Here is a 57,671-nt window from a genome sequence, read left to right as displayed (position 1 = left end):
AGCGGATAAAGACTCGAAGTCAAAATCATCATCAATCAAAGTATTGTCATCGAACCTGTCAGTAGTTGGCGCGTTACTTGAGGCTGCTGTCGCATTCGTTTGTAGGTCAGTCGTATCCACATCTTCGAAACTAATCTCGTCGATGACATTGCTTTCCAAAACACGGTTATTCTCTGATGGATGGTCTTCAAGAACAAAGTTGTCAAATTCATCTAAATCATTCAAGCTATCATCAATAACAGCAGAATTTTCATCTGATGATGATTGTACTTCAACTGGTGTGTCGTTATTATCATCTAAAATATCAAGAGATAAAGCAAAATCATCTTCTAATGAGCTGACGTCTGTCATAGACTCATTATTAAGATTCACATTAGCTTCGCTTGTATCAAGCTCTAAGTCTGCTAAGTCTAAGACAAAATCTTCATCATTTAATGTTATTTCATCATCAGCGTTGTTTAAATCATTTTTAGACAAAGAAGTATTAGTTTCCGACGCAGTATTATCCTGTTCTGCTAAGTCGAAGTCAAAATCCAGCTCACTATCGCTATTGTTGTCATTTGCGCCGCTGACCGTCGATGTTGATAAGCTTTCCTCATCGGCAATATCTAGCTCAATGACAGGTGCGGCACTAGTAGCAGCTGGCTCATCAATATCTTGTTCTAAGTCATCTAAACTTAGGTCAAAATCTTGCGCGCTATTATCAAAATCATTAGAAGTTTCTAATGTACTATCTGATCTAGCGGTTAAATCGTTTTTATATTCTTGACGATTAGCTGCTTGTTCGTTAATACTGGGATCAATGGTTGGCTCGTTATTCTCGATTTTGTTCGCTGGTAAATCAAAATCGATACTTTCAAAGCCAGCGTCTTGATTGTTATCAGCTGGCAACGCACGTTCGGCTGCTTGATTTTGTTCTTCAGTCAGCAATGCTTTTAAGTCATCAGCCTGAGCGATACTTTGGGCATCACCATACATTTTAATAGAATCATAGACTCTGCTAAAGTTATCAGACTCATCTATCGTTGCGTATACTGCTAGTAGTTTAAGAGTTAACTGGCTATCATTTGGTTTTTCAGCGAGACCACGATTGAGAGTTTCAATGGCTTTATCATAGCGCTGTTGCTCCATAAAACGCTGTGCTATCTCAATATGATCAAATCGCTTATCACTATTGACATTAGCTTGAGTAGCGGCACCTTTGATAGCGGTATGTTTTGGTAAAGTCGCTGTTCTGTCTGCTTTTATGCTTGACTGTGCTGGTGGTTTTTGCGCTTTGTTTTTGCGCATGACTAAGACTGCTATTAGTACAATACATACCAATCCAGCGATAATATATAGCATATTGTCCATAGTTACTCCTATACCTACGATCATGGTTTCAGCATACGACACTGATCGGCTAGGCAATTATTGATTGCGTAATTTTTCGAGACGAGCTTGTAACTCCGCCAGTTTTTGGTTTTGTAATTGCAGTTTTTTAGTATAGCTGCCAAGCGTATTGTTGGTCTTTGATAAACGCTGCGCTTGGTCTGCGGTACTTTGTCTTGATGACTTAAGAATATCTAACACATCTGTACTAAGCCCATTGCCCGCTGCCACGCCTTTTTTAGTTTTAGTGCCATCGGCGCTACCGTCATAACCAGGAGCGAGCACGGAAAACTGGGCGGCTGGTAATATCTGCGTTTTTTTGGTTACGGGTTTCTCATTTGCTGCTTTAGGGGCAGGTTTTAGCGCAGCAGATTTTTTGGTAGTAGGTGTATTTGCTTGGCTAGGATACTGCTTTTGAGTACTAATGGCTTCTTGCAACTTCTTCTGTGTTGGCATCACGTCATAATTAGGCAGACTTAACTCGGCATTAGCTTTTAGTTGATCGGCGTTTTTATTAATAAAAGCTTTCGGATTTTGTGCTTGAATCTCACTCATCACGGTTTGAACGTCAAGATTGTTTTTTTCTGCGATTTGCTGGGCAATAACCCATAAGTTATCGTTGCGTTGTACCGTATAGGTAATCTTGGAGTTATTATCATTATTCGCTGCGGTATTTACTAAGCCTAAAAAGCCCGTTTTTATAGAAGGCTCAGTTGTCAGGATATTAGGTTTTGATGCGATTTGGTTTGTGGAAGCATTACTATAAGAAACTTCGCTAGACGGTGCCCTGTTTAAAGGCGCGTTCATAATAGTGTTATTGTCAGCATTGCTTTGAGCAGTTATTCTATTGCTATAAGGCGCTACTGTAGTAGATGCAGTGACCATGACGGCATTATTACTAATATCGTTGTTTTTATTATTCTTAAGCAGTATTTGACGAGTAATTTTTACATTTAGAATATCAAAGATTTGCTCACTCATTGGCGCAGTTTTATTTTTGTCTAAAGCACCAGTTGGGTTTGGCGTAGTGTTTGTCTGCATAGCTACATTTTTATTTATATGGGCTTTATTTATATCGGTATTATTATTCAAACGATTGACAGGAGAAGTCGTTGCGTTATTTTGTGTCATCGTTCTGTCTGGCGATAAACTGGTTGCTGTAAGCGCCTGACTATTACTAACTTGAGATGCCGAGGCTTGGCTGCTCGGTAGTTGAATGCTAGGGGCAGAGGTTTCTATAGCTACTGGCTTTGAAGCCAGCAATTGAGTGGGTGGAGTTTTAGAGACAGGTAATAATGGAGGCGGATTGCCTTTTCTCACTGTTAACGGTTGCGCGCTAGTGGGAGAGACAGTCGGTAGATTAAGTTTATTTGCTGCTGTCACACTATTTTTTGAAGGATTGATGGGCAAGCTGCCATCAAGTGGCATAAGCAATGTCTTAGGGATAACGCTACGCTGCCCCCCCCATCATTAATGGCTAAAACCACATCAGCAAAAGGTTGAGAGACAGGTTTTGTAGTCGTAATAAAGACATGCCCACTGGTGGCTGAAGTAGGCTGAAAACGAACCGTCATTGAATCAGTAGGAGTCAAACCCATTTGTTGATAAAGGGTAGGGTCAGCTAAACTCGCGGAGAAATCAGGGGTTTGAATGTCAGTAACAACAATACTGGCTGATAAAGGTTCATGCTGAGCTGAGGTAATGACAGTCTTACCCATGGTAGCCGCTTGGGCGTTAGACATAAGTGCGGCATAACTGACTGAATAAAGCAGCGCCATTGATACTGAGCGATGTATCGTAGTCAAGCGATGAGATAAATGACAAGACATGTGCAGCCCTTTAAAAATAAGTATCAACTATGTTGTTATAACAAAACAGCGTTTAGTTTACCAGTTTATTTCACCGTCGTTATAAACAATATATTTATTGTTTGCTTAATGTTTACGCTTGCGCTTTTATTTTTCTATCAAGTAACATGGCGTCGCCGTAGCTAAAAAATCGATATTGGTTATTAATGGCATGTTGGTAAGCTCGTTCAATCGCGGCTTTACCTGCAAATGCAGACACTAACATGAGCAACGTAGACTTTGGCAAATGAAAATTCGTAAGCAGTTTATCTATCACACCAAATCTAAACCCAGGATAAATAAAAATATCAGTATCACCCGCCCAGCTAGAAAGCGCTTGTCCATTGATCGTTGTTTTTTGATAAGCGGTCTCAAGGACGCGGGTCACTGTCGTGCCTATTGCAATCACCTGTTTGCCATTAGCATGGGCTTGGTTGATGAGGTCGGCGGTAACTTGAGGCAGATGAGCGTATTCGCTATGCATGGTGTGATTGAGTAAGTTGTCGGTTTTGACTGGCGCAAACGTACCAGCTCCTACATGCAAGGTAACAAAAGCAGTATGGATACCTTTAGCAGCCAGCTTATTTAGGACGAGTTCATCAAAATGTAAGCTGGCCGTCGGTGCAGCAACGCTGGCAAGTTTGGCTGGGTCATGAAAAACCGTCTGATAACGGGTATTGTCGGTCGCATCGGCGTGGCGCTCAAAGTAGGGCGGAATAGGCAGCTCACCATAACGCTCTAAATCTGGCAAAATCGGCGCTTCAAAAGCTAAGATAAATAAGTTTTCTTGACGACCTATGACCACAGCCTGCATATGACCATCAGCAATCTCTAGCCGTTGCCCAAGCTTAGGTGCTTTACTGGCTTTAACATGACAAAGGGTAATATGCTCTTGGTTAATGCTCTTGCCATCTGTCGTTTCTAGCTGTAAGACTGTGCTATTTAAATCTGAAATGTTAACCAAACGCTCAATCAGCACTTCGATCTTACCGCCCGTATCTTTTTGCCCAAACAAGCGCGCTTTCATGACTTTGGTGTCGTTAAAGACAATTAAATCGCCCGCATTTAGCAAATCGGGCAGCTCAGAGAATTGTTTGTCTATAATCTGGCTGTCGCTATCTTTTTGCTGATTGGTGGCTAAATATAGTAATTTTGACGCCGAACGCTGCGCTAAAGGATAACGGGCAATTAAGCTGTCCGGCAGTTCATAATCATAATCATCAACACTTAGATATTCTAAAACTTCAGTATTTTTATCTAGCATCTTATTAGTGTTTTTAACGCTGCTCTTGTCAAGATTTTTTTCAGCAGTATCGGTGCAAGTCGTATCTAAGTTTACAGGTTGAGAATCAGTCATAGTCAGTCTTTCAGTAGATGGAGATTTTGACGTAATTGTAGCAGAAATGCAGATATGAAAGAACGTTTTCCTCAGCTGCTACCGTTCATATTAAAGCTGAAAATAAATTAAATAGCCTAAGCAGTAATTATTAAATACTTAAAATTTATCTTTATCTTTGCAAGTAAAGTGCCATTATTCAAACAAATCTAACTGTGGCAAAATTTGAGTAGCAGGCATCAATGAAGAAAACGTCACCCCGACAAGCCTGATAGGCAGTAAGCGCGGAATATCTAAAAACAGCTTATCAAGCCAGTAATGGGCAGATTCGGCACTATCAAAAGCGGTAGACAAGGTATGTGAGCGCGTAACTTGGGTAAAGTCAGCGTATTTTATTTTAAGGGTAATGGTATAGGCGATGAGCTGTTTTTTGCGTAACTGATTAAAGGCATCGGTATTTTGCTCATAGATTTGTCTGCGTAGCTCATCATCATGACTCAAATTATCTCTAAAAGTCGTCTCAGAGCCAACCGACTTGTGCGTACGCTGCGATTTAACGGGGCGTTCGTCACGGCCATGAGCGATGTCGTGATAAAACTGACCACGCTTCCCAAACTCATTGACCAATAGTGCAGCGGGCGTGCGTCGTAGGTCAGCGCCATTACTGATACCCATCGCATGCAAGCGCCGAGCAGTCGCTTTACCAATACCGTGAAAACGCTCAATGGGCAACGCGCTAATAAAGGCGTCGGCATCCGCTGGCGTGATAACTGCCGTACCATTAGGTTTGTTAATATCAGAAGCAATCTTGGCGAGCATTTTATTAAACGACACGCCTGCAGAGGCATTAAGCCCCGTCTGCACTAAAATCTGTGCCCGCAGCCAATTTGCCATTAGCGTGGCTGAACCTTGATGTACGCTTAATCCTGTCACATCAAGATAGGCTTCATCTAACGATAATGGCTCAACTTGCGGGGTTAAACTATGCATAATACGGCGAATATCTTGACTGACCGCGCGGTAGACATCAAAACGCGGCTGCACAAATATGACATCTGGGCAACGTTTACGCGCCTCATAACACGACATGGCGGAGCGTACACCAAACTGACGCACCTCATAGCTTGCCGCCGCAACCACGCCGCGACCATTTGGATCTCCGCCAACGACTAAGGGCTTGCCGCGCAGTTCAGGAAAGTCGCGTTGTTCCACACTGGCATAAAAAGCATCCATATCGATATGAATAATTTTACGAGGGGTAGGTTGAATAAGAGCGGTCATAACCACTATTTTACCTGATTTTATTATGAGTTTTAGCCTCTATTGCTAATAGAAATTATAAAAGACTGAGCTTAATTTTGGGCTCATTATTTTACTTATCCTTGAATAAGGCGCATCTTGTAAAAATTACAAATTTATACCGCTTGTCCTTAAATACCTACCGTCTGTCGGGAATGCTGCTTTCTATGTTACAGTTTTGCTACTAAAGTTCTACACTAGAGTTTCTATAAAAATAAAGAGTTGTTAATTAATTTAACGACCCATGTTGTATTGTTTTGAATAAAATAGGAAGTTGTTAGAGCTCGCGTCATTCTTATGGATTAAGTAATGCTAAAGCAGGATAGCTGAGGAGCTTGGTATGAATAATGAGCTAAAAGGGAGCGATTTAACCCGCGCGCTACTTAAACGAGGTTATAAGGGCGTATGGTGTGCGGTCGATGATGAAAGTGATGAGCAGGCGATAAAGGATCAATGTGGTAATGATTTTACTGCTTATATTGTGTCATTTAAGAATGGCTGCTTTTATTGTAGTGGGGGCATGTCATGGCTATGTGCGGTACCTATTAAGATAGTGGCGGTCACGCAAAAAGAGATGAAGATTTGAGCAGCGATATAAATAAAAAGCTATCCCTATTTAATAACCTCTAAATTAAGGGTAGTTCTTTTTTAGAGGTTATTTCTTTGAGGTTAAGCGTTTGGTGCATCAGGTTGCTGCATAGGGTCGGCGTCAGCAAAGGCTTTTAGCGTACGGCAATGGGCGTCGATTTGGACAATATTTGGATAAGGATTTAAGTCCACTTCAAAACGCCGCGCCGAAGAAACTTGCGGGATTAAATAACAATCTGCAAAGGTCGGGCTGTCGCCGTAGCAAAATTTCCCGCGAGTTTTGTCAGCGACCAAGCGTTTTTCTAACGCAGCAAAACCCTCACTTATCCAGCGATTACACCATTTTATGACCTCAGCCTCATCTACCGACAGCTCATTGCGTAAATATTGTAAAACACGGCGGTTATTAAGCGGATGAATATCACAACCAATCATTGCGCTTAACGCCCGTACTTGCATGCGCCCCGCAGCGTCTTTAGGCAATAATGGATTTTTAGGATAAACCTCTTCCAACCACTCTAAAATAGCCGGACTTTGAAATAACAGCAAATCATCGGCTTGTAAAACAGGCACCAACCCTTGAGGATTAAGTGCTAAAAATTCGTTTTTTAATTGTTCATCTTGCGCCAAATTAACCGCAATATAGTCATAATCTAAGCCTTTTAGGTTCATCGCGATACGCGTACGGTAAGACGTACTGCTGCGAAAATAGCCATAAAGTGTCATCATTATTTATTCCTTTTATTATGTTGTCTTGTTGGTTATATAAATGGGTATAATTATTGATAAAGTAAATAATTAATTGAGCAAAACATGCCCGTATCTGAAAACCTGACAGACAATCCTACTAGCAATAAAAACCAAGGTGGCGTGCAGTCACTTGAAATTGGATTGTCAGTATTAGACGTTCTAATCAATCACAACGAACCTATGATGCTAAAAGACATCGCTCAAGCTGTACAGATGCATCCGGCAAAGTGTCATCGCTACTTGGTCAGTCTTATTCGTAAAAATTATGCACGTAAGCTCAGTGATGGGCGTTATGGGCTTGGCGCTCGAGGAAATTCGCTTGGGCATGCGGACTTCAATCAACACAACCTATTAGAGCGCCTGACGCATGTGGCAACAGAGATTAAAGACACGGTAAACTGTGCGGTTCAAATTGCCAAATGGTTTAGCGAAGGTCCGATTATCATTCAATCGGTTGAGCCAGACAGCCCGATTAGTATCATCACTCGTATTGGCTCGCGTATGCCATTGACGACATCAGCGACAGGGCAGCTGTTTGCCAGTTATCAGCCAGAAACGATTATTAAGCCATTGGTTATCGCTGAATGGCAGACAAATGATAAAGACACTATCGTAGAGCAATGGCAGAATTTTAACCAGTTGCGCGCCAACATTCGTACCCAAGGCTATGCTACGGTCACTGGCGATATGTTAATGGGGATTAATGCCATTACCATTCCAGTGCTTGTGCCGCAACTAGAAATCAAAACCTCGACCACTAATCAGCCGCTTAGCAATAATCAGCTAACGGCTAATGACAAACCATCTGCTGAAAGCTTGCCATTAGAATATGCTATTACTATCATTGGTACCACCGAGCAGTTACCAATGAATGAGCAACATAACGTGGTTGAGCAGATACTAGCCATTGCACGACGCTATCAAATAGCCTAGTCAAAACTTGCTATTTAACTTAACTACTGAATAAAGTAAGTTTTAACTATTGCATAAATTGACGCTGTTACTCACCAACGGGCGCCACGTCTCTTGCTTCAGCGAGTTCTTCTGCATGTAAAAACTGGGTATGAACGGGCGCACGTTTGGTGCGCGACCATTCATCTAGCATCTCATGTTTTATCTCTTCTGTAATCATCGAGACTTTTTCTTCTGAGGTACTATCATCGTAGGTAAGTTCCATACGATGGCCACTAGGATCAAAGAAATAGATAGAATGAAAAATACCGTGATTGGTCACGCCGACTACGTCGATGCCATTTTCTTCTAAATGCTTTTTTGCAGCCATTAACGCATTGCGGTCTTTTACCTTCATGGCTAAGTGTTGCACCCAGTTTGGCGTATTGGGGTCAAAGCCCATTTCAGGCTGATTGGGTACTTCAAAAAACGCCAAGACATTGCCATTACCGGCATCTAAAAATACATGCATATAAGGGTCAAAGGCTTTGGTCGAGGGGACATGGTCCTCAGCGAATGCTAAGATAAAATCCATATTGAGATATTTTTTATACCATTCAACGGTTTCTTTAGCATCCTTGCAGCGATAGGCCACGTGATGGATTTTTTCAATTTTAAAACTCATATCAAACTCCTTTTGATAAAGCGTCCAACTTAATTGGCTGCCAGCACTTCGCTAAACTAAGTGGTGATAATTGTCTAACAGCCTAAGTAATTTTTTTACGCTTGTCTGATTTGTAATTACTTTATGAAATAGGTCTATTTGTCAAAATCAAAGCTAAGCGCAGGCAGTACTTTACCGCGTACTTCACCAAAGCCAACACGAATGCCGTCTTTTTCGCTATAGCCTTTCATAATCACAGTATCGCCATCTTCAATAAAGCTGCGCGTTTCGCCGCCTTTTAAAGTGACAGGTTTGGTCGCATTCCAAGCAATCTCTAACATTGAACCATAAGAGTCTGGCGTCGGTCCCGAAATCGTTCCTGAACCCATCATGTCACCAACTTCTACTTTACAACCAGTGATGGTGTGGTGGGTAAGCTGCTGCGCCATTGACCAATACATATATTTAAAGTTGGTCTCACAAACTACCGTTGCTTCATCGCTATTCTCAGGCAACAGCTCGACTGATAAATTGATATCAAAGCTATTGTTACTGTCTTTTTCATTGAGATAAGCCAGTGGTTTTGGTTCTTGCGTTGGGCATGCAGTCTTAAAAGGTGCTAACGCATCCATGGTCACAATCCAAGGAGATACCTCAGAGGCAAAGGTCTTGGCATTAAAGGGGCCTAAAGGTACGTATTCCCATTTTTGAATGTCGCGAGCTGACCAATCGTTGAGCAAAACCATGCCAAAGATATGATCCGCGGCTGCATCGACTGCGATCGGTTGACCGATATCATTGCCGCGACCAACGACAAAGGCGGTTTCAAGCTCAAAATCTAGACGCTTACAAGGCGAGAAAATAGGACGTTCATCAGCATTGGGCTTTAGCTGACCTGATGGGCGTATCACATCGGTGCCACTAACGATAACGGTACTGGCGCGGCCGTTGTAACCGACTGGCATTTCAGTCCAGTTAGCTAGTAGAGCGTTTTTTGGGTCACGGAACATGGTACCGACATTGGTGGCGTGCTCTTTAGATGAGTAAAAATCGGTAAAACCTGGTACGTGAACAGGCAGATGCATGGTGACGTCTGCTTGCTTAAACAGCGCTTTTGCCTGCAAGTCTTTGTTGTCTCGCAGTGTGTCAATATCAGCAGACAATAAGGTTTGAATGGTGCTGCGCGCCTTGGTCCAATTATCGCGACCAGAATCAATAAAGGCGTTTAGGGTTGGCTGATCAAAATAGGGGCCGCCAGTCAAACTTAATAATCCTTCTGCTTCGAGTATTGATAAGTCTAATACCTGCTCACCAATAGCAACACCTGCGCGACGATTGTTATTACCAGTAACGTCTTTAGCATCACTAAAAATACCATAAGGCAGGTTATGAATAGAGAAGTCAGAATCGGCGGCAATATCGATAAATGAGGTGAGGTTTTTGTCAATCGTTGACATGAGGTGCTCCTTGCTAAAGCGTGTATTGAATTACGTTATAATTAACTGCTTACGTATAATGTAATTTATAGCCAAATAGATTGCAAGGTTTTTTGTGCAGTGTTTTTTATACAGTTTTTTAGAAAGTGGCAGACATAAAAAAAGGCTGAATCATAACTCAACCTTTTTAATCACATGTTTTTTTTAAATTACGCTAGAGAGTTAGTCTTTTAAAACGTCAGCCATGGCATTGGCAACATAATCGATATTACTGCTGTTTAAGCCCGCCACACACATACGTGAGTTTGAAACCATGTAGATACCATATTTGCTTTGGAGTTTTTCAACTTGTTCAGGCGTCAGACCGGTAAAGCTAAACATGCCGTTTTGCTCAGTTAAATAATCGAAGTCACGGCCGGGGACTTTTTCTTCTAAGACCGATTTGAGCTTTAAGCGCATGGCTTTGATACGGTCACGCATGGCATAAACTTCGCCAACCCATTGCTCATGTAGCGCTTCGTCGTTCATGACGATATCGACCACGCGGCCGCCATGTGATGGTGGGCTTGAGTAGATGCGACGCACGGTTGCATTTAGCTGACCAAAGACGCGCTCCGCTTCGTCAGTGCTTGGGCACACGACCGACAGACCGCCGACACGCTCACCGTATAGCGATAAGTTTTTAGAGAATGAGTTACTGACAAATACGGGTAGACCCATCTCGACTGCTTTACGAATCGCGTAAGCGTCGCTGTCCATGTCTTTACCAAAGCCTTGGTAGGCGATGTCCATAAATGGAATCAATTCGCGCGCTTTAATAACAGTTAGCGCGGTATCCCACTGTTCACGAGTCAAATCCATACCGGTTGGGTTATGGCAGCAAGGGTGCAGCAAGACAACATCATTTTTGTTCAAAGTTTCAAAAAATGCAATCATTTCATCAAACTTAACACTGCTGGTCGCTTTGTCGTAGTACGGATATTTACCGACTTCGACGTCAGAGCCTTCAAAGATTGCAATGTGATTGCCCCACGTTGGGTCGCTGACGTAGCATTTGGATTGTGGGAACCATTCATGGATAAATTCTGCGCCGACTTTTAATGCGCCAGAACCACCGATAGTGGCGATGGTTGCTACCAAACCGTCTTGTAAGATTTGCGCGTCTTTACCAAACAGCAATTCCTGACAACCTTTACGGTGGCCGGGTAAGCCTGCCATTGGCAAGTACGGACGAGGAGAGATAGGGTCAGCAATGCGCTCTTCAGCTGTTTTGACACATTCAAGGACAGGCAATTTGCCATCCTCATCATAATAAACCCCAACGCCCAAATTTACTTTATCTGGATTGGTGTCAGCGGCAAATTTGTCCATCAATCCTAAAATCGGGTCACCGGCATAATAATCGATACGTTCAAACATTTTTTTTCCTTACAAGGGAGATGAGTTAAGGCGTTAAAAAGCATAAACCAGTTTGGCGATTAACTCAATGTTAGATTCAGCGATACTGATTAATTAACGCATTTTTTTGTTTATTAGCAAGTTTTTGGACAGATTTCAGCCTTTGCTAAATTGAAATAATAAGTGCTTTGATTGCCCTTAAACACGCTGCAAATCGTCAAAGTGGCTGGCAAAGTAAGTTTGCAAAAATCGCTTAAAAGCAATGCTGGCGGGCGATAAAGCGCGTGATGAGCGTTGATAAATAAAGAATCGGCGCATTTTAACCGGCTGTGCCAACGGGCGCATCTGCAAACTATTGGCGCTTACCCAATCTATCACCTCTGGCATATAAGGCAAGCACAAGGTAATGCCAAAACCTTGGCGGGTCATCTCAAGGGCGGTGGACATAAAGTTGACTTTATAGCGCGCCTGCTGAATATGGCTGGCGATTTCCTCATCAAGCTCAGCGGTGACTTGCTCGATAAATGGCCCTTGCAAGGTAATAAGCGGCGTGTCTACTAAATCCTGCCAAATGACTTCTGATTTTTGCGCCAGCGCATGGTTATCTGGCATTACCACACAAAACGGCAGCTGATATAATAAATCGGCGCTGATGTCATCGTCAGGCTCCGTAAAGCCACGCTCAGTACCGACGCCCAAATCTACCTCGATGTTTTGAATATGTTCTAAAACATTTTCTGCTGAGCAATCAAGTAAAGACACGCTGATATCTGGATATGCTTTAGCAAATTGAGCAATAACGGCTGGCATGGAGGAGGCAGCAAATTGCGACACCGCAAGTCTGACTTGTCCTTGCGCCAAACTTGTCAAGCTACTGGCTTCATTTTCAAATAGCTGCATCTCATTTAAAATACGCCGCGCTTGCGGCAATAAATGATGACCAACGACGGATAATGACAGCTGGCGGGTGGTGCGATCAAACAACACGATGCCAAGGCTGGATTCTAATTCTTTAATCAAACCACTGACGGCAGATTGGGTCAAATGCATCTGCTCGCTGGCGCGGGTAAAACTGCCATTGTCGGCGACGCTAATAAAAGCGCTCAATTGGCGAATACTGATATTCATAAGCAAACCTGATAAATAAATCAAAAAAAACGATTAGTCTTATAAATCAAGCTAATCTAATATAAATCACTCGTCAATAGGAATGATTGATAAAACTTATTTTTTGCTAATTTTTAGTGATGTATACCACCAATTGAAATTAAGGATGATGACAATGTCAGAGTTAAAGGCAGATTTATTTGATAACCCAATGGGCTTGCAAGGATTTGATTTCGTTGAGTTTGTCTCACCTGAGCCTGAGCTTGTCGAAACGCTATTTCGCAACCTTGGCTTTACTCATATTGCCAATCACCGCTCAAAAGATGTGGCCTTGTTTCGCCAAGGAGATATCAACCTTATTTTAAACCGTGAGCCAAAAAGCCATGGCAGCTATTTCTTAGGTGAGCATGGCGCGGGCGCTTGTAGCATGGGCTTTCGAGTAAAAAATGCGCAGCAAGCGTATGAGCTTGCTATCGAAAACGGTGCTGAACCAGTAGATGTGCCTACAGGGGTGATGGAGCTGCGCCTACCAGCGATTAAAGGTATCGGCGGCTCGCTTATTTATCTCATTGACCGCTTTAGCGATGGCAATTCTATCTATGATATCGATTTTGAATACCTACCGAGCGTCGACAAGCATCCAAAAGGCTTTGGCTTCAAGGTTATCGATCATTTAACTCATAATGTCTACCGTGGTCGCATGGCATATTGGGCCGACTTCTACGAGCGTATCTTTAACTTCCGCGAAATCCGTTATTTTGATATCACCGGTGAGTACACCGGTCTGACCAGTAAAGCGATGACCGCGCCTGATGGCAAAATCCGTATTCCATTAAACGAAGAATCAAAGCAGGGTGGTGGGCAAATTGAAGAGTACTTGATGCAATTTAATGGCGAAGGTATCCAGCATATCGCGCTATTGAGTGATGATTTGTTGTCTAGCATCGACAAATTAAGAGACATGGGTATCCCGCTGATGACAGCGCCAAATAAAACCTATTACCAAATGCTGGATGAGCGCTTACCAAACCACGGCGAGAATGTCGCTGAACTACAAATGCGCGGCATCTTGTTAGACGGTACCACAGAAGGCGGTACGCCACGCTTGTTGCTACAGATTTTCTCTGAAACTATCCTTGGTAGCCCCGTATTTTTCGAATTTATCCAGCGTAAAGGCGATTATGAAGAAGGCTTTGGTGAAGGTAACTTTAAAGCCTTGTTTGAATCAATCGAGCGTGACCAAGTCCGACGCGGCGCGATTGGTCAGCCAGAAACTGAAACGCCATAGTTTTAGCTTAATCGTTTATAAGTATAATAAATGGGCAGGGCAAAAGGAATTTGTCTTGTCCTTAATCAGCAAAGTACTGCTTGCGATGGTAAACCCAGAATACCTGAGAATTACTGACGACAAGCGCATGTGCTAACGCTAATAAAAGGAACACAGGCATGGAACGCCTACAAGCTAACAATACTATTCAAAAATTCCTCAGTGCCAAGAGTGTGTCTTCTAATGCTCTCGGCGCTGATGATGCTAGCCATAGCGATTCAACCGCTGAGAAGCAACCTTACCTCTCGCATCAGCCAGACAGTCAGGGTCATATCCACTATAGTGACGATGAAAATGCCATGTGGCAGGCGCTGCTTACACGTCAAGCTAAGCAAATACCCAATCGAGCTTGCTCAGCCTATCTAGAAGGCTTAGAAAAGCTAAATCTGCCATCGACGCATATCCCGCAATTAAATGACATTGACCAAATCCTGCAAGCCACTACCGGCTGGCAAACCGCTGCCGTTCCTGCGCTTATCAGCTTTGGTAAGTTTTTTAAACTTTTAGCAAATAAACGCTTTCCCGTAGCGACCTTTATCCGCCGCTTTGAAGACATGGATTATATCGAAGAGCCAGATGTCTTTCATGAAATCGTTGGCCATTGTCCGCTGCTGACCCATACTGCTTTTGCCGCTTTTAATGAGACCTATGGCAAGCTGGGTCTTGATGCCAGTAAAGAAGAAAGGTGGTTTTTGGCACGGCTTTATTGGTTTACCATCGAGTTTGGCTTGGTAGGTAGTCACCCTGACAATCGCCGTATCTATGGCGGCGGTATCTTGAGCTCGCCTTCTGAAACGATTTATGCGCTTAATGGTAGCGATACGTTGCACCAATCCAACCATCAGCATCAGCAGCAACCTCAAAATCAGCCAGAACACCGCGCATTTGATTTGCTTGATGTTCTGCGTACGCCTTATCGCATTGACCATATTCAGCCGATTTATTATGTCATTGATGATTTAGATGCGCTGTTCGATATCGTCGATAGCGACATCATGGGCAAGGTCAAACAAGCAATGGCACTTGGCTTGTTTGAACCAACTTATGCACCAAAAAACTCTTAATACATTAAAAAATTTAGCATCGTTAAAATAACGATGGGGTAAAAGTGATGCTGTAAAAACAGTATTAACACGGACGTAACTGTATTAAACCTAACGGTATTAAAAAAATAATAGTTAACTTAAAAGGATATTATCATGACGACATTATCACAAGCCAGCTGTGAAGCCTGCCGTATCGGCGCTCCAACCGTCGACGACACAGAAGCACGCGAGCTATTACAACAAATTCCTGATTGGTCGCTCATCGAAGTCGACGGCATTAAGCAATTACAGCGTCAGTATAAATTCAAAAATTTTGTCACAGCGATGGCATTTGCCAATGAGCTTGCCGACATTGCGGAAGCAGAAGGGCATCATCCGGGTATTTTGGTAGAGTGGGGCAAGGTCACCGTCACTTGGTGGTCACATAGCATTAAAGGTCTGCATCGCAACGATTTTATCATGGCAGCCAAGACCGATAGCCTACTGGGTAAGTCATGAGACTGGCAATAATCTTTGCAACTCATTAAACTTGTCCCACCCAAAACCAACCCTAACGCCAGAGTATATATGATGGCCCCATAAGGATGTGTTATGCCTCCACAAGTACTTACCGAGCTATCTCCCAAGGTAGCTTTTATTATTGCCAGCGTTGTCATCGCGATTATGGGTGTGACCATGATCGGCTTTGGCTGGGTACCGCATCTGTCATTGATGCTTGCAATCGTTGTTTTATTAGGCCTTGGTATGTATAAAGGTCTAAGCTTTGAGAAGATGCAGGGGCAGATGTCATCGGGTGTTGTCAGTGGTATTGGTGCTATTTATTTACTATTTTTTATTGGTTTGCTGGTCGCCGCGCTGATGATGTCAGGTGCTATTCCTACCATTATGTATTATGGTTTTGATCTCATCTCACCGCAGTATTATTATATTTCGGCTTTTGTTTTGACCTCAATTATTGGTGTCGCTCTAGGCAGTAGTTTGACCACAGCCGCGACACTTGGTGTGGCCTTTATTGGTATGAGTAATGCCTTTGATGCCAACGTTGCTATTGCTGCTGGTGCTGTGGTTTCAGGTGCTTTTTTTGCCGATAAAATGTCGCCGTTGTCAGATACTTGTACGCTTGCCTCTTCTGTCGTCGGCATTGATTTGTTCGAGCATATTCGCAATATGATGTATACCACGGTACCGGCGTGGCTCATTACAGCTGGGCTATTTTGGTATTTCTCTGGCCAGACGGGTACGGGTGATTTAGGTCAAGTGACCTTACTGCAATCACAATTGGTCGATAGCGGCTTAGTCCATGGTTATGCCGTATTACCATTTGTCGTGCTAGTGGTATTAGCACTATGCCGAGTCAATGCCATTTATACCATCATTTGTACAATCGCGACCGCTTTAGTGCTTACTTATCTGCACAGCACGCCAAGTATTGGGCAGCTCGGCGGTTATCTATTTGCTGGTTATACGCCCGCCGAAAATTTAGAGCTGGGTGAAGTGGCGGGTATGATCTCACGTGGCGGTATGCAAAGTATGTTCTTTACTCAGACTATCGTGATATTGGCGTTAAGTTTGGGCGGTTTATTACGTGCTTTGGGTATCTTACCAGCGTTATTGTTAGGTATTCGTAATATGCTGACAAGCTCAGGACGTGCTATCTTTGCCGCCGCAATGGCGGCTTTAAGCATCAACGTGCTGATCGGTGAGCAATATTTGAGTATCTTATTATCAGGAACTGCGTTTCGTCCGACCTTTGAGCGTTTGAATTTACACCCCAAAAACCTATCGCGTACCATCGAAGACGCGGGCACGGTTATCAATCCATTAGTACCGTGGAGCGTGTGCGGGGTATTTATCAGCCAAGCGTTAGGTGTTCCGGTACTTGAATATTTGCCTTATGCCTTTTTCTGTTATTTATCGCTGCTGCTTACGATACTGTTTGGCTTCACAGGTATCACCATCAGTTGTAAAGATGGCTCTAGCATTCATAAGCAACCAAAAGTACAAATGGCAAATTAGCGAACATTCATTTTTAAAATAAACTGAGATAGTATTGGTTGCATAAAAACCACTCTAAGTAACTTAGAGTGGTTTTTATGGTTAATTTGAACGCCTAAACCATATATCTAAAAGTGGCTGAATAAGAGATAATAGAGAACATAGATTTTCGCTTACCTCAATAAAAAGGCAGTCCTGCATGACCCATAATAATCCATATAACCTGATACCCTTGCAACCTACGGGCAGAAATGAGACCAATACCGCCAATACCTATTCACCTGAAGATATGATTGCCATTTACGAGCAGCAGTTTCTGACCGAAGTGCCAGAAGACAAGCTCACAGAGTTCTTACCTTTTTTAAAAGCGTTTTATGATATCGACGACCATACCTTAGATGTCAGTGCGGTGATTTTTGATGCGATTGCGGACGCTTGTATTATTTATAATCACAAAGTCAAAGTTGGGCGTTACGAAATATTAGAAGGCTTGGTAAAAGAAGAGATTGCAGAAGATATAAGTGATGCAGAAGGCGCTGAAGAGAAACAAGTACAAGCCTATACCCTAGAGTGTAAGCGTACTTTTTTTATCAATGAGGTGGAAATACCTTATCATTTTAATTTGTTTATCCATGGCGATAATTATTCTACCTTGACGAGAAGAGAGAGCGTGTTAGAAAAAATGTATTGGTTTGTCAGTGATAGCTTTGATGAGCAGTTATTGGATAATTCTGAAGATACTGAGAGCTTGGCGTCTATTAATAAGCAACTGGCAAGTTTGGGTATTCGAGAAATGGATCTGACTACTATTCATCAGCTAGTCGATTATTTAGAAGGTAACATCATAGATGATGACATGGCAGATGCGGTCAATAAGCTGCTAGATGAAGCCGAGTAGCATTGAATACACTATTCACTGTTATTCACTGTTAAAAAAGACCACGCTAAGCCAATTTAGCGTGGTCTTTTTTTGATAGGACAACCAATTTTAAACAGTAAGCAATAAAAAACCCTCGTAATCGATAGATTGCGAGGGTTTCGTATATGGTACCAGTGGTCGGACTCGAACCGACACGCTTTTAAAGGCAACGGATTTTGAATCCGTCATGTCTACCAATTCCATCACACTGGCATGTTAGGAGATAAAGTCTTTACTGCTAGACTATATCGAATTGGGCTACAAGGTTAACTCTGTATAGGCTGCGTATTATAGCAGGCTATTTTTAGCCGTCAAGAATTATTTATTATATTTAAGATAAAAATTCATTTTTAACCAACGAAGGCACGTTCAACGGCATAATCCGCTTGTACGCCCATACGTGGAGAGACGGTGAGACCGAAGTCGTCTAAAATTGTAGAGATATCCGCATTAAATGGCATACTACCGCAGATAAGTACGCGGTCATCGTCTTTATTCATTGGCGGTAGACCGATATCTTCAAAGAATTTACCTGATTTCATCAGATCAGTGATACGGCCGGTATTTCTAAACTCTTCGCGCGTGACAGTTGGGTAGTAGATAAACTTCTCGCGGAACTCTTCACCAAAGATTTCATCGTTTGGCAGCTCTTCTTCGAACATTTCGCGATAAGCCAAATCCTTGACCTGACGTACGCCGTGTACCAAAATGATTTTGTCAAAACGCTCATAGACTTCAGGGTCGCGTGATAACGCTAAAAATGGCGCAAGTCCTGTACCGGTTGAGAGCATATATAAGTGCTTACCCGGCAACAAATCATCTAAGACCAACGTGCCAGTCGGTTTTTTACTGACCAGTAACTCATCGCCCACTTTGATATGCTGCAAGCGCGAGGTTAGCGGACCGTCTTGAACTTTAATAGAGAAAAATTCCAAATGCTCTTCGTAGTTGGGGCTGGCAATCGAGTAAGCGCGCAATAGCGGTCTACCATCGACAACGATACCAATCATCGCAAACTCGCCATTACGGAAGCGTAAGCCATCGTCGCGCGTGGTTTTGATGCTAAATAGAGAGTCATTCCAGTGATGAACCTCAGTGACCGTTTCGGTGCGGAGTTTTGACATAAAGCCCTCGTTAGTAAGTGGTAATGTGTATTCGCCCATTAAAAATGGTGGTAAGCAAAAATTTTTAAGGTAATAAAAAGTGTGAATAAGATTAAGCGCTTATCAATTATCAGTTTAAGATTAAGCGCTTATCAATTATCAGTTCAGGCTAATTAAGCAAATGACATGCTAAGCAAATGACACGGATAAAAAACCGTTATTTTAACATTATTATCAGGTTTTATAAGGCGTCAGATTGTAGCAAACAACGGCGCTGCCGGTAAAAGTAAACTTTGCTGCTTGTACTTTTAGACGTGTGCGTTATGAATGCAAGCCATTCTCAATAAATTTCTCGCTCATCATAACAAACTTTAAAATAAAAATCCGCCTAGCTGCCTGTCTGTACCATGATAAAATGGAATATCGTTAGCGAGTAATTTTCTATCATTGCCGCATGCCATGTATTATCAGCTATTTACTTTTGGAACTTGATTTATGACTTGTCAGACTTCCGCCGCTATTAACTATCATATATCGCCCATTATCGGTTACCACCGTGCGCCGCTGTCACAAAAGTTTGGCGCACCGAGGCAGCCAAATTTGGTGGCTATGACTAGTGTGATTGAAATGCTCGCGCCGTATGACACGCCAGCGGCATTTGTCGGACTGGAGGATTTTAGTCATATTTGGATCAGTTGGCAGTTTCATCATAACTATTTATATAAAGACAAGTTAGATAAAGACAAGCATTCACTCAATAATAAGCAGCAAGACAAAAATGATAGTAATTTTCGCCCGCAAGTGCGTCCGCCGCGTTTGGGTGGCAATCAAAAAATAGGCGTATTTGCCAGTCGCAGTATGTATCGACCATCCGCGCTTGGACTGTCTGTGGTAAAGCTTGAGCGCATTGAGATGGTAGAAGGTCGAGTGTTACTTATTATCAGCGGTGCTGATATGATAGATGGGACGCCCATCATCGATATCAAGCCTTATGTGGCTTATAGTGATGCCTTGCCTGAAGCAAAAAGCGGTTTTGCGCCTTCGGCGCCGCATTTGTTGGACGTGACGATTACCGAATCGGCTTATGAGCAATTTGGACAAATTATCGCCAATCAAAGTGCAGATAATGCAGCGGAAGAAAATGCGCAAAATAAGCAATCATCCGTTAAAGCAGTCATTGATAAAATCCAAAAGCAGTTAGTAATATCTGATTTTGATACTATCAAAGCTTTGATAGCGCAAGACCCGCGCCCTGCTTATCGACGTACAGAGACAGAGTCGTCATTTGTTATGCGCTATAAATCGGTTGATGTCAGTTTTAAATTGCTAGAATCAGGTGAATTGCAGATAATGAATATTGTCACAGTATAATTAAAGTAAAAATCGCCGCTGCCAAATGCCTTAAACCTCATAAGAATAAACCTTTAAAAGAAGACAACCATGCCTGTTCAAAAATATTCGATAGTGATTGATTTGCGTTGGTGCCTAGATGAATTATTGGCAGATAGGGTGATTGATCAGCGCGGTTATAATCTTGTCATTACCAGTCGCCGTAACAAGGCGCAGCATCCGCTGATTACGATTAGCGAGTTTGGGCTGCCAAATGGTCACGCGCTTAATAATAATTCTGAGAATAAATTGACGCTAGCATGGCTTAATCAATGGTTGGCTGCCAAAGCAGATATGCCGCTGGTGCGTATTGATCCGTTAAAGGTCGATGTACCAACAGTGACGCAGCTGATGTCGTTTGAGTATGCGCGTTCGCAGCATATTTTACCGATTGAAGTGACGCTTGATGAAGTGGTTATTGGTACTGACCAGCCATTTTATACCGATTGGCATGGCAATATCGAAAAGCTCATTAAATCAAAAAGCTATCGTACGGTCTTTATCAATCCTGAACAAATCAATCGCTATCGGCAAGAGTTTTATCAAGTCACGCAAGCGATTGCGGGCGCGAACTCCCTACATAAGCGTGCGGCAGCGGACGTCACCAACGTTGAAGCGTTGTTGCAGCTGGGCGATAATGCCAATCCCGATGCCAATGACCAACATATCGTCAAAGTGGTCGATTGGCTATTGCAATATGCCTTTGAGCAGCGCGCAAGCGACATTCATCTAGAGCCGCGCCGTGAGACTGGAAAAGTGCGCTTTCGTATCGATGGGGTGCTGCATAGCGTTTATGAGATGCCGCTGGCGATCATCGTCGCTGTGACTGCACGCATTAAAATCTTGGGGCGGCTCAATGTCGCAGAAAAGCGTAAGCCGCAAGATGGACGCCTAAAAACCCGTACGCCCAAAGGCTTAGAAACTGAGCTGCGTCTGTCTACCATGCCGACTGCCTTTGGTGAAAAGCTTGTCATGCGGGTATTTGACCCAGAAGTACTGGTGCGCTCGTTTGCCCAACTTGGCCTGTCGGGTAAGCAGCTTGAAACGTGGCACGAGCTGACCGCGCATCCAAATGGGATTATCTTGGTAACGGGTCCGACGGGTTCTGGTAAAACCACCACCTTATATAGTACGCTCAAGCAGCTCGCCACCGAGCAGGTCAATGTCTGTACCATTGAAGATCCGATTGAAATGATTGAGCCGGCCTTTAATCAAATGCAGGTCAATCCAGGGGTTGATTTGCATTTTGCCGACGGTATCCGCTCTTTGATGCGCCAAGACCCAGACATTATTATGGTCGGTGAAATTCGTGATGCTGAGACTGCCAATATGGCAGTGCAAGCGTCTTTGACAGGACATTTGGTGCTATCAACGTTGCATACCAACGACGCACCAAGCTCTATTACCCGTCTGCACGATTTAGGTATTCAGCCGTTCTTAACCTCAGCAACGATATTGGGCGTCATGGCACAGCGATTATTACGGACGTTATGCCCGCATTGTAAGCAAGCGCTTGATGTGACGCCAGATAGTGAGATAGCCATTCAATGGCAAGAGCTGGTGCAGCCTTGGCGCGCGCCTGTACCAACACAAGTTTATAAGGCGCAGGGCTGTGAGCACTGTCGCCATACGGGTTATCAAGGCCGCGTTGGTCTGTACGAGATTATGCCGTTATCCAATGAGCTAAAAAAACTGGTCGCCGCCGATGCCAATTTGGATACGTTGAAGCAGCAAGCGTACCGCGAAGGTGTGCAGCCGCTACGTTTATCGGGAGCAAAGCGTATTAGCGAAGGGTTAACAACCATAGAAGAGGTGATGCGTGTGGTGCCGCTGCATTAAAGGATGTCTCTAAAATACACCTCATTCAAAAAAACCATTCTTTAAAAAAATGCTCTGATAAAAAAGCCTTTATATAGACGTTTGTTAAACACGACTTGAAAAGCCAGCTTATCAGAGCAATTAATACTATTACTATTACCAAATCTATATTTTAAGATAATTTTATTTATTGATTCTTATTAACGAGATTGTTTATGTTTACAGATACGCATTGCCATCTAAACCGTTTGGATTTAACCAAGTATGATGGTCAATTGTCCGGCGCGATTGCGGCGATGAAAGAGGCGAATGTCACCCGTGCGATGGCCATTATGTGTGATTTCGCTGAATATGATGAGATTGCCAATATTGTCAGCACTTATAATGACGAAACGCTAAATCTTGGAATGAGCGTCGGTATTCATCCCTGTGAAGATATCGGCGTATTGCAGTCAGCGACAGTTGAGCGCTTGATAGAAACGGCTGATGCTGAGCACGTGTGGGCGATAGGGGAGACGGGGTTGGACTATTACTGGTCGACGGAAAATAAAAAAGAGCAACAAGCTAGCCTTGCGCGTCATATCTATGCCAGCCAACAGCTAAAGAAACCGCTTGTCGTGCATATGCGTGACGCCAAAGAAGATACGCTTGATATCCTAAAAGCAGAAGGCGCTGAACACGGTATTATCCATTGCTTTACTGAAGACTGGGAAACCGCAAAACGCGCATTAGACTTAGGGTTTTATATCTCCTTCTCAGGTATCGTCAGTTTTAAAAGTGCGCAAATGATTCAAGATGCCGCAAAAAATATGCCCAAAGACAGAATACTTATCGAAACCGATAGCCCGTATTTAGCACCCGTGCCTAAACGTGGCAGGTCCAATGAGCCGGCATACGTGCCATACGTGGCAAGCTATCTTGCCCAATTGTATGGCTGTAGTGGCGAGGAAGTCGGCGCATTGACTGCAAAAAACTTTGAAAATTTACTGGCACAGTATCACTAAAATGGTTATGCTATGACCAATCAGTCATTTATAGGCTTGTCTTGTAGTTCTGTGTTGAATGTGTTTTTGATGCTTAACTTAACCCTATGATTATCAATGACTATTTAGCAAACATAAGCATATTGCCTTTGATGGTATTGGCGTAGCCGTTATAAAATTTATAAGCGTGCTGCCAGTACACTGACAAAAGGGACGGTGGTATGCATGATATTGTCAGTTTTTAGGAGAAATTATGAGTCGTCAGCACCAGTTCAAGGCCCGAGAAGAAAATATCTTAGCGATGGCAGAGCAATTGTTACTTGAGTCAGGCGATGGTGATATCACTTTGGACAGTTTGGCAGACCAGCTTGATTTGGCTAAAGGCACCTTATATAAGCATTTCTCCAGTAAAGATGAGCTCTACCTGCGTATTATTATCCGTTACGAAGAGCAATTGTTTGAGATTAACCGTATTGATGACTGTCCGTCGGCAGGCGTCGCGCGGATGATTTTTCAGCAGCTATTTAATCCGCAAAAAGCCATGCTCCTTAACCAAATCGAAGAGCGTTTGGCGGCATCGGTGACGGGTCTGAACCGCCTGTTCGGTGAGCTTTACGATATTCGTCGTCAGCGCATGAAGCGTTTGATTGATATTATCAGTGCGTATCTTCAAGAGCAGCACAGTAGCTTAAGTACGCGCGATTATTTGTCCTCGATTTGGGCGATGGGTCAGGGCGGTGCAGGATTATTAAACTCAAGCTTTTATCAGCGCTACTTAGGTCGCCGTGATACCTTGCGTTATGCTTTTGTGCAGCAAATGCTTGAGTTGCCAAGCCATTATCCAGCGGCCGATGATGAAGTCATGGATGAAGATATGCAAGAATTGGTAGAGCAAATCGATACTGAATCAGAAGAGCACCGTAATACCAATTACTAGCTTTTTATTCTATTTTAAACGCAGTCAGCTATTATTTTATAACGGTCCGTGTTGCTATCTTCTGTATGGCAACACGTTAAATTTCTCTTTTAACACGTGTACGAAGTCATAGTTTTTATAACTCGTCATGTCTTTCGTCGTTTGTATACCATTCAATATAGCGTTATTTTTAATACGGTGACGCCATTCTAGATGACTTCTGTATGTCAAAACCGACTTCCTCAATAGCAGCTCCTCACGCGCACATCCGTATCGGGCAAGCGGGCTTTACCCTTGTAGAAATAGTAGTGGTGGTCGTTATTCTATCTATCTTTGCTGGCATGATGAGCTTGTCGGTCGGTAGTAGTGAGTCACGCAAAAACCGCGCCTTTTATGAGCATTTAACAGATTCTCTGAGCTATGTACGGCTTCTATCGGCTGAGCGTATGGCGCCCATGGGTTTGAGCTTACAAGCCGATAAACAAGGTCAAATGACGCCGGTCATTGTCACGCTATCAAATCCGTATATTACTTATCAAACTCAAGATCCTACGTCTTCTAATAGCGATAGTATGCCTAAAAACGCCATGGAGTTGTCGGCAGATTTGACGAGCATTTCAAGTGCTGTTGCAGATAAAGTGCCCACACCAAGTTGGGAGATTGAGCCAGAAGTTAGTCTGCCTGCCTTGCCTACGGGTGTGAGCTTAAGCGTGCAAAGCCTAGATGCAGGTAAGCAAACAACCGCAGGTCAAACGCAAGCGCTGCAGCCGTGGTTTACCGACCAAAACGTACCGCAAGTACTATGGTTTGGCACAGGTCAGGCCACGCCGGTGACGATTGAGGTGCGTCATAATTCGCGTTTGGTGGGTGAAGTCATTACAATTATGCCCGATGGTAGTATCTCGATAGGACAAGGGCTGTAGCTGATGATTAACAAAGATAAAGCCAAATCGACCTACACAAATCCAAAGCCTGTTATATCAAGGCATGAGCAAGGATTTACCCTGATTGAAGTCATGGTTGCTTTAGCAATTTTGGCCGTCGTTGCCGTTGCCGCGAGCCGTGCGAGTAGTGCGTATTTAAGCTCAGTTGATGTTTTACGTACTCGCACGCTAGCGCAGTTTGTCGCACAAAACGCGGCAGCGGACTTGCATATTCAAGATACGTGGCTGACGGCCAACAAAACACAAACCATCAATGCCCAAGGTCGTGATTGGCAAGTGACAATGACTGCCACCGATGCCATCACACCTGCATTAAAGCAAGTAAATATCGCTGTTGCGCCCATTATAGACGGACAAACACGCAGCGCAGTGACGGATATCAACGTGATGTTAAGTAATGCTGAGCAAGAGGTTGGTAGTTTGGATTTGAGCCAACTAGACCCTAATGGAGGCAATCCATGAAATCAAATCATGGGTTTACTCTGCTTGAGCTGATGGTGGCGATGGCGATATTTGCCATGTTAGCGGTGGCTGGCTGGCAAGTGTTTGATGGCGTTAACCGTGCGCGCGAACGGGCGCAGTTTCATGCGGATCATTTAGCAGTTCTGCAATATGCCTATTTGCAATTACAGCAAGATATGAACCAAATGATTCCCTATCAGGCAGTGGATACGCAGGGTGCTAATTCTTTAACTAATAACGCCTCAACCAATAACGCTACAACCAATAATGGCGCAAATAATAATGGGAGTAATAATAACGCCAGCAATAGCAATCAAGAAAACGCACCAGCGCCCGAACCTTTTATGACTCTAGACGGCGCACGTATCAGCTTTGTGCGTTTTGCGGACCCCGACCCACGTTATCAGAGCAGCGCGAGTCTGCAGCATATCGAATACATTTTTGCCGATGAGGGCTTAATTCGTCGTCAATATACCAGTCTTGGCAGTGACAGCATCAGCTTAGATAGTGTATTGCTTAAAGGCGTCACGGCTGGGCGCTGGCAAGCTTATTTACCTGAATTAAGCACCAAATTTCCCAATAAAGACAATCGTAATAACTTCAGCAATAACGCACCATCAGGGCAGACGGCGAATTCAGCCAATAAAACGTCTGAGACTATACTGTTACCAAAAGGGATTGCGCTTAACTTTACGTATCAAGATATGCCGATCACTTGGCAATGGGCACTGACGCCGCAGCCAATACCAAATGTCAGTACAAATACCAGTCATAAAAATACGCCTAACAATCCTAATGCTAATAGCGGTGATAAAAATAATAACGGCGACACTAATAACGCAGCCAATGGCAATGTAGAAAATAATAACTCAGGCAGCAATAATGACAATGCTCCATTTGGTCAATGATAGAGGCTATTTATGCCAAACAAGCCACAAATAAGGCCAACGATGCCTATAACCTCTATGAAAGCCGATTCGCAACGTGGCGTCGCGCTGCTGACTATTTTATTATTGGTGGTTAGTATTACTGTGGTTGCAGGGGCAATGCTTGCCAGCCAAAAGATTGCCATTAGGCGCAGCGGCTTATTGTTTGACCAAAACCAGCTCTTACAAGATATCAACGCAGGTCAGCAATTGGCCGTTACCTTGATTCGTGCTGATGCCAAATTAAATGATACCGATAGCGCGCAGGATATTTGGGCGCAGCCAATACCGCCTTACACCCTAGGCGGACATAGCATCGGCATCGAATTACGCGATGAGGGCAGTCGTTTTAATATTAATAATTTATATCACAATGGCGCCGTTGATAATGCTGCCTTGGCCGTTTTTCAAAGGCTGCTTACACAGCTAAATTTAGAGCCTGATATCGCCGTTGCGGTACTTGATTATCAAGATGCCGACAGCGAAGTCTACCAAGATGGCGGTGATGAAAATGTGGTATATGCTCAGCAGTCCAATCGCGGAGCGGATACAGCTTTACCAAACCAAGCGTTGCTTAGTATCGATCAATTAGCAGAGGTAAAGGGCGTTGATGCGCAAGTATTGGCGACACTGCGTCCCTATATCACGGCGGTACCATATTATTTACCCATTAATATTAATACCGCCAGTCCCGTTTTGTTTGCTGCCTTGGTAGAAGGGGTGAGCAGCCAGCAAATGCAGAGTATCGTTGAGTTGCAAGCAAAACAAGCCTTCGGCTCTGTCGATGATGTTTGGCAACTGCCCGTATTAAGTAGTGTAAAAGCAGAGCAGCGCAAAGCCTTGACGCCATTACTAGCGGTTGATAGCCAAGCCTTTATGGCACTTATTACCGCCTCTGATAATGCGACGGTTGGTCAGGCAAGGCAACGCTTTGCGACCGTTATTATTAGCAAAACGGCTGCTGATGGCGACATAGCAAATAGCAGCGATAATAATGGTAATAAAAACAGCAGTGATGCTAATAACGCCAATGGCAATACTAATAACGCTGATAATAAAAAGCCCAAAGAGGTGCGCGTAGTAACGCAGCGACTTTGGGCTTTTAGGCCAATTTTCTAATGGTTATAGATAATTAGTAATAAACAGCATGCAAAAATTAAGTCTAATTAATCATTTAAACGGGTTTCTTCGGTAGATTTCCAATTGTAAGCACCATAAAACAGCATTTGTGCTTGGCGCGTGCAATTATGCAGCATCAGTTGTTTTTTCTTTTCAATCTCAGCCAAGTCGACCTCATCATCATGATCTTCGGTATAGGTTAGCTCGAGCCAGTCAATAATCCAAGAAAAAAACATATTGACCCCAGCTTCCGCCAACAGTCTACGATCATAAGTATTGATGTGGGTAAATGCCGGCTGTAGCGCTAAGTCTTCTGCTAGGTTTTGGCCGTGTTTTTTAATCAGCTCATTGATGGCTTTGCGTACCGCCTCCGAGCCGCCATAACGCTCACTGACTAAGAACTGCCAGTAGCAAGGCTGCTCGCTGACCATATATAAAAACATTTGGATGCTTTTAGCGATTTGACGCTCAAAACTGCGTTTGCGCCCAATTTGCAAGTTTTCACTTAACGTTGCCATCGTACCGCCCAACTCTTCGATGACTAAGGCGCGACCAAGCGATTCCATGTCATCAAAATGGCGATAAAAGGCGGTCGGCACCACGCCAACCTCACGCGTGACTTGCCTGAGACTGATTGAGCTAAAAGACTGTCCTGTCATACACAAATCGAGCACCGCATTAAAAAAAGCGTGCCGTGTTTGAAGTTTCTTTTGTTCGCGACTACTCATAATATTTCAAAATTACCTGATAGATGTCTATCATACTCATTTCATTGCGAAAATACGAATAAAATAGAGGATTATCGTTAATGGTTTGCTTAAATTTTGGTTTGGCTCGGTTTTAAATTGTCTCTAAACTTCTTTTTAAACGAGCTGCTTAAACATGTTGTTTAAACAATGGTGCCCCAATGTCCTTGTAGCTCTTGCGCCAGTCGATAGGCTTCATGGTCATTCATACCGGTTATAAAGTCTAAAACATTAAGCATATTATCATAGGTATTATCTGCTAGAGTCCGGCGGTGTTCATCGAGATGCGGCTGGAGTAATTTTAGCAAACGCTGCTGCTCAAAGGATATTTGGCTTATCGGCGCATTGGTTTCATTTGCCTCATTTGTCTGTTTTATCCAGGCGAGTGGCATAAAAGCATCGAGCAGGCGCTGCAAGCATTGATTGGCCATCAGCTCCATGCGTACCTTACTTGGGTGATTAAATATCTTTTCGCGTGCCAATTGCTTAGCTTGGTTAATGCCACTTTGTACGCTCGGCTCACAGTGCGCAAACAAGCTGCCTGGTAGCATCCCCGCCAACATAGTATCACTATTGGCTACAAAGGCATCGGTGACGGCATTGACCAAACGCATCATTGCACGTGCCCGCAGCGATGCCAGATGCTGTCTGACTGATACTTGAGTGGGTAGAATAAGCGTATCAGGGCGCTCGCCAATCAGCTCATAAAAAATCGCCGCAACCTCTGCATAGCTTAGCATATTCAAATTGATGCCATCCTCCAAATCTATCAGCGCATAGCAAATATCGTCTGCCGCTTCTAATAAATAGGCTAGCGGATGACGAGCAAAGCCATCGTGCTGCTTTGAATATGGCAAGCCTAACGTTTCTGCCAACTGCTCTAACTGCGCTGCCTCACTATAAAAGCAGCCAAATTTTTGCATGTTAGTGGTGTGATTGCCTTGGTAAATGCAGTTGTTTTGATCAATAGAGCTGTCTTGATAAACGGGATTGCTATGGGTCGCAAGCCAAGGGTACTTCATAAACGCGCCCAAAGTAGCACAGGTTAAGCGCATACCACCTAAATCAGGGTGGTGCTCATTTCGGGTTAATATACGAAATCCTTGTGCATTGCCTTCATAAGCCAGTAAATCTAATTGCTTGTTATTATTCAGATTTTTCAAGACTTGCTTACGGTCAGGATGTATAAACCAGTCACGAATGGCGTATTCACCGGCATGACCAAACGGTGGATTGCCAATATCATGGGCAAGGCAAGCTGCTTGGACAATGACACCGACATCAGCGGGCGCGACACCGTTCGGTAAGCCGCCGCCCAACTTATCATGCAGCTTCTCTGCTGCCATGATACCCAAAGAGCGACCAATACAAGAAACTTCGAGCGAGTGTGTTAAGCGCGTATGAATACCGAGCTGATTGGTCAGTGGATGAACTTGGGTTTTTTGGTTCAGCTGACGAAAGGAGTGTGAAAATACCAGTCTGTCGTAATCTTTATGAAAGGAGGAGCGTGCGCTGTCCTCGGCAGGAGCTTTTTTATGACTGCCTAAACGCTGCGCACTAAATAGTTTTGCCCAATGGTCACTAGAATTCGTGGTTTGATTAACAGAAACAGTCATCATTTATCGTCCGTTATTTATATCATTCTATTTTATTTTTGCTTTTAGAGAATTTAATTACTTTAACGTTATTCCCTTTATTATAATAAAAAAAGCCAGCGTTGAAGCTGGCTTTTGGTTGTTCTCTACTAAGACTGTGTAAACACGCAATCCGCTTGTACTTGTAAATATTAAACGTTGAACGTTAAACGTTAAAGCGGAAATGCATCACATCGCCATCTTGCACGATGTAGGTTTTGCCTTCTAAACGTGATTTGCCAGCAGCAGCTGCACCTTTTTCGCCGCCATACTCGATAAAGTCGTCATACGCAATGACTTCAGCGCGGATAAAACCCCGTTCAAAGTCGGTATGAATCACACCAGCAGCTTCAGGAGCGGTTGCGCCAACAGCGACGGTCCAAGCGCGGACTTCTTTGACGCCTGCCGTAAAATACGTTTGCATATCAAGCAAATCATAACCGCCGCGAATCACTTGATCAAGACCAGCCTCTTCCATATCCATTTCAGCTAGGAAGTCTTTTTTGTCATCTTCATCAAGCTGAGCAATTTCAGATTCGATTTGATTGCATAGGGCAATGACAATAGAATCTTCGCCAGTGGCATAGTTGCGCACCGCATCTAGATATGGGTTATTTTCAAAGCCATCTTCGCTCACGTTGGCGATATACATGGTTGGCTTTAGGGTAATCAGACCATAGCTTCTGATTAGTTTTTGCTCGTCTTTGTCTAGGTTAGCACCGCGGGCGGCTTTACCTTCTGCTAATAATGGCTCGATTTTTTTGAACACATCAAGCATAGCCGTCGCGTCTTTATCGCCACCTTTGGCTTTTTTGCTTAAGTTGGTAATAGCGCGCTCAACGGCCTCTAAATCGGCCAATGCCAATTCGGTATTGATGGTTTCGATGTCGTCGATAGGGCTGACGCGGCCGTCAACGTGGACGACGTTGTCATCATCAAAGCAGCGTACCACATGGGCAATCGCATCGGTTTCGCGGATATTAGCTAAAAACTGGTTGCCCATACCTTCGCCTTTTGAGGCGCCAGCGACCAAACCTGCGATGTCGACAAATTCCATCGTTGTCGGCAATACGCGCTCGGGCTTGACGATATCAGCCAATTTTTTTAGGCGTGGATCTGGCACAGGAACAATACCGGTATTGGGATCTTTGGTACAAAAAGGGAAGTTTTCAGCGGCGATACCCGCTTTGGTCAAGGCGTTAAACAGGGTGGATTTACCCACGTTTGGTAGACCGACGATGCCGCAATTAAAACCCATAACATGCTCTCAATATATTAATAAAATCAGGCAATAACAGACTTGGTATTTAGTCAGTATAAAGCTTGGTAAAATAGGAACTCAAAATTGGGCATATTGTAGCAAATTTCAGCCAAAATGGGTGAGGTTGTTGTGCTTGCTATTTTAATTTTTACGCTCAATCACAATACTTAGTAACCTGTTTAATACCGCGGTTTAATACCATCCTTTAATATCATCGTTTCATATGAGTGTTCGTTATCAATGACCTTCAGCACCCTGTCTATTATGATAAGCTACTACCTATAAATGATGATGCATGCTGCTGCGCTATCATCAATAGCCAGCACGATAAACCACACCAAAGGCAATTGTTAATAATGACCACCATTTTTGCTACCCACCATTATAATTATCCGCAAAATTTCGTTGACATGAAACCCAAGCTGACGCGGCTTGAGCAGGCGATTAAAAAGCTCGAGGCCAACTTGATAAATGCGGATGCTGAAATATTAGAGCAACGGCTTGCCAGTCATTTAGGGTTACAAGTGGATTACGCTCGTGAGCTGAACCCTAACCAGTTGTTGGCTGCCACGACTATTGAGGGCAAAGTATTGGTCATCGCCGGTGCAGGCTCTGGTAAAACCAAAACCTTGACTTATAGAACCAGCTATCTGATAGAAAATGGCGTCGCGCCAAAAGAGATTTTGCTATTAACCTTTACCCGCAAGGCGGCAAATGAAATTAAAAGTCGCGCTAGAACTTTGCTGGCAAGCCGTCTAGGTGATAGTCACATAAATGGTAAGGCGCTAAATGATATCACTAGCGGCACTTTTCACTCATTTTGCAATATGTTATTGCGCCAATATTCTGGGCTACTTGGTATCAATCCGCGCTTTACGATTTTAGATACCGGCGATAGTGAAGATGCGATTGATTTGATTAATAAAGAAAAAAAGTATCCGACCAAAATAACCAATCAGGCGTTTCCGCGCAAAAAAACCTTGCAAAATATCTTTTCAACTTCTAGAAATCGGCGTATTCATATTCGCGACTTAATCGAAAGCAGTTATCCTGATATCGCCGTGCATATTCCAGTTATTGAGCAATTGGCGGTCGACTTTCATGAATATAAGCGCGCCAATCATTTATACGATTTTGATGACATCATCAGCCAAGTGGTGCGCCATTTAAAGTGCAACGATACCTTTCGTCAGCTGCTACAACAGAAATATCGCTACATCATGGTCGATGAATATCAAGACACCAATATTCCACAAAAAGAGCTGATTGACCTGATCTGTGCGCCTACGTCAGTATCGCTGATGGTCGTTGGAGATGATAACCAAAGTATTTATGCCTTTCGCGGTGCCAGTTATGAGAATATTTTATTGTTTGGTGAAAGCTATCCTGAAGCAAAACTGATTAAATTAGAGCAAAATTATCGCAGTACCCCAACGGTGCTTGATTATATCAATGCTTTATCGGCGCAAATCACGTTGGGCTATCAAAAGCAATTGTACTCGGGCGCATCTATAGAAGGCATTAAGCCAATATTTTGCCGTTTAAGTGATGAAACAAAAGAGGCTAAATATATTGCAGATAAAATCATCGAATTAAAACCAGATTACGATTATGAGGACTTTGCTGTCTTGTGCCGCACATCTTTTCAATCCAACTACGTTCAGCTTGAATTTATGGAACGCAATATTCCCTTTATCGTCGTGGGCGGCATTCGCTTTATTGAGCGGCGTCATATCAAGGACGTTTTAGCCTTTGTCAAAATACTTTATAACCCAAATGATACCATTGCATGGCACCGTATTTTAACCTTGTTTAAAGGGGTAGGGGCAGTAACGGCGACGCGCTTAACCCAAGCGATTAATGCCGATAACAATGTTAATAATAATGTTAACAACAATACTTTTGAGCCGCTATTAGCACCATCATTTGCGAAGAAAAGCCCACAGCTTAAATCATTGCATACGACTTTAACCAAAGCCAGTCAGGCAGAGTCAGTGGAAATAGTGATTAAGCGAATTTTAGCGTTTTATATTCCTGTATTAAAAACGATTGAAGAGAATTGGCGCGAGCGTAGTGAAGATTTTCGTGTGCTTAAAAACCTAGCAACAGAGTACGACAGCCTCGATAAATTCTTAGAAAATCTTGCCCTCGATCCGCCCAATGATTCAGTTGCTACCGCAGGCGAGCCTGAAAAAGACGAAAATAGTAATGATAAAGTTACCATTTCTACCATTCATAGTGCCAAAGGGCTTGAATGGCCAGTGGTATTTGTCAACTCTCTCGTCGATGGTATGACGCCGCACTATCGCTCGCTCAGTGATTTTGAAGAGTTAGAGGAGGAGCGTAAGCTGTTTTATGTTGCTTGTAGCCGTGCTAAGAGCAGATTATTTTTAACTGCGCCCGAGTATTTCTCAAGCTATTCGGGTTACTTTGATAAGCCGTCACGGTTCATCGCTGAGCTACCTGCCGATAAGTTGACGGTCGAGACTGGCAAGAAGCTTTTAGAAACACTAGCAAGTGAGGATCCAATTTGGTGGTGATTGGTTTATTCCTTGCATTTTGATTAGCCAAAATAGGTCTAATTTCTTAATAATTTCTACATTATTCCTATCAGAAATAGCTTTCAATTAAACGCATAACCAAAAGTATTAAATAGCAAAAATATTTCTATGATAAGGGTTTAATCTGATACGCAATGCGTTACTATTACTCCCTTATTTGTTATTTCTCAACCTTGATATTCTGTATTAAAATCTTAAAAAAGGACGTGTTATGCGCTACGAAGTGATCGTTATAGGTGCAGGTATGGTCGGCACCTCAGCGGCTTGGCATTTACAAAAAAATAACGCCAAAGTTTTACTATTGGACAAAAAACTACCGGGCTCTGAGACTTCATATGGCAATGCTGGTTTGATTCAGCGCGAGGCGATTCATACTCATCCGTTTCCACGCCAGCTGACTGAAATGATACGCGTATTGCCAAACCAAGGCACTGATATTCGCTATCGAATCCCAGCGATTTTGCGCTATCATCAAGCGTTATTGCAGTATTGGAAATACTCGACGCCAGCTTCAATTAAAAAAATCGAAGCGGAGTGGCAGACACTGATTGAACATTGCACCAGTGAACACCAAACCATGATTGAAGCGTCTGGCGCTGAATATTTGATTAGCCGCAAAGGCTGGTTACAGTTGCATCGCTCTGAAGAGACGTTTAAAGCAGCTATTGATGCTGCAATCAAAGACCGTGATCAGGGCGTTGAGCACAATGTCTTGACGCTTGACGAATTAAAAGCGATGGAGCCGAGCGCCAATTTTGATGAGTTCGTTGGCGCGATTCATTGGCTAAACTCTTGGCAAGTGTCAAATCCGAGCTTATTGGTGAAATCATACGCAAAAAACTTTCAAGAAATGGGTGGTACCATCAAAGAAAGCGGTGTCAATGAAATCGTCCAAGAAGCAGATGGCTGGAAAGTTGTTACCGACACTGACACTTTTTATAGTGATAAATTAGTCATTGCTGCTGGGCCTTGGTCTAACGATTTAATCAAACCGCTTGGTTATGATTTGCCGCTGTTCCCAATGCGTGGCTATCATCAGCATTTTAAAGTCACGGAAAAAAACACCATCAACCATAGTATGTTTGATATGGATAAGGGTTTTGTGATGGGTCCGATGCAGCAAGGTATCCGTATCACTACCGGTGCTGAGATGACCACCATGAATGCGCCAAAGAATTTTGGTCAATTAAATACCGTATTAAAACTTGCGCGCAAAATTCTGCCGCTAGAAGATGCTGTCGAGAGTGAAGCGTGGGCGGGCTCACGTCCTTGCATGCCAGATATGAAGCCAGTCATCGGTCCTGCGCCGCAGCACGACAAATTATGGTTTGCCTTTGGTCATAGCCATCAGGGTTTTACCTTAGGACCCATGACTGGTCGTCTGGTAGAGGAGATGATTCACGAAAAACCGCTATTGGTTGATATTAAACCCTTTAGCGCTGAGCGTTTTTCTCGCTAACTCCTAGCTAAGCACTGTTTAAAAAAATCTGAACTGTTTATATATTTGACAGTTCAGGTATTTGAAAGAACTGAAACATTAAAAATTAAGGATAATAATTCATGCAAAAGCTGCATAGTAACCAACGTATGAGTCAGATTGTGATTCATAACCAAACCATTTATCTGTCCGGTCAAGTGGGTAATAGCGAAGAGGATATCAAAGCCCAAACCTTGACATGCTTAGAGAAAGTCGAAAAACTGCTGCAAGAAGTTGGTAGTGACAAATCAAAGCTGCTATCCGCAACCGTCTGGCTAAAAAGTATGTCAGACTTTGCCGCAATGAATGAGGTGTGGGATAAATGGTTTGAAGGCGTCCAGCCACCAGCGCGTGCATGCGGTGAATCAGCATTGGCTCGTCCTGATTTATTGGTCGAGATTACCGTTATCGCTGCTGAATAATTGCTTATTTTACTTGTTTAGGTTGAAAGCCAGATAAAATAAAAGGGTGTGATTGCTATCACGCCCTTTTCTATGAGCTATTGTTATAAATTAGTCTATAATCAACATCATTCAACGCCTATAACGCGCAACCAACAGGGTAACCCATCATGATTAATACCAAAATATATAAATCCATCTATGTGTTAGCAGAAAAGCTGCTAGAAGCGGACAGTAAGAACGATCAAAAAACCTTTGATGCGCTATATGCGCAGCTAAAAGATTTGTGTAATGAAAATGAAAAAAGCGATAAAGACCATCCTGAACAGTGGGAAACCTTGGCTGACTTTACCGAGGATTTGGATGAAGCGCTGGTTATATATCAAAAAGCATTAGATAAAGCCGCAGCGATTAATTCAAAAGACCATTTAGCATCGATTGCTTTTTCGATGGCTGAGCTGCAAATCGAATTGGGCCAAACCGATGCTGCGATCAAAAGTCTACAAAACGCTAAAATCAGCGCCAATAAAATCGAAGATAAAGAGTTTAAAGTCGAAATAAATGAATTGTTGGCGAAGTTGTTGGCAGAGTAGCTTTGTTAAAGCTATTGGTTATTGAGAAAAGCATTTTTTATGATACAAAAAGCGAGCTTACCAATTAAGCATCTATAATATAGTTCTATAAATACTGTTTTAGGCGTTGACCCAATTTTATCGCTGCGGCAATATTAGTAGCGGTAATTTCAATATTGTTATAAGCGTTTTTAAAGACATTATCGAGGGAATCTAGCTTTTGGATACTGGGCACAATGATGTCAAACTGGCTAGTCTGAGCGGATTTTAGCCCATCAACACTGCCGCAAATAGCAATCACGGGGGTATGACTCAATTTAGCAATTTGGCTAATACCACCTGCCACTTTGCCCATAGCAGACTGAGCATCAAGCTTGCCTTCACCAGTGATGACCAAGTCTGCATCGGCGATATGCTGTGATAAATTGGCCACTTTTGCCACTGTATCAAAACCTGACTTTAACTCCGCTTGGCAAAAGCTCATTAACGCATAGCCCAGTCCACCCGCTGCACCGGCACCTGCTACCTCTTGATGGCCTTGATAGCCATGCTGCTCGCACACATTTACAAAATGCGTTAACGATTTATCTAACTCATGGACTTGCTGCGGGCTAGCGCCTTTTTGAGGACCAAATATGGCACTGGCACCCAATTCACCACATAACGGATTGGTGACATCACAAGCCACCTCAAATACCGTGTTTAAGACGCTTGCATGAAAGCTGGTCGCATCCAATCGTTGCAAGTTAGCAAGTGCGCCGCCGCCTTGGGCTAAGATGTTGTCATTACTATCATGAAACGTCATACCAAGCGCCGTTAACATACCAAGTCCTGCATCATTGGTAGCACTGCCACCAAGACCAATAATAATGCGCTTGACGCCTTCATTTAGAGCATCCTCAATCAATTCGCCGACGCCATAGCTGCTAGCAATGACAGGATTACGCTCTGCTACCGTCAATAGATGTAAGCCACAAGCTTGAGCGACTTCAATGACCGCAGTTGCATCAGGGAGTAATAAATATTTTGCGTTAATCGGTCGCATTAAAGGGTCATGGACACGCACTTCTTTCCAGCGTCCACCTAACACATAAGACAACACTGCAGAAGTCCCTTCGCCGCCATCCGCCATCGGTAGCAGTTTATAGTCAGCGTCAGGAAACACTTGGCTGAAACCAGAGTGGATAGCGTGGCAGACATCCAGTGCTTCTACACTTTCTTTAAACGAGTCAGGGGCGATTAAAATTTTCATGACTTTCTCTTTAAATGTTTCTTTGAGTCTTTTTTAATTATTTAAATTTTAAAAATTGACTTTCAATAATTTACTTAAAATGCTAGATAAATACCAAGGTCAATAGCCAAATAAAGATGATGCTGGTCACGCCTTGAATACCTGTCGCCATAGAATGGGCTTTGTAAGCCTGCGCCACACTCATACGACTAAACTGGCTAACAATCCAAAAGAAGCTGTCATTAGCATGCGAGACAGTCATCGCGCCTGCACCAATCGCCATCACACAAAATACGCGACCAAGCTCACTATCAAGACCTATTTGACCTAATAATGGGGCGACCATCGCCGAAGTAGTGACCAAAGCAACAGTGGTTGAACCTTGTGCTGTTTTGAGCGCCGCAGAAACGATAAATGGCATAAAAATACCAAGCCCTAGGGCAGATAACGTAGTACCCAAATAATCACCGATCGGCGTGACTTTTAGCATAGCGCCAAACGCGCCACCAGCACCAGTAATTAAAAGAATAGGCGCTGCGACTACCAAGCCTTGTGAGATGCTGTCACTAATCTGCTGTGTTTTTTGGTCAGTATTAATCAGTAAGAATGATAAAAACAAACCAATTAATAGGGCGGTTAATGGGTTGCCAATAAATATGAGAATATCGGTTAGTATGCCGCTACCAAATGGTGTGCTGGGTAAATTGGCAATAGACGATAAGCAAATCAATACAATGGGCACGATAATAGGTAAAAATGCCATAGTCGCTGATGGCAGTTTGCTGTAGTCGTCACGAGTCTTCATATTATCTGGTACGGCGACTGCGTCAAGGGCATCAATATTGTCAGGCGTGGCGTCAAGGAAGCGATTTGACCACAGCCAACCAGCAAGTACCGCAACGGTGGTGACGACAACACCGACCATGATGACCAAGCCCAAGTTTGACTCAAGACCCAAGTTGCCCGCTGCTGCAATTGGACCGGGTGTTGGCGGCACAAAGGTATGAGTGGCATATAAGCCAGTCGCTAATGCGACACTCATTGCCACGCTCGAAACTTTTAAACGCTCAGCCAAAGACTCTTTTAACGAGTTTAAAATAATATAGCCTGAGTCGCAGAACACGGGTACAGATACGACAGCACCAACGATAGACATGGTCAAAGTAGGGAAACGCGGCCCTAGAACTTTAATGACGGTTTCTGCCATCACGATGGCGGCACCCGTTTTCTCAAGGATTAGGCCAATGATGGTTCCAAACACAATCACCAGCCCGATATATCCTAAGATACCGCCAAAGCCATCAGAGATAGTTTTTGCAACCGTATTAAGCGGTACTTGATAAAAAAGTGCGACTAAAAAGGCAGATAGTATCAATACTAAAAAAGGATGCCATTTTAACTTCGCAGTGGCAAAAATGATAAAAAGAATGGTCAGCAGCAGCCAAAATACGATCATTACTGTCTCTATATAGTTGTTAATCTCTTATCGCTATTAATGCAACTCACACAGCATTTAGTGAGTTTGGCGTCTAGCTTAACATTAATAGTGATATGAATTTTTTAAAGGTGCATATTCTATCGTAAATCTATCCTACTAGGGAGTCTATTCGGCTCTCATTTGATTTTATTCGTGGTAAAGCTGAGATACTCTGCTAGTATGTGGGTTTTGTTTTAATTGTATAAATACGAGGGTGGTTTGCTTGAAAACATTTATAGCACCAACGATTGCAAACATAGAAAATAGCGAGCTGCGTCAGCAATTGCAGCAAATCGTTGACCAAAAAACCAAGCCACTGGGCGCCCTTGGACGTTTAGAGACGCTCGCGGTGCATTTAGGCATGATTCAAGGTACGACCACGCCGCAAATTACGCAACCGCAAATTCGGGTATTTGCTGCCGACCATGGCCTAACCAAGCATGGTACCTCAGCATATCCTAGCGCGGTGACGGCGCAGATGGTATATAACTTTTTGCAAGGCGGCGCTGCTATCAATGTCTTAGCGCGTCAGCATCATATGGAGCTAAAAGTAGTTGATGCTGGTGTCGATGCCGACTTTTCCAATTCTCCTTTTAAAGACCACGCGCAACTGCTCAATTATAAAGTGCGTTATGGAAGCCGCGACGCCCTTAGCGAGCCTGCCATGACAGCAGAAGAGTGCTTAGCCGCATTAGAAAATGGTATGGACGTAGTCAAGAATATGGCGGGCAATTTATTGATTGTCGGTGAAATGGGAATTGGTAACACATCTGCCGCCAGTTTATTACTGGCAAAATTGGGCGATATACCGATTAATGCTTGTATCGGTCGCGGCACTGGTCTCGGCGATGCAGGATTAAAGCACAAGGCAAGTATTTTAACTCAAGTATTAGCGCGGCACAGTGAAGCGCAAACGCCATTCGACATACTTGCGGCATTAGGCGGGCTTGAGATTGCGATGATGGCAGGGGCGCTGATGCAAGCAGCCAGTGAGCGCCGTATTCTTCTTATCGACGGTTTTATCGCTAGTAGTGCGTTATTGGTCGCCGAGCGTCTAGCGCCTGGTGTTGCTCAATATGCTGTCTTTGCTCATCATTCTGTCGAGCCGGGACATACGCATTTATTAAAACTGCTCAATGCTGAGCCGTTACTCAATATGGGTATGCGCCTAGGTGAGGGTAGTGGCGCGGCGCTGGCGTATCCATTATTACAGTCGGCTTGTGCGATTATCAATGAGATGGCTAGTTTTAATGATGCTGGTATCAGTGGACAAAACAGCTAATGTCACAATTATCAAAAAAGCCATCAAAACAACCATTAAATCAGACATTGAATCAACCAAATGCATTACCCCAGTCTTCTTCTAAACCAAGTATTAGTCAATTTATAAAGTATGAATGGCGTTTATTGTTAGTAGCAGTACAGTTTTTAACGCGTCTGCCCGTACCGCAATTCGCCAATTACAATCCGCAGTGGTTGCACCAGAGCAGCCGTCATTTTCCTGGGGTAGGTCTGTTAGTTGGGCTGCTTTGTGCAGGTATATTTTGGCTGTGTAGTTTTTTATTTACGCCTTTGGTGGCGGCAGTGGTAAGTACGGCCTTTGGAATTAGGCTCACTGGCGCTTTTCATGAAGATGGACTTGCGGATAGCTGTGATGGTCTAGGTGGTGGTCTGACTCGCGCGCGTACTTTAACCATTATGAAGGATTCGCGCTTAGGGACTTATGGTGTACTAGGATTGGTCTCGGCGTTACTTATCAAAATCAGCTTATTGGCGTCTATGTCTTTATCAGTGGCTATTGTGGCGCTGATTATTGGACATACGCTCTCACGTTTATTATGTATTAGTTTACTGGCGCTATTGCCTTACGGCGGTGAGATTGAGCATGCTAAAGCCAAACCGATGGCGCAGCAGCTGACGCCATTACAAGGATTATTGAGCAGTGGTTGGCTCATATTAGCGGGCTTGCTGGTCGTGCTCCTATTTCCTAATACCGTGCAGCAAATTGGTATTTGGCAATGGTCATTGGCTTTATTACTAGGCATCGTAGCGACGGATTATATGCGGCGCTTGTTGCGCAGGCGTTTAGATGGCTATACCGGTGATGGGTTAGGCGCCACGCAGCAGTTAAGTGAAATTGCTATTTATATCGGACTTGCTGCCTCGAACCCTTTTATTTAATTTTAAGCGTACTATTTAGAAAGGATAATGATAGCGAATGGTTTTGTATATTTGGCGCCATCCAAAGCCCATTGCGGCTAATGGCTTTTGTATCGGACAGACTGATATCAGTGTCGATAAACGCAAAATTAAACGCCTTGCTAATAAAATACAGCGCTTCGTGCGTTTTCATCAATTGCCAAAAGTGATTTGGGTCAGCCCACTACAGCGCTCGTTAAAAGTCGGAGAAATATTGGCGCCGCATGGCTTTCAATATCATGTCGCCCCTGAGCTGGCAGAGATTGATTTTGGCGGCTGGGATGGCAGGCCTTGGGCGCAAATTCCTAAACAACAGATTGATGATTGGTGTGATCATTTTGCAGATTTTGCCCCTAAGGGCGGCGAGAGTTTACAGCAGTTATTTGAGCGTGTGGAAAACTGGTTAAATGAGATGGCTGCGCAAAATAGGGGTCAAAAACCAGTATTAGCAGTCGGTCATGCGGGCTGGATAAATGCTGCCAGTATGATTGCCGCTCGGCAAGAGGCGCCAAAAATAGCGGCTGATTGGCCACAAGCAGTAAATTATTTACAATGCCGTAAACTAGTTTTTCAACCAAAAAAGCTGACTGTTTATAACAGCCAGCTTTTTGAGTAATGATTTTTCTATCTAATTTTTATAATCGTTTATCTTTCATCAATATAGCAATAAAAACCTCTAATCTATCTTATCAAACCATGCTTTATTGTCTTTAGGGCTCATAGAATCAAAGCTAACATAAATACCTTCATCGTCTAAGGTTGCATACCAATGGTCGGCATTATTGCCGGTCAATATCTGGAAATACTTATTATTTACAATCCTACCGACCGTATAGATTTCACCTTCTTTATAAAACTCGTTACCTTGGATGCATATTAATTTGTCATCAGTGTTTATCATATCGTCCCATTTTATCTATGGCTAAATACAGCTAGGATAGCAATAGCACTGAGATTAATGAAGATGACTTTATAAGCAGTATTTTATTATTAGGTATAGGTTATGCAGGTGTTTTATTACCAGTTATTGCTACACAATACTATTGTAAGTATTAATGAAATAGCATTTAGCAAATTTTAGAAATAAAAAAGCCAGCAACATGACGTTACTGGCTTTCTTAGACGGGTAGTAAGTTTACACTACCACCAAAAATTACTCTTCTGAGTAATCTTCGTTGTCGTCTTCAACTTCTTCAGCGGCATCTTCGTTGTCGCCATCTTCAGAAAGAATGGTTACTAAGATGCTAGCAGTTACGTCATGGTGTAGTTGAATATCAACATTGTATTCGCCCACTTGACGTAGTGTACCTTCAGGTAGCTTGATTTCAGCACGGTCAACTTCTAGACCTGAGTTAGTCAATGCTTCAGCGATATCGCGAGTACCGATAGAGCCAAATAGTTTGCCTTCGTCACCTGATTTAGCGCGCATGATAACATTAACGTCCGTTAACGCGTCAGCACGTTCTTGAGCAACCGCTACTTCTTTTGCTTCTTCAGCTTCAAGCTCAGCACGGCGTGCTTCGAACTTTTCAATGTTTGCTTTAGTTGCAGGTAGTGCTTTGCCCTGAGGGATAAGAAAGTTACGTCCGTAACCTGGTTTCACATCGACAGTTTCACCGAGTTTACCAAGGTTGACGATACGCTGTAACAAAATAATTTGCATGAGTCATTCCTAGTTAACGGTTAAATTACTGATGGTTGTCAGTATACGGAAGTAGCGCAAGATAGCGAGCTTGCTTGATAGCAGTGGCTAGCTGACGCTGATATTTAGTAGATGTACCGGTGATGCGGCTTGGTACGATTTTACCATTGTCACTGATGTACTGTTTTAGCAATTCAACATCTTTATAATCGATGTGAGTGATGCCTTCAGCAGTGAAACGGCAGAATTTGCGACGGCGATAGAAACGTGCCATGAGTATTCTCCTTTAATTAGTCTTCACTGTTGTCGTTGTCGTCGTTTTCACGATTGTCTGGACGACGAGTCGTTGCTTTGCGTGCGCGTTTTTCATCGGCATTCTTGGCTAACTGCGACTCTTCAGTGACAGCTTCGTCACGGCGCATAACTAGACTACGAATGATCGCGTCGTTATAACGGAATAATTCTTCAAGTTCAGCCAAAGTCTCACCGTCAGTTTCAACGTTGAAAAGAACGTAGTGAGCTTTGTGAATTTTGTTAATTGGGTAAGCCAATTGACGACGACCCCAATCTTCTAGACGATGGATCGTACCGCCGTTGTCTTGAACCAACTTGATATAGCGTTCAACCATGCCGACCACTTGGTCGCTTTGGTCTGGGTGTACAAGTAACACCAGTTCGTAATGTCGCATTATGACTCCTTACGGATTAGTAGCTATTAACCCTATGTTAATAGCAAGGAGATTTATAAGGTAAGCCCAAATCTTATCGAATTTTGCAAAAACAATAGGGGATAAGCTTAGTTTATAAAGCGCCGTATTATAACAGTACTCAGCCTTTAACACAAAGGTTAATCACTGAGCGTCTGTCAATAAATAATAAAAGACGTAAATATAAATTCTTCAATAAAAAAGCAGCGTATAAACGCCACTTTTTCATATAACCTTATGATATTTATAACAATCGTTTTTATCATAAACTTATAAACCCATTATTTTGCCTTGGGTTGTTTGACCAATTGGCTATTATCGGCTTTCACTACTAAGGTTTTAGCCAGTTTATCATGCCAACCGATGTTTTCAGGACTTTTTGAGGCCATATAATAATGAACAATAATAACCACAAAACCTAAAAAGCTAGTAAATGAGAATAATAAGTTATAAATAATAAACAGTAGTAGCGTACGCATGCCAATAAGCTTGCTAAAAGAAGGCAAGCGGTGGGTGCTTTGGTCAACGACGCGAATACCGGTAATCAGCTTACCAAGTGATTGTCCACGCAAGGTAATAAATACCAGCTGCAGCGCAAACAAACCAAACACCATCACTTGTGACATCATCAAAGTGCTGCTAGGAATACTTTCCATCAAGGTCATGGAATACTGATACGCGGCATCCATATCTTGGATGTTTTGAAATTTGGTATAGTCCACATCCATTTTGGTCAATGCCATGACCAGCGGTAAAATCGCTAATATATACAGTAAGCCATTTAGCGCAGTCGCTAACACCCGTGACATAATCGGCGCAAGCACCACATCACCGACGACTTTATCTTTAGGCGAGGCGGCTTTGACTGTAGCAGACTTATTCAATGATACATTTTTATTGGGTGTATATTGACGATTGGTGGTCATGTCCAGCTTGGTATTTTTAGCATTGTCTGCTGGACGTTCAGGCTTACCATACAATCTGTCTAGCGATATCGTTTTGTCATCTTTAGGGGTGCTACTAGCAGAATCTTCTGGGAAGATAGTGACGTTATTGATAATAGAGTCATTATCATCTGCCGACACTATAGGGGCAGGACGATAATAAGTCTGATTATTGGTTAAATTACCAACACGCTGCCACTGATCTAGGCCTTCATGCCACATCAAATCATCTAATACTACTTCACCTGAGGCGAGCATAATATTGAGCTGATCCAACGTGTATGGACCCGCTTGTACGTTATTTCGAGCAAGGAAAATCTGCATAATTGCCTACATAGTTAGTCATATCTTAAGTCACTTTTTCAAGCTACTTTCGCTCATACATTATATTAGGGTCTATTTGAAAAAATCAAATAGACCCTAATGGTAGTATATTAAATGACTCTGTCAATTAACGCTGTGACGTAACGTTACGTCTTATTTCGTTTCTTCGCCAGCTAAGAAGAACCAAGTATCTAGCACTGAGTCAGGGTTTAGTGACACTGAGTTGATGCCTTGTTCCATGAGCCAAAACGCAAGATCTGGATGATCTGATGGACCTTGACCGCAAATACCAATGTATTTGCCTGCTTTGTTACAAGCTTCAATCGCCATAGATAATAGCTTCTTAACCGCAGGATCACGCTCATCAAATAGATGTGAGACGATACCTGAGTCACGGTCAAGACCTAGCGTTAACTGAGTCAAGTCGTTTGAACCGATTGAGAAACCATCGAAGTGCTCTAGGAAATCTTCTGCTAATAGCGCGTTGGTTGGTAGCTCACACATCATGATGACGCGCAGACCATTTTCGCCACGTTTTAGACCGTTTTTCGCTAGTAGCTCGATGACTTCTTTGGCTTCGCCAACGGTACGAACGAATGGAATCATAATCTCAACGTTGGTCAAGCCCATCTCATCACGGACGCGTTTTAGTGCTTTACACTCAAGCTCGAAGCAGTCACGGAAGTTGTCAGACACATAGCGACTGGCACCGCGGAAACCTAGCATTGGGTTTTCTTCTGATGGCTCGTATAATTTACCACCAAGCAAGTTGGCGTATTCGTTTGATTTAAAATCAGACATACGCACGATAACTGGCTGATCCATAAAGGCAACGGCTAGGGTTGAGATACCTTCGACCAATTTATCCACATAGAAATCGACTGGTGAGGCATAACCGGCGATACGCTCATTGATCGCTTGGGCGATTTCACGTGGCAAGCTGTTCATGTTCAGTAGCGCTTTTGGATGCACACCAATCATACGGTTGATGATGAACTCTAAACGCGCAAGACCGATACCTTCGTTTGGCATTTGGGTAAATGAGAAAGCGCGATCTGGGTTACCCACGTTCATCATGACTTTGAATGCAAGCTCTGGCATAGATTCAACAGAGTTGGTCTGTACTTCAAAATCAATCTGACCTTCATAAATAAAGCCAGTATCACCTTCAGCACAAGAAACCGTCACGTCTTGACCATCAACCAATAATTCAGTGGCATTACCACAGCCAACGATAGCTGGAACGCCAAGCTCACGGGCGATAATAGCCGCGTGACAAGTACGACCACCACGGTTGGTGATAATCGCAGAAGCACGCTTCATGACGGGTTCCCAATCTGGATCGGTCATGTCTGATACTAAGACGTCGCCGTCTTCTACTTTGTCCATCTCGTTTAGGTTGCTAACGATACGTACTTTACCAGCGCCGATGCGTTGACCGATTGAACGACCTTCACATAGGATTTTAGCATCGCCAGTATTGATGATATAACGCTCCATGACGTTGCTGTCTTGGCGGCTCTTAACGGTTTCTGGACGTGCTTGAACAATAAAGATTTCACCGCTGTCGCCGTCTTTTGCCCACTCGATATCCATCGCTTGACCGTAATGCTTTTCAATAGTCATGGCTTGTTTGGCAAGTGAGTTTAGCTCTTCAGTGGTTAAAGAGAACTGCATGCGGTCTTGTTTTTCGACATCGACGGTTTTGACAGACTTAGTAGTGCTGCCTTCATCACCATAAATCATTTTCTTATGCTTGCTGCCTAGATTACGGCGAATGACTGCAGGCTTGCCATTTTCAAGCAATTTTTTAGAGATATAGAATTCGTCAGGGTTGACTGCACCTTGCACAACCATTTCACCTAGACCGTAGCTTGAGGTGATAAAGACCACTTGATCAAAGCCACTTTCCGTATCTAGGGTGAACATCACGCCAGCAGCGCCAGTTTCTGAACGTACCATGCGCTGTACAGCAGCAGATAGGGCAACGCCTTCGTGCTCAAAACCTTTATGCACACGATAAGAAATCGCGCGATCATTATATAAAGAGGCGAATACTTCTTTAATAGCAATCAGGACGTTATCAATGCCGCGAATGTTCAAGAAAGTTTCTTGTTGACCGGCAAATGACGCATCTGGCAAATCTTCAGCCGTGGCAGAAGAACGTACCGCAACCGCGATGTCTTCGCCGCCACTCATGGTTTCAAACGACTGGCGCACTTCTTGCTCAAGGTCGCTTGGCAGCTCTTGCTCAATAATCCAAGTACGGATTTTTTTACCAGTCTCAGCAAGCTTATTAACATCATTCACATCAAGGGTTTTAAGCTCGTTGTTGATTTTGTCAAGTAAGCCTGTTTCTGTCAAAAAGCGATTGAACGCATTTGAAGTGGTCGCAAAGCCACCTGGAACGCTGACACCCAAATCAGATAAATGGCTGATCATCTCGCCAAGCGAGGCATTCTTGCCGCCAACCATCTCAATGTCATCTTTTCCTAGCTGATCAAGATTGATTACAAGTGCTGTAGATTGCGCTGCCATGATAACTCCAGAAAATAAGGTTATTTAGTAAAGATTATAACGGTCGATTATACCCCTATATTTGGATAATTTCGATACCTAGAACCAAATAAATCGTCAAAAATATACAAATTGTGGCGTTTGCTACATATTTGCGCGGTCAAAACTCAATATTTGGTTGTTAGAATATAACAAAGAGTAAAATACAACTGGTTTTTAGAGAAAAAATTTGCTGATAAGAAACTTTCCTTTATAACCATACTATAGATGCATAAATACTCTTAATAGATATCTTTATTACATCGTGCTTACTAAGTGTACGCCTGTAACATTGATTTCTATTAGACAGCTATTGTGCGTATAATATAGGGCACAAGAAACTAACCGCTACAGATTTTCTGCGCTAAATAAAAGCGCCTATTGAGGTCTTAACCAAGGTGTTCACGTTATGTTTGTAAATAATCCGCCCGAAGCCGCCAAGCCGACCATTCAAAACAAACAAGCGTTGCAAGTAGATAACGACCAAAATATCAGAACGGCGTTTTTTATCTCTGATGGGACGGCGATTACCGCAGAAACCCTTGGACGCGCCATTTTAAGTCAATTTGCCTCTGTGCCTTTTGAAACTCGGGTGTTGCCTTATGTTGATAGCTTAGAGCGCGCCGAAGAGGCGGTCGAACAAATCAATATGGCCTATCAGCGCGACGGTTTGCTGCCCTTGGTGTTCGATACGATTGTTAGCCCTGAAATTCGTGAAAAAATCAACTCAGCGCATAGCTGTAATTTGGATATGTATGAAGGGTTAATCGGACGAGTCGCAGAAGAGACGGGCGTCGAGCCGGACGCGCATTCGGGTCATGCCCACGATAATGTCGATTCTGAAACTTATAAAGAACGTATCGATGCCGTGCATTTTGCGCTAGATAACGATGATGGTGCACGTACTCGTCATTATCATGCAGCAGATATCATTCTTATCGGTGTTTCGCGCTCTGGCAAAACCCCAACCTCACTGTATTTGGCGCTACAATTTGGTATTCGAGCGGCAAACTATCCGTTAACCGAAGAAGATTTAAACGACAATCAATTGCCAAAAGCCTTACGTGAGCATAAGCACAAGTTATTTGGCTTGTTAATCGATACCGATCGCTTAGTAAAAATCCGCCAAGAACGCCGCGCGGGCAGCCGTTATTCTAGCTATCAGCAATGTCAGCAAGAACAGCGCGCCATACAGGGCATTTATATCTCGCAAGGGATTCCGAGTCTTGATGTCTCTGAGATGTCTGTTGAAGAGATTGCCACACGTATCTTGCAGATGACGGGACTTAAACGCCGTATCGGCTAAAGGGATTAAGCAACAGCGTATAACGAATAACGAATAACGGCTATGGCGATAACGTAACTGTCGCCAATATTGCAAAATATCCTATCAGCACGTATGGTAGGCACGCTTTAGCGCTATGGGTCTAACTTGATCGTTACTTGTAGACATTCATAGCCTAAAAAATACACAGATTTATAAATTAATAAAAGAGGATACGATGGGAAGCAAACCGATAAGCGACGCGACCAATGACACGGGTAAAGACATTCATACCGAGGTGTCTAATAAAGAAAGCGGCCGCGCGCCGAACCCTGAGCATACTGAAGGTAAAACTAAAAAAGCAAAAATTGAGCAAACCCATGAGCAAGTCACTGAAGATATCATGCATCACCCTGATTTGGTCAATCCGCTTGATGATATCCGCATCGATATTAAAACTCCTTTTACTAAAGACTCGCAGCGCATCAAAGGCGATAAGCATAAGTATGAATATGACGCCGTTGTCCTAGGCGCAGGGCCTGCTGGTGAAGCGGCGGCGATGAAGCTGACCAAGGCCGGCAAAAAAGTTGCGGTGATTGATCCGCGTGAACAGGTCGGCGGCAACTCTACTCATGTGGGCACGATTCCAAGTAAAGCCTTGCGTCAATCGGTTTTTAACTTGATTAACTTTCGCCGCGATCCTATGTTTACCAAGGCGATGGAGTATCAGCAAGTACCTCTAAACCGCGTGCTCGCTAATGCGCGCCGCGTCATCCGTAATCAAGTAAGCACCCACACCCGTTTTTATGAGCGCAACCGTATTGATGTGATTCATGGTTGGGCAAGCTTTGTTGATGCGCATACTTTAAGTGTCGAAAAAGACGACGGCGTCTTTGAAACCGTGACCTTTAATAAAGCCATTATTACCGTTGGTAGTCGTCCTTATCGTCCTGATATTTTAGACTTTGACCATCCGCGCGTGTTTGACTCTGATAAAATCTTGCAAATGGATTATGTGGTCAAAAAAATCATCATTTATGGTGCAGGCGTTATCGGTTGTGAGTATGCCTCTATCTTTACTGGTCTTGGCTATAAAGTTGACTTAATTAATAACCAAAATCAATTGCTCAATTATCTAGACAGTGAGATTAGTGATGCCATCGCCCATGACTTTAGACAGTTTGGCGTCTTAATCCGTAGCAATGAAGAAATTGACCACCTTGAAACTCACGATGATTACGTGGTCTTGCATTTAAAAAGTGGCAAGCGTATCAAATCAGATGCCATTCTTTGGTCAAACGGGCGTTCGGGTAACACCGAAGGCTTAAACTTAGAAGCTATTGGGCTGGAAGCCAATAGCCGTGGTCAGTTAAAAGTAGATGATACCTATTGTACCGGCGTCGAAAATATCTATGCTGCTGGTGACGTCATTGGCTGGCCCTCATTGGCATCAGCGGCCTACGACCAAGGGCGCTGTGCGGCGGCGTTTATGGTTGGCGATAGCGATGCCGAGCCAGTATCAAGCGTGCCAACCGGTATCTATACCATCCCTGAGATTTCTTGTATCGGTAAAACTGAGCAAGAGCTGACCGATGAAAAAGTCCCTTATGAAGTCGGGCAGGCGTTCTTTAAACATCTGGCACGGGCGCAAATCATTGGTGAGCGTTCGGGCGTGTTAAAGATTTTGTTCCACCGTGAGACGCTTGAGATTTTAGGTATTCATTGCTATGGCAATCATGCCTCAGAGATTATTCACATTGGTCAGGCGGTCATGAAATGCAACAATACCCTTGAGTATTTTGTGAACACAACCTTTAACTATCCAACGATGGCAGAAGCCTATCGCGTCGCCGCTCTCAATGGTTTAAATCGCGTTTTTTAAACCAAACATCATCAAGTCAGATAAATAAAAAAGCGCCTGCTTCTTGAGTAGGCGCTTTTTTTTGAGGTATTTTTTATAGCATAAATGCCAATACTATCCATATATTTTTATGCTAAACAGCAGTTTTGCTTTGGCTCGTACGCCAGCGGAAAAGTAGCAGTAATAAAAAGTAAAATGCCCACAATCCTGCCAATGCATAAAAGCCAGTTGCGACTTGCGCCACACTCGCGCCCATTTGATTAAGCTGAACAGAGGTATTAATACCAGGCGTCGTCGGTATGACCCAGCGGATGATTTGTAAAAACTCTGGTAATTGATTGGCAGGCCATGGATATCCGCTGACAAAAAACATCGGTAGCGAGCTAAAAATCAAGATTTGCATACTGCGCTCACGCTGACGGAACCAGAGCCCAAACACACAACCAAGCGTGGCGACAGTTGGGCAAAATAGCAACAAAAATAACAAGCTGCCAAGCATGTTTTGACCACGTGGATAATGGTGCAGCTCAAAGGTCCAGCCATAATAAAAGCAGCCGATGATAAAGCTGAACATACTGAGCGCTGCAATACGGCCAAGCCAGCCGCGAATACTGGCGGCATGACGACGCTGCTCATACCAGGTGCCAATTAACATCGCTGTCGACATCAATAGGGTTTGTTGCAGAATAAGAATAGCGACCGCTGGCACCACATAAGCGCCGTAGCCTTCGGTTTGATTATATAAAGGGATGATTCTTAACGGTACCGCTTGGGTATTTGCCGCTGCGGTTGCAGAATACGCCCCTTGCGCCACGCTTTTTTTAATCTCAACGCCCGCTGAAACCGTACTAACCGCCTGCAAAAAACCCATTTGAACGTTTTTATTTAATAGAAAATAACCCCCATTGCCTAATACGCTGACGCTCGCTGCTTTGCCAGATAAGACTTGCTGCTCAAGTCCGCTTGGGATAATCATATATCCAGCGATGTCATCGGACCATATCGCTTCTTGAGCGTCTTGCTCATTTAAAAAACGCTTGGTATCGAGCTGCGGGCTAGCACTGGCATAACGAACGATGGTTTGAGACAGATTGGTATTGTCTTGATCGACAATACCAACGGGCACATGGTTGACCACTTCGGTTGAATACGGCCAAGGATAAAAGAAGCCATAAATAATCGGCGCAATCATGAGCAGTAGTAGCACGCCTTTATCAGAAAAGACGTCTTGGATAGTTTGCAAAAAACTGCCGAAAAAGCTTTGCGCTGGCGAATGACTTTTTGCCTCTAACATAGCACTAGAAGGCTGATTTTTTGTTGCTATGAGGTTTTCTTGAGATAAAGGTTCTTTTGGTGTCATAACCATTAGCGGGCCCCCCAGCGTTCAGGATGTGCGAGCGCGCGCTTGCTCAATAAGGCGGCTAAAAACATAGTAACAATCGTCGCAAGCGTCAGTCCATAGACGATGGGTAATGAGATGGCAACCGGCGCTTGCATTTGTAATTGCGCTATATGCAGCTTAAGGTAATGGGTCAGTGGTAAGGCATCCGACCAATGCTGAGCGTTTTTACTGATGGCGATATAGGGAAATGTTACCCCAGCAAAGGCATAAGAAGGCGCTGAGATAAATCCGGTTGACGATAAACCCATGCGTAACGAAAATGAGGTTAAGGTAAATATCGCACCCAGCCAAAATGACAACATCATTAGCAATACAAGGCCAATATAAGTCGCAATAATGGAGCTGATAGCAACCGCTTGCTGCGGCGCGGCGAGCCATAACGCCAAAACTGACCATAAGCTATAAGCCAGCATGGGCCAAAAGTACTTACCCAATAAACCAAAGAGCAAAACTGATACACTAGCTTTTCTTGGCTTAGGATCTTCAATGAATGTTTGATTATCTTCAGTTAAGACTGAAACGGCCGTGGTCTGACGGTCTTTATTTTGGCTACCTTGAGTCTCATTGTCTTTAATAGTGGTTAAATCAGGCTGACCACCATTAATAAAGTCATACCAAATACCGATTTTCTTATCGCGCAATTCACGCCCAATGGTCGTCGCGCCAATGACCATGGCTAAAATATGCAGCAGTGCTGGGATAACGGTTGATGCTAAAAACTGTTGATAGTCGGTTGCTGCATTAAACAAACTGATGCGTTGAATACCAATGGGCGAGTAAGCAATCGCTGCTTGCGAGGGTGCCATGCCTTTTTTGACCAAACGCTGTATCTCAACGCCTGCCGATAGCGTCCCAATCACCGATTGGACACTGGTTTGGATAATGCCAGAATGAGTACCGTATTGGGCATTTACTTGCAATACAATCGGCGCCGGTTTACTCGATGAGATATTGCGCGAGAAATCCTCTGGAATAATAACCACCGCATAGATATCACGTTGCAGGAGCGCTGCTTCTACTGCTGCTGGCGAGTGATAAAGCTGTCTGACCGTCAGGTTTGGGTTGGCTTCCAAATAACGCACCGCAGTATTGGCAACAGGACCACGATCGTTATCCACGACGCCAATGGGTAAATCGGTGATTTGTATTTGTGAAAAAATCCACCAAATCAAGAGCACGGTCGCAAGCGGTATCCAGACCACCATGCTTAAATCCCACGGATTTTTGGCTAAAAACCGGCGCTCGTAGCCAGCACTACGTATAAAGGCGCCGATTAATCCGCCGCGTTGCCCGTTTTGCTCAGTCAGGCGCATGGTTTACTCTTTGGTCTGATTGGCAAGGGCTGGATTGATATTGACAACCACGCTCATCCCCGAGCGGATACGTCTATCAGGTGCTGATGGTCGCGCTTTAACTTCAAAGGTGCGCACATCAAAGCCATCGTTGTTGTTGGTCGGACGCCAAGTAGCAAAGTCAGATAAGGTTGAGGTTGCATAAACGGTAAACTGCTTGGTATAAGGCTTTTCAGGCGAGGATAAAGCAGGAATCGTACCCATAAAACGCTGCCCTATGGCAAACTGGTTTAAGTGGGTTTCAGTGACGTTAAGTACTACCCATTGATCGTCGGTATTAACCAAAGTTAGGATAGGCACACCTTGCCCAATGACTTCGCCCGCGTTGACGATGACATTATCCACGATACCGGCAATTGGACTTTTTAGATTGGCTTCTTCTTTAGCGACCAGTGCTTCTTCTAGTTGCGCATCGACTTGGGCAACCTGCGCTGTCGCGGCAGACTTGTCTTCGCTGCGAGCGCCTTCTTTTGCCAAATCATATTGCAAGCGCGCCGCTTCTGTCTTATCTTGAGTCGCTAGATATTGCGCATAAGCTTCATCGCGCTTTTGCCGTGCCATCAGACCTTCTTCATAAAGACGATTGACGCGCTGATAAGTATTTTCTGCCAAATCAGACGCCGCTTTATTGGCTTGCCAAGCCGCTTTTGCTTGGGCAATTTCTTGTGGGCGGGCGCCGTTTTCTGCTTTATCAAGCTGGCTTTGCGCCATTTGCTTGCCAGCACGCGCCTGATTGATTTTAGCGTTAATCTCAGGTGAGTCCATTTCAATAAGCTGCTGACCGACCGTTACCGCATCACCTTCTGTGACCATGATTTGTGCAATACGCCCCGGTACTTTTGCAGCAATAGACGTTTGCTGCATTTGCATTTGACCTTGTAAGGTGATGACTTCAGGCTCATTGTGTTGATTGCTTTTATACAAACCATAAGCAATTGCCCCTAATATAAGCAGCACAAGGAGTACCAAAATCGCCTTTTTAATTCCGGCAGATTTATCCGCGTTTGCAGGCTCGCGTTTATAAGGTGGCACCGCTTGTTCTTGGTCAATATCAGTGCTGTCGATTCTATTAGTGCTATCGACGCTATCAGCACTATCAAAGCCGGCTGCAGTCGGTTTAGTACCATTAATCGCATTAGCATCAACGGGCGTTTGCTCATGATGACTGCGGTTTGTTTCAGTAGCTTGGTCTGTAGCAGGTAGTTTGCGTGAGTCGCCTGATTCGTTATTAGATTCAGTCATGACAGTGAGATTCCTAAAGCGATAAAGTCGATAATAAGCAGAATAGTGTTGGCGTTATTTAATCTTAGCAATTCATATGATTGTTGAATACGGTTTACTAAATAAGCTACTTGTCATATAGGGTTGGTAGACGTATATCAGCGGCGTTCAAGTAAGCATTAAAAGCAAGCGGCGTACCGCAGCTTTGCATCAAGGCGGCAAGCGACTGGACATAAGTATTTGCTGCTTGCGCTTGTTCGGTGCGCGCTTTGAGGTATTGTGTCTGAGCTTGTACCACATCGATGGGCGTATTCAGGCCTTCTTGTAGCCCAAGTTGACGTAAGCGCAATACCTCTGCTGCCAAATCTACATTGCTTTGCAAGGCTTGATAGCGCGATTGGGCGTTATTGACATCATGCCAGTTTTTTTCGACGAGCAATAACAGGTTGTCACTGACTTCTATCTCTGACAAATCTGCTTGGCGTATTTTGGCATTACTAGAAGCTAAAGACGCCTTTTTATCTAACCCGCCCCAAAGCTTCCAGCTGGCTGAGATACCAGCGACCCAACTGGGGTCTTTTTCTACTTGGCTATAGCCATAAAGCATGACCGTAGGTTTGTAACCCGTATCAGATAGCGCATGTAACTGCTGCGCTTGCGCTCGTTTGGCGGCAACTTTTTGCAAACCTGGATGATTATTCAGTGCTAAGTCTTGAAAGTAATTTACATCAGGCAGAGGACGGCTTGAGACAAATAAAGGCGTGCTGGGTTTGATACGATAATCGGTACGTAAAAGCCGCTGCAGCGCCATCATTGCCAGACGCGCATCATTATTAGCATTGACCGATTCGCTTTTTGCATCGGCGAGCGCCGACTGGGCTTCTAAGCGATCGACACGGGAGATAAACCCTTCTTCAAAAAGCCGCTGCGCCATATGGTCAACTTGCTGCACCGTATCATAAGCATCGTCACGTAAATAAGCGGCAATAATCGCCAACTGTGCCTTAAAATAACGCTCAATTAAGGTGTTGTACAGCTCATTTTTATCCAAAATACTATCGGCGACGGCTTCTTGGGTGCGAGCAGTGGAAGCGCCTGTTAATGCTGCTGTACGTCCAGCGGTATAAATGGGCCATACCACGCCAAGGCCTGCGCCCGTCGTTGAACCCGAACGTTTCAAATCGTAAGTATCTGGGATACGGTCACCGACCAATTCCCCAAAGTCTGGCAAATTTTCTATGTCTATCGGCGGGTCGATAACATCAATACTACTATTCACATCGTTGATAATACCGTTTTTAATTGACGATAAATCAACATCGGCGTCCAAGTTATAAGCAGTGGCGGAGGCGCGCGCAAATACTAACGGATGGTCGATGGTCTTTAACGCATCGGTTTCATATTCACTGGCAGCAATCGCGGCTTGATTGGCGGCGATTTTCGGTGAAACTTGCAATAAAATATTTTGCGCTTGCTCAAGACTAAGCAGACTCGATACTTCTAAAGGATAGCTATTTTCAATGCTTTTATGGGTAATAGGATCGATAAGGGTGGTCAAATAACCATTTGGCTCAGCTTTAACTGGCTGTGTTTCTATCGGCGCGGCTTTATTTTTTATAATGCTGTTTTGCGCAGGGTTTTTATAAGTTTGAGTTATTTGAGTGCCGTTTTCTTGAACACTGTTTTTAATACCACTACTGCCTTGCAGGCTGCTTGGTGTATCCGCGTCAACAATTTGCGTCACGACAACGGGCGCTACTTCATTTTGGGACGTGTTAATATCATCATTGGCGTTTGCAGAGTGAGGCGCGGCTAAGCCCATGAGCGTAACCGTCATCACCGCAGTAGACAGAGTCGATAAAGCAAATTTCATAAGTCACATAAGCCATTAATTAGAATGCAAAGTGTTTAAAGCGCAAAATTTCTAGTAAGTAGTCAAATAGGGCAATATTATAGACCATTAATAGAAAGCAAAAATTGGTTATTCATAACAAAGCGTACACTGTAGTGGCACAATGGTGACGGGTCAATGCTCACTATTTGCTTATTTTGCGTTGAATGGGCATCAGTTTTATGTTAAGTGTCTAGCTCTAAGGCAGATAATAGCATTATTTATGAATTGGTTTATAAATCAGTGATAAAACCTGATAAAAATTAGCCGATAAAAAACAACATTATATAAAATAGGATGCGAGTAATGGCAGGATATATTTTAGCGCTAGATCAAGGTACGACGTCGAGCCGCGCAATATTGTATGACGACCATGCCCGCCCGATTAAAATGGCCCAGCAGCCGACGACTTTGAAAACCCCGCAGGCAAATTTTGTTGAGCAAGATGCGCAGCAGATTTGGCAAACGCAGATTAGCTGTGCTTATGATGTGATTAATCAAGCAGGGTTGCTAGCCACCGATATCACCAGTATAGCAATTACCAATCAGCGCGAGTCTATCGTGATGTGGGATAAGAAAACGGGCAAACCGCTAGCGCCCGCCATTATTTGGCAAGACCGCCGTACTGCCAGCTATTGTAAAACGCTTGCTGCGAAAAGCCCGAGCGCTAAGACGGATAACAGCCATGATGATATGGCCAGTGAGATTCAACGTCTCACAGGCTTGCGTTTGGATCCATATTTTAGCGCCAGTAAAATTGCATGGCTGTTAGAAAACGATCCCAAATTAAGAGTCCGCGCTAATAAAGGCGAAATCGCGGTCGGCACTATAGACAGCTGGCTTATCTATAAATTAACCGGCGGCGAGCATGTCATTGACGTCACCAATGCTTGTCGTACCTTATTATATGATATTCATAAACTGGCATGGTCGGAGGAGCTATGTACCTGCTTTGGGATACCGATGAACATATTGCCCAAGATACTACCGTCTGATGGCGATTTTGGTAAAACCAAAAAAGGACTGTTTGCTAAACAAATCCCCATTCAAGCGGTATTGGGCGACCAGCAAGCGGCGCTGTTTGGGCAAGGTTGCCTCAATGCAGGCATGGCAAAAAATACCTATGGCACCGGCTGTTTTATGCTGATGAATATTGGTAAAGAGCCGAAACTGAGCGAGCATAAGTTACTGACGACCATTGCTTGGCAACGCAAATCAACGCCAACCCGCCCAGACAATCTATCCTTTGATCAAATTGTGCAGTCTGGCAGACGCTTGCTACAGCCGCCCAAAAGAGAAGTCACTTATGCCTTA

General features: G+C 43.7%; 51 protein-coding genes and 1 tRNA gene (2 of these 52 only partly in view). 25 read left to right on the top strand and 27 right to left on the bottom strand.

Going from position 1 to position 57,671, the window contains the following annotated elements; genetic code table 11:
• The 5 genes from RAH45_RS08585 to dinB form a co-directional block, all read right to left on the bottom strand.
• Positions 1-1,353, bottom strand: the 5' portion of a protein-coding gene (locus RAH45_RS08585; RefSeq protein ID WP_102077106.1) for a FimV/HubP family polar landmark protein. Its footprint begins 315 nt before the window's first position; the window shows 1,353 of its 1,668 coding nt (coding positions 1-1,353); it begins with the start codon at positions 1,351-1,353; its stop codon lies beyond the left edge, outside the window.
• 57 nt (positions 1,354-1,410) lie between these two features.
• Complete coding sequence (locus RAH45_RS08580) at positions 1,411-2,799, bottom strand: type IV pilus assembly protein FimV (RefSeq protein WP_306495173.1); 1,389 nt, start codon at positions 2,797-2,799, stop codon at positions 1,411-1,413.
• Complete coding sequence (locus RAH45_RS08575) at positions 2,751-3,200, bottom strand: type IV pilus assembly protein FimV (protein WP_306495172.1); 450 nt, start codon at positions 3,198-3,200, stop codon at positions 2,751-2,753. Before RAH45_RS08575 ends, RAH45_RS08580 begins: the two co-directional genes overlap by 49 nt.
• A 112-nt stretch (positions 3,201-3,312) precedes the next feature.
• The gene (queA, locus tag RAH45_RS08570) at positions 3,313-4,575 is read right to left on the bottom strand and encodes a tRNA preQ1(34) S-adenosylmethionine ribosyltransferase-isomerase QueA (protein ID WP_373429165.1); all 1,263 of its coding nucleotides are present in this window, start codon (positions 4,573-4,575) and stop codon (positions 3,313-3,315) included.
• Positions 4,576-4,749: 174 nt separating this feature from the next.
• Positions 4,750-5,835 carry a DNA polymerase IV gene (dinB, locus tag RAH45_RS08565; RefSeq protein WP_306495171.1) on the bottom strand — a complete coding sequence of 362 codons (1,086 nt, stop codon included), beginning with the start codon at positions 5,833-5,835 and terminating at the stop codon, positions 4,750-4,752.
• Positions 5,836-6,193: 358 nt separating this feature from the next.
• Here dinB and RAH45_RS08560 point away from each other — a divergent pair, with 358 nt between their 5' ends.
• A complete protein-coding gene (locus tag RAH45_RS08560) occupies positions 6,194-6,439 on the top strand; it encodes a hypothetical protein (RefSeq protein WP_200663514.1) in 246 nt (81 codons plus the stop codon).
• An 83-nt stretch (positions 6,440-6,522) separates the two neighbouring features.
• Here the strand turns inward: RAH45_RS08560 and maiA are convergent, their stop codons facing one another.
• Positions 6,523-7,170: a maleylacetoacetate isomerase gene (gene maiA, locus RAH45_RS08555; RefSeq protein ID WP_306495170.1), complete on the bottom strand. Its 648-nt coding sequence runs from the start codon at positions 7,168-7,170 to the stop codon at positions 6,523-6,525.
• Between the two features lie 84 nt (positions 7,171-7,254).
• Here maiA and RAH45_RS08550 point away from each other — a divergent pair, with 84 nt between their 5' ends.
• The gene (locus RAH45_RS08550) at positions 7,255-8,124 is read left to right on the top strand and encodes an IclR family transcriptional regulator (RefSeq protein WP_144296442.1); all 870 of its coding nucleotides are present in this window, start codon (positions 7,255-7,257) and stop codon (positions 8,122-8,124) included.
• Positions 8,125-8,191: 67 nt separating this feature from the next.
• Here the strand turns inward: RAH45_RS08550 and RAH45_RS08545 are convergent, their stop codons facing one another.
• The 4 genes from RAH45_RS08545 to RAH45_RS08530 all read right to left on the bottom strand — a co-directional run bounded on the left by RAH45_RS08545 (position 8,192) and on the right by RAH45_RS08530 (position 12,708).
• Positions 8,192-8,767: a VOC family protein gene (locus RAH45_RS08545; protein WP_286796898.1), complete on the bottom strand. Its 576-nt coding sequence runs from the start codon at positions 8,765-8,767 to the stop codon at positions 8,192-8,194.
• A 134-nt stretch (positions 8,768-8,901) separates the two neighbouring features.
• A complete protein-coding gene (fahA, locus tag RAH45_RS08540) occupies positions 8,902-10,203 on the bottom strand; it encodes a fumarylacetoacetase (RefSeq protein WP_373429164.1) in 1,302 nt (433 codons plus the stop codon).
• 201 nt (positions 10,204-10,404) lie between these two features.
• Positions 10,405-11,601 carry an amino acid aminotransferase gene (locus tag RAH45_RS08535; protein ID WP_306495169.1) on the bottom strand — a complete coding sequence of 399 codons (1,197 nt, stop codon included), beginning with the start codon at positions 11,599-11,601 and terminating at the stop codon, positions 10,405-10,407.
• Positions 11,602-11,778: 177 nt separating this feature from the next.
• Positions 11,779-12,708 carry a LysR family transcriptional regulator gene (locus tag RAH45_RS08530; RefSeq protein WP_306495168.1) on the bottom strand — a complete coding sequence of 310 codons (930 nt, stop codon included), beginning with the start codon at positions 12,706-12,708 and terminating at the stop codon, positions 11,779-11,781.
• Positions 12,709-12,862: 154 nt separating this feature from the next.
• Between RAH45_RS08530 and hppD the strand changes: the two genes are divergently transcribed.
• The 5 genes from hppD (at position 12,863) to RAH45_RS08505 (ending at position 17,953) form a co-directional block, all read left to right on the top strand.
• Positions 12,863-13,975, top strand: coding sequence for a 4-hydroxyphenylpyruvate dioxygenase (hppD, locus tag RAH45_RS08525; RefSeq protein ID WP_306495167.1), 1,113 nt, complete (start codon positions 12,863-12,865; stop codon positions 13,973-13,975).
• Positions 13,976-14,133: 158 nt separating this feature from the next.
• The gene (gene phhA, locus RAH45_RS08520; RefSeq protein WP_306495166.1) at positions 14,134-15,078 is read left to right on the top strand and encodes a phenylalanine 4-monooxygenase; all 945 of its coding nucleotides are present in this window, start codon (positions 14,134-14,136) and stop codon (positions 15,076-15,078) included.
• A 135-nt stretch (positions 15,079-15,213) separates the two neighbouring features.
• Positions 15,214-15,558 carry a 4a-hydroxytetrahydrobiopterin dehydratase gene (locus tag RAH45_RS08515; protein ID WP_068405575.1) on the top strand — a complete coding sequence of 115 codons (345 nt, stop codon included), beginning with the start codon at positions 15,214-15,216 and terminating at the stop codon, positions 15,556-15,558.
• A 93-nt stretch (positions 15,559-15,651) separates the two neighbouring features.
• Positions 15,652-17,076: a Na+/H+ antiporter NhaC gene (nhaC, locus tag RAH45_RS08510; RefSeq protein WP_191692160.1), complete on the top strand. Its 1,425-nt coding sequence runs from the start codon at positions 15,652-15,654 to the stop codon at positions 17,074-17,076.
• A 178-nt stretch (positions 17,077-17,254) separates the two neighbouring features.
• Positions 17,255-17,953, top strand: a complete 699-nt coding sequence (locus tag RAH45_RS08505) for a hypothetical protein (RefSeq protein WP_306495165.1) — start codon at positions 17,255-17,257, stop codon at positions 17,951-17,953.
• Positions 17,954-18,100: 147 nt separating this feature from the next.
• Here RAH45_RS08505 and RAH45_RS08500 read toward each other — a convergent pair.
• Positions 18,101-18,187: transfer RNA gene (locus tag RAH45_RS08500), tRNA-Leu, on the bottom strand.
• Positions 18,188-18,324: 137 nt separating this feature from the next.
• Positions 18,325-19,098, bottom strand: a complete 774-nt coding sequence (locus tag RAH45_RS08495; protein ID WP_144296434.1) for a ferredoxin--NADP reductase — start codon at positions 19,096-19,098, stop codon at positions 18,325-18,327.
• A 474-nt stretch (positions 19,099-19,572) separates the two neighbouring features.
• Between RAH45_RS08495 and RAH45_RS08490 the strand changes: the two genes are divergently transcribed.
• From RAH45_RS08490 to gspK, 8 genes are all read left to right on the top strand, one after another.
• The gene (locus RAH45_RS08490) at positions 19,573-20,448 is read left to right on the top strand and encodes a tRNA (N6-threonylcarbamoyladenosine(37)-N6)-methyltransferase TrmO (RefSeq protein WP_306495164.1); all 876 of its coding nucleotides are present in this window, start codon (positions 19,573-19,575) and stop codon (positions 20,446-20,448) included.
• A gap of 69 nt (positions 20,449-20,517) precedes the next feature.
• Complete coding sequence (locus RAH45_RS08485; RefSeq protein ID WP_306495163.1) at positions 20,518-22,305, top strand: type IV pilus assembly ATPase TfpB; 1,788 nt, start codon at positions 20,518-20,520, stop codon at positions 22,303-22,305.
• 194 nt (positions 22,306-22,499) lie between these two features.
• Positions 22,500-23,288 carry a TatD family hydrolase gene (locus tag RAH45_RS08480; protein ID WP_306495162.1) on the top strand — a complete coding sequence of 263 codons (789 nt, stop codon included), beginning with the start codon at positions 22,500-22,502 and terminating at the stop codon, positions 23,286-23,288.
• Positions 23,289-23,520: 232 nt separating this feature from the next.
• Positions 23,521-24,204, top strand: a complete 684-nt coding sequence (locus RAH45_RS08475) for a TetR/AcrR family transcriptional regulator (protein WP_068405549.1) — start codon at positions 23,521-23,523, stop codon at positions 24,202-24,204.
• Between the two features lie 203 nt (positions 24,205-24,407).
• Positions 24,408-25,106, top strand: a complete 699-nt coding sequence (locus tag RAH45_RS08470) for a prepilin-type N-terminal cleavage/methylation domain-containing protein (RefSeq protein ID WP_306495161.1) — start codon at positions 24,408-24,410, stop codon at positions 25,104-25,106.
• 3 nt (positions 25,107-25,109) lie between these two features.
• Positions 25,110-25,589, top strand: a complete 480-nt coding sequence (gspI, locus tag RAH45_RS08465; protein WP_200663613.1) for a type II secretion system minor pseudopilin GspI — start codon at positions 25,110-25,112, stop codon at positions 25,587-25,589.
• The gene (locus tag RAH45_RS08460) at positions 25,586-26,497 is read left to right on the top strand and encodes a type II secretion system protein GspJ (protein ID WP_306495160.1); all 912 of its coding nucleotides are present in this window, start codon (positions 25,586-25,588) and stop codon (positions 26,495-26,497) included. The genes gspI and RAH45_RS08460 overlap by 4 nt, the downstream gene beginning before the upstream one ends.
• Before the next feature lie 42 nt (positions 26,498-26,539).
• Positions 26,540-27,634 (top strand): type II secretion system minor pseudopilin GspK, encoded by a 1,095-nt coding sequence (gspK, locus tag RAH45_RS08455; protein ID WP_306495159.1) that lies wholly within the window; start codon positions 26,540-26,542, stop codon positions 27,632-27,634.
• A gap of 47 nt (positions 27,635-27,681) precedes the next feature.
• Here gspK and RAH45_RS08450 read toward each other — a convergent pair whose 3' ends face one another.
• The 3 genes from RAH45_RS08450 to ychF form a co-directional block, all read right to left on the bottom strand.
• Positions 27,682-28,362 (bottom strand): TetR/AcrR family transcriptional regulator, encoded by a 681-nt coding sequence (locus RAH45_RS08450; RefSeq protein ID WP_191692145.1) that lies wholly within the window; start codon positions 28,360-28,362, stop codon positions 27,682-27,684.
• Positions 28,363-28,523: 161 nt separating this feature from the next.
• The gene (locus RAH45_RS08445; protein WP_306495937.1) at positions 28,524-29,996 is read right to left on the bottom strand and encodes a deoxyguanosinetriphosphate triphosphohydrolase; all 1,473 of its coding nucleotides are present in this window, start codon (positions 29,994-29,996) and stop codon (positions 28,524-28,526) included.
• 184 nt (positions 29,997-30,180) lie between these two features.
• Positions 30,181-31,272, bottom strand: a complete 1,092-nt coding sequence (gene ychF, locus RAH45_RS08440; RefSeq protein WP_068405531.1) for a redox-regulated ATPase YchF — start codon at positions 31,270-31,272, stop codon at positions 30,181-30,183.
• A gap of 359 nt (positions 31,273-31,631) precedes the next feature.
• On the opposite strand from ychF, the gene RAH45_RS08435 reads away from it, so the two are divergent.
• The 4 genes from RAH45_RS08435 to RAH45_RS08420 all read left to right on the top strand — a co-directional run bounded on the left by RAH45_RS08435 (position 31,632) and on the right by RAH45_RS08420 (position 36,307).
• Positions 31,632-33,815, top strand: a complete 2,184-nt coding sequence (locus RAH45_RS08435) for an ATP-dependent helicase (RefSeq protein ID WP_373429163.1) — start codon at positions 31,632-31,634, stop codon at positions 33,813-33,815.
• A 232-nt stretch (positions 33,816-34,047) separates the two neighbouring features.
• On the top strand, positions 34,048-35,295 hold the full coding sequence (locus tag RAH45_RS08430; protein ID WP_306495158.1) for an NAD(P)/FAD-dependent oxidoreductase: 1,248 nt from the start codon (positions 34,048-34,050) through the stop codon (positions 35,293-35,295).
• 101 nt (positions 35,296-35,396) lie between these two features.
• Positions 35,397-35,735, top strand: a complete 339-nt coding sequence (locus RAH45_RS08425) for a RidA family protein (protein ID WP_306495157.1) — start codon at positions 35,397-35,399, stop codon at positions 35,733-35,735.
• 149 nt (positions 35,736-35,884) lie between these two features.
• Complete coding sequence (locus tag RAH45_RS08420; RefSeq protein WP_191692141.1) at positions 35,885-36,307, top strand: tetratricopeptide repeat protein; 423 nt, start codon at positions 35,885-35,887, stop codon at positions 36,305-36,307.
• 85 nt (positions 36,308-36,392) lie between these two features.
• Here RAH45_RS08420 and RAH45_RS08415 read toward each other — a convergent pair whose 3' ends face one another.
• Positions 36,393-37,538, bottom strand: a complete 1,146-nt coding sequence (locus tag RAH45_RS08415) for a glycerate kinase (RefSeq protein WP_306495156.1) — start codon at positions 37,536-37,538, stop codon at positions 36,393-36,395.
• An 82-nt stretch (positions 37,539-37,620) separates the two neighbouring features.
• The gene (locus RAH45_RS08410) at positions 37,621-38,973 is read right to left on the bottom strand and encodes a GntP family permease (protein ID WP_068405516.1); all 1,353 of its coding nucleotides are present in this window, start codon (positions 38,971-38,973) and stop codon (positions 37,621-37,623) included.
• 235 nt (positions 38,974-39,208) lie between these two features.
• Between RAH45_RS08410 and cobT the strand changes: the two genes are divergently transcribed.
• The 3 genes from cobT to RAH45_RS08395 are packed head-to-tail and all read left to right on the top strand — an operon-like array spanning position 39,209 to position 41,809.
• The gene (gene cobT, locus RAH45_RS08405; protein ID WP_306495155.1) at positions 39,209-40,276 is read left to right on the top strand and encodes a nicotinate-nucleotide--dimethylbenzimidazole phosphoribosyltransferase; all 1,068 of its coding nucleotides are present in this window, start codon (positions 39,209-39,211) and stop codon (positions 40,274-40,276) included.
• Positions 40,276-41,175, top strand: coding sequence for an adenosylcobinamide-GDP ribazoletransferase (gene cobS / locus RAH45_RS08400; protein ID WP_306495154.1), 900 nt, complete (start codon positions 40,276-40,278; stop codon positions 41,173-41,175). Before cobT ends, cobS begins: the two co-directional genes overlap by 1 nt.
• Positions 41,176-41,212: 37 nt before the next feature.
• Positions 41,213-41,809, top strand: coding sequence for a histidine phosphatase family protein (locus tag RAH45_RS08395; protein WP_201591358.1), 597 nt, complete (start codon positions 41,213-41,215; stop codon positions 41,807-41,809).
• A 60-nt stretch (positions 41,810-41,869) separates the two neighbouring features.
• Here RAH45_RS08395 and RAH45_RS08390 read toward each other — a convergent pair whose 3' ends face one another.
• From RAH45_RS08390 to ppsA, 6 genes are all read right to left on the bottom strand, one after another.
• The gene (locus RAH45_RS08390; RefSeq protein ID WP_144298031.1) at positions 41,870-42,094 is read right to left on the bottom strand and encodes a hypothetical protein; all 225 of its coding nucleotides are present in this window, start codon (positions 42,092-42,094) and stop codon (positions 41,870-41,872) included.
• Between the two features lie 252 nt (positions 42,095-42,346).
• Positions 42,347-42,856, bottom strand: a complete 510-nt coding sequence (rplI, locus tag RAH45_RS08385) for a 50S ribosomal protein L9 (RefSeq protein WP_068404825.1) — start codon at positions 42,854-42,856, stop codon at positions 42,347-42,349.
• Between the two features lie 25 nt (positions 42,857-42,881).
• Positions 42,882-43,109 carry a 30S ribosomal protein S18 gene (gene rpsR, locus RAH45_RS08380; RefSeq protein ID WP_068404827.1) on the bottom strand — a complete coding sequence of 76 codons (228 nt, stop codon included), beginning with the start codon at positions 43,107-43,109 and terminating at the stop codon, positions 42,882-42,884.
• A gap of 16 nt (positions 43,110-43,125) precedes the next feature.
• Positions 43,126-43,524 carry a 30S ribosomal protein S6 gene (rpsF, locus tag RAH45_RS08375; RefSeq protein ID WP_068404828.1) on the bottom strand — a complete coding sequence of 133 codons (399 nt, stop codon included), beginning with the start codon at positions 43,522-43,524 and terminating at the stop codon, positions 43,126-43,128.
• Positions 43,525-43,823: 299 nt separating this feature from the next.
• The gene (locus RAH45_RS08370; protein ID WP_306495153.1) at positions 43,824-44,810 is read right to left on the bottom strand and encodes an RDD family protein; all 987 of its coding nucleotides are present in this window, start codon (positions 44,808-44,810) and stop codon (positions 43,824-43,826) included.
• A 153-nt stretch (positions 44,811-44,963) separates the two neighbouring features.
• Entirely contained in the window at positions 44,964-47,348 is a 2,385-nt protein-coding gene (ppsA, locus tag RAH45_RS08365) for a phosphoenolpyruvate synthase (protein ID WP_068404830.1), read from the bottom strand.
• Positions 47,349-47,775: 427 nt separating this feature from the next.
• Here ppsA and RAH45_RS08360 point away from each other — a divergent pair, with 427 nt between their 5' ends.
• Together RAH45_RS08360 and sthA are read left to right on the top strand one after the other, a co-directional pair.
• Entirely contained in the window at positions 47,776-48,672 is an 897-nt protein-coding gene (locus tag RAH45_RS08360) for a posphoenolpyruvate synthetase regulatory kinase/phosphorylase PpsR (protein ID WP_068404832.1), read from the top strand.
• Positions 48,673-48,868: 196 nt separating this feature from the next.
• Positions 48,869-50,512: a Si-specific NAD(P)(+) transhydrogenase gene (sthA, locus tag RAH45_RS08355; protein WP_068404833.1), complete on the top strand. Its 1,644-nt coding sequence runs from the start codon at positions 48,869-48,871 to the stop codon at positions 50,510-50,512.
• Positions 50,513-50,624: 112 nt separating this feature from the next.
• On the opposite strand, the gene RAH45_RS08350 is transcribed toward sthA, so the two are convergent.
• The 4 genes from RAH45_RS08350 to RAH45_RS08335 form a co-directional block, all read right to left on the bottom strand.
• On the bottom strand, positions 50,625-51,785 hold the full coding sequence (locus RAH45_RS08350) for an ABC transporter permease (RefSeq protein ID WP_227678314.1): 1,161 nt from the start codon (positions 51,783-51,785) through the stop codon (positions 50,625-50,627).
• Between the two features lie 71 nt (positions 51,786-51,856).
• On the bottom strand, positions 51,857-53,206 hold the full coding sequence (locus tag RAH45_RS08345) for an ABC transporter permease (RefSeq protein WP_068404835.1): 1,350 nt from the start codon (positions 53,204-53,206) through the stop codon (positions 51,857-51,859).
• A gap of 3 nt (positions 53,207-53,209) precedes the next feature.
• Complete coding sequence (locus RAH45_RS08340; RefSeq protein ID WP_306495152.1) at positions 53,210-54,487, bottom strand: HlyD family secretion protein; 1,278 nt, start codon at positions 54,485-54,487, stop codon at positions 53,210-53,212.
• A 106-nt stretch (positions 54,488-54,593) separates the two neighbouring features.
• Entirely contained in the window at positions 54,594-56,339 is a 1,746-nt protein-coding gene (locus RAH45_RS08335; protein WP_306495150.1) for a TolC family protein, read from the bottom strand.
• Between the two features lie 324 nt (positions 56,340-56,663).
• Here RAH45_RS08335 and glpK point away from each other — a divergent pair, with 324 nt between their 5' ends.
• A protein-coding gene (glpK, locus tag RAH45_RS08330; RefSeq protein WP_306495149.1) for a glycerol kinase GlpK crosses the window boundary here: on the top strand, positions 56,664-57,671 show its 5' portion. It continues 585 nt past the right edge of the window; only the first 1,008 of its 1,593 coding nucleotides appear in the window; its start codon is at positions 56,664-56,666; its stop codon lies beyond the right edge, outside the window.

The sequence above is a fragment of the Psychrobacter sp. van23A genome, from assembly GCF_030845275.1.
GTDB lineage: Bacteria > Pseudomonadota > Gammaproteobacteria > Pseudomonadales > Moraxellaceae > Psychrobacter > Psychrobacter faecalis.
The sequence above is the reverse complement of the archived record's forward strand: the minus strand, read 5'-3'. Positions and strand labels throughout refer to the sequence as shown.

Excerpts from the sequence above, each read along its gene's own strand:
- ychF (WP_068405531.1), bottom strand. The coding sequence starts at position 31,272 with ATGGGTTTTAATTGCGGCATCGTCGGTCTACCAAACGTGGGTAAATCC.
- RAH45_RS08485 (WP_306495163.1), top strand. The coding sequence starts at position 20,518 with ATGCCTGTTCAAAAATATTCGATAGTGATTGATTTGCGTTGGTGCCTA.
- RAH45_RS08530 (WP_306495168.1), bottom strand. The coding sequence starts at position 12,708 with ATGAATATCAGTATTCGCCAATTGAGCGCTTTTATTAGCGTCGCCGAC.
- rpsF (WP_068404828.1), bottom strand. The coding sequence starts at position 43,524 with ATGCGACATTACGAACTGGTGTTACTTGTACACCCAGACCAAAGCGAC.
- RAH45_RS08550 (WP_144296442.1), top strand. The coding sequence starts at position 7,255 with ATGCCCGTATCTGAAAACCTGACAGACAATCCTACTAGCAATAAAAAC.
- RAH45_RS08350 (WP_227678314.1), bottom strand. The coding sequence starts at position 51,785 with ATGTTAGAGGCAAAAAGTCATTCGCCAGCGCAAAGCTTTTTCGGCAGT.
- RAH45_RS08410 (WP_068405516.1), bottom strand. The coding sequence starts at position 38,973 with ATGATCGTATTTTGGCTGCTGCTGACCATTCTTTTTATCATTTTTGCC.
- hppD (WP_306495167.1), top strand. The coding sequence starts at position 12,863 with ATGTCAGAGTTAAAGGCAGATTTATTTGATAACCCAATGGGCTTGCAA.
- RAH45_RS08575 (WP_306495172.1), bottom strand. The coding sequence starts at position 3,200 with ATGTCTTGTCATTTATCTCATCGCTTGACTACGATACATCGCTCAGTA.
- RAH45_RS08450 (WP_191692145.1), bottom strand. The coding sequence starts at position 28,362 with ATGAGTAGTCGCGAACAAAAGAAACTTCAAACACGGCACGCTTTTTTT.
- RAH45_RS08370 (WP_306495153.1), bottom strand. The coding sequence starts at position 44,810 with ATGCAGATTTTCCTTGCTCGAAATAACGTACAAGCGGGTCCATACACG.
- fahA (WP_373429164.1), bottom strand. The coding sequence starts at position 10,203 with ATGTCAACGATTGACAAAAACCTCACCTCATTTATCGATATTGCCGCC.
- maiA (WP_306495170.1), bottom strand. The coding sequence starts at position 7,170 with ATGATGACACTTTATGGCTATTTTCGCAGCAGTACGTCTTACCGTACG.
- RAH45_RS08505 (WP_306495165.1), top strand. The coding sequence starts at position 17,255 with ATGACCCATAATAATCCATATAACCTGATACCCTTGCAACCTACGGGC.
- RAH45_RS08475 (WP_068405549.1), top strand. The coding sequence starts at position 23,521 with ATGAGTCGTCAGCACCAGTTCAAGGCCCGAGAAGAAAATATCTTAGCG.
- RAH45_RS08335 (WP_306495150.1), bottom strand. The coding sequence starts at position 56,339 with ATGAAATTTGCTTTATCGACTCTGTCTACTGCGGTGATGACGGTTACG.
- RAH45_RS08445 (WP_306495937.1), bottom strand. The coding sequence starts at position 29,996 with ATGACTGTTTCTGTTAATCAAACCACGAATTCTAGTGACCATTGGGCA.
- gspK (WP_306495159.1), top strand. The coding sequence starts at position 26,540 with ATGCCTATAACCTCTATGAAAGCCGATTCGCAACGTGGCGTCGCGCTG.
- RAH45_RS08470 (WP_306495161.1), top strand. The coding sequence starts at position 24,408 with ATGTCAAAACCGACTTCCTCAATAGCAGCTCCTCACGCGCACATCCGT.
- RAH45_RS08580 (WP_306495173.1), bottom strand. The coding sequence starts at position 2,799 with ATGCCACTTGATGGCAGCTTGCCCATCAATCCTTCAAAAAATAGTGTG.
- RAH45_RS08480 (WP_306495162.1), top strand. The coding sequence starts at position 22,500 with ATGTTTACAGATACGCATTGCCATCTAAACCGTTTGGATTTAACCAAG.
- RAH45_RS08425 (WP_306495157.1), top strand. The coding sequence starts at position 35,397 with ATGCAAAAGCTGCATAGTAACCAACGTATGAGTCAGATTGTGATTCAT.
- RAH45_RS08535 (WP_306495169.1), bottom strand. The coding sequence starts at position 11,601 with ATGTTTGAACGTATCGATTATTATGCCGGTGACCCGATTTTAGGATTG.
- RAH45_RS08395 (WP_201591358.1), top strand. The coding sequence starts at position 41,213 with ATGGTTTTGTATATTTGGCGCCATCCAAAGCCCATTGCGGCTAATGGC.
- RAH45_RS08515 (WP_068405575.1), top strand. The coding sequence starts at position 15,214 with ATGACGACATTATCACAAGCCAGCTGTGAAGCCTGCCGTATCGGCGCT.
- RAH45_RS08415 (WP_306495156.1), bottom strand. The coding sequence starts at position 37,538 with ATGAAAATTTTAATCGCCCCTGACTCGTTTAAAGAAAGTGTAGAAGCA.
- RAH45_RS08345 (WP_068404835.1), bottom strand. The coding sequence starts at position 53,206 with ATGCGCCTGACTGAGCAAAACGGGCAACGCGGCGGATTAATCGGCGCC.
- gspI (WP_200663613.1), top strand. The coding sequence starts at position 25,110 with ATGATTAACAAAGATAAAGCCAAATCGACCTACACAAATCCAAAGCCT.
- RAH45_RS08390 (WP_144298031.1), bottom strand. The coding sequence starts at position 42,094 with ATGATAAACACTGATGACAAATTAATATGCATCCAAGGTAACGAGTTT.
- RAH45_RS08560 (WP_200663514.1), top strand. The coding sequence starts at position 6,194 with ATGAATAATGAGCTAAAAGGGAGCGATTTAACCCGCGCGCTACTTAAA.
- RAH45_RS08545 (WP_286796898.1), bottom strand. The coding sequence starts at position 8,767 with ATGAGTTTTAAAATTGAAAAAATCCATCACGTGGCCTATCGCTGCAAG.
- nhaC (WP_191692160.1), top strand. The coding sequence starts at position 15,652 with ATGCCTCCACAAGTACTTACCGAGCTATCTCCCAAGGTAGCTTTTATT.
- RAH45_RS08420 (WP_191692141.1), top strand. The coding sequence starts at position 35,885 with ATGATTAATACCAAAATATATAAATCCATCTATGTGTTAGCAGAAAAG.
- RAH45_RS08435 (WP_373429163.1), top strand. The coding sequence starts at position 31,632 with ATGACCACCATTTTTGCTACCCACCATTATAATTATCCGCAAAATTTC.
- RAH45_RS08430 (WP_306495158.1), top strand. The coding sequence starts at position 34,048 with ATGCGCTACGAAGTGATCGTTATAGGTGCAGGTATGGTCGGCACCTCA.
- RAH45_RS08340 (WP_306495152.1), bottom strand. The coding sequence starts at position 54,487 with ATGACTGAATCTAATAACGAATCAGGCGACTCACGCAAACTACCTGCT.
- phhA (WP_306495166.1), top strand. The coding sequence starts at position 14,134 with ATGGAACGCCTACAAGCTAACAATACTATTCAAAAATTCCTCAGTGCC.
- queA (WP_373429165.1), bottom strand. The coding sequence starts at position 4,575 with ATGACTGATTCTCAACCTGTAAACTTAGATACGACTTGCACCGATACT.
- cobS (WP_306495154.1), top strand. The coding sequence starts at position 40,276 with ATGTCACAATTATCAAAAAAGCCATCAAAACAACCATTAAATCAGACA.
- rpsR (WP_068404827.1), bottom strand. The coding sequence starts at position 43,109 with ATGGCACGTTTCTATCGCCGTCGCAAATTCTGCCGTTTCACTGCTGAA.
- RAH45_RS08495 (WP_144296434.1), bottom strand. The coding sequence starts at position 19,098 with ATGTCAAAACTCCGCACCGAAACGGTCACTGAGGTTCATCACTGGAAT.
- RAH45_RS08490 (WP_306495164.1), top strand. The coding sequence starts at position 19,573 with ATGACTTGTCAGACTTCCGCCGCTATTAACTATCATATATCGCCCATT.
- RAH45_RS08460 (WP_306495160.1), top strand. The coding sequence starts at position 25,586 with ATGAAATCAAATCATGGGTTTACTCTGCTTGAGCTGATGGTGGCGATG.
- sthA (WP_068404833.1), top strand. The coding sequence starts at position 48,869 with ATGGGAAGCAAACCGATAAGCGACGCGACCAATGACACGGGTAAAGAC.
- dinB (WP_306495171.1), bottom strand. The coding sequence starts at position 5,835 with ATGACCGCTCTTATTCAACCTACCCCTCGTAAAATTATTCATATCGAT.
- rplI (WP_068404825.1), bottom strand. The coding sequence starts at position 42,856 with ATGCAAATTATTTTGTTACAGCGTATCGTCAACCTTGGTAAACTCGGT.
- RAH45_RS08360 (WP_068404832.1), top strand. The coding sequence starts at position 47,776 with ATGTTTGTAAATAATCCGCCCGAAGCCGCCAAGCCGACCATTCAAAAC.
- ppsA (WP_068404830.1), bottom strand. The coding sequence starts at position 47,348 with ATGGCAGCGCAATCTACAGCACTTGTAATCAATCTTGATCAGCTAGGA.